The 56,517-nt window shown below is 67.1% G+C and carries 53 protein-coding genes, 1 other RNA gene and 1 pseudogene (2 of these 55 cut by a window edge); 27 read left to right on the plus strand and 28 right to left on the minus strand.

Features of this window, described 5'->3' with window-relative positions:
- Both GVY41_RS15295 and GVY41_RS15300 read right to left on the minus strand, forming a co-directional pair.
- Window positions 1-15 carry the 5' end (the start) of a YceI family protein gene (locus GVY41_RS15295; RefSeq protein ID WP_202456112.1) on the minus strand. It extends 663 nt beyond the left edge of the window, so 15 of the gene's 678 nt are visible here — the first part of the coding sequence; it begins with the start codon at window positions 13-15; its stop codon lies beyond the left edge, outside the window.
- A gap of 72 nt (window positions 16-87) precedes the next feature.
- Window positions 88-2,124 (minus strand): NADH:flavin oxidoreductase, encoded by a 2,037-nt coding sequence (locus GVY41_RS15300; protein ID WP_161347894.1) that lies wholly within the window; start codon window positions 2,122-2,124, stop codon window positions 88-90.
- 98 nt (window positions 2,125-2,222) lie between these two features.
- Between GVY41_RS15300 and GVY41_RS15305 the strand changes: the two genes are divergently transcribed.
- A complete protein-coding gene (locus tag GVY41_RS15305) occupies window positions 2,223-3,623 on the plus strand; it encodes an FAD-binding oxidoreductase (protein WP_161347893.1) in 1,401 nt (466 codons plus the stop codon).
- A 3-nt stretch (window positions 3,624-3,626) separates the two neighbouring features.
- On the opposite strand, the gene hemC is transcribed toward GVY41_RS15305, so the two are convergent.
- The gene (gene hemC / locus GVY41_RS15310) at window positions 3,627-4,559 is read right to left on the minus strand and encodes a hydroxymethylbilane synthase (protein WP_188816055.1); all 933 of its coding nucleotides are present in this window, start codon (window positions 4,557-4,559) and stop codon (window positions 3,627-3,629) included.
- Window positions 4,560-4,664: 105 nt separating this feature from the next.
- On the opposite strand from hemC, the gene hemE reads away from it, so the two are divergent.
- Complete coding sequence (hemE, locus tag GVY41_RS15315) at window positions 4,665-5,708, plus strand: uroporphyrinogen decarboxylase (protein WP_161347891.1); 1,044 nt, start codon at window positions 4,665-4,667, stop codon at window positions 5,706-5,708.
- Window positions 5,709-5,711: 3 nt separating this feature from the next.
- On the opposite strand, the gene GVY41_RS15320 is transcribed toward hemE, so the two are convergent.
- Together GVY41_RS15320 and hemF are read right to left on the minus strand one after the other, a co-directional pair.
- Window positions 5,712-6,059 (minus strand): hypothetical protein, encoded by a 348-nt coding sequence (locus GVY41_RS15320; RefSeq protein WP_161347890.1) that lies wholly within the window; start codon window positions 6,057-6,059, stop codon window positions 5,712-5,714.
- Complete coding sequence (hemF, locus tag GVY41_RS15325; RefSeq protein ID WP_161347889.1) at window positions 6,056-6,955, minus strand: oxygen-dependent coproporphyrinogen oxidase; 900 nt, start codon at window positions 6,953-6,955, stop codon at window positions 6,056-6,058. The genes GVY41_RS15320 and hemF overlap by 4 nt, the downstream gene beginning before the upstream one ends.
- 158 nt (window positions 6,956-7,113) lie before the next feature.
- On the opposite strand from hemF, the gene GVY41_RS15330 reads away from it, so the two are divergent.
- Entirely contained in the window at window positions 7,114-7,539 is a 426-nt protein-coding gene (locus tag GVY41_RS15330; protein WP_161347888.1) for a hypothetical protein, read from the plus strand.
- A 23-nt stretch (window positions 7,540-7,562) separates the two neighbouring features.
- Entirely contained in the window at window positions 7,563-7,976 is a 414-nt protein-coding gene (locus GVY41_RS15335; protein ID WP_161347887.1) for a hypothetical protein, read from the plus strand.
- Here the strand turns inward: GVY41_RS15335 and GVY41_RS15340 are convergent, their stop codons facing one another.
- From GVY41_RS15340 to clpS, 3 genes are all read right to left on the minus strand, one after another.
- Window positions 7,977-8,798, minus strand: a complete 822-nt coding sequence (locus tag GVY41_RS15340; protein ID WP_161347886.1) for an SDR family NAD(P)-dependent oxidoreductase — start codon at window positions 8,796-8,798, stop codon at window positions 7,977-7,979. It abuts the gene before it with no gap.
- A 52-nt stretch (window positions 8,799-8,850) separates the two neighbouring features.
- Entirely contained in the window at window positions 8,851-9,900 is a 1,050-nt protein-coding gene (locus tag GVY41_RS15345; RefSeq protein WP_161347885.1) for a class I SAM-dependent methyltransferase, read from the minus strand.
- Window positions 9,901-9,982: 82 nt separating this feature from the next.
- Window positions 9,983-10,303: an ATP-dependent Clp protease adapter ClpS gene (gene clpS, locus GVY41_RS15350; protein WP_161347884.1), complete on the minus strand. Its 321-nt coding sequence runs from the start codon at window positions 10,301-10,303 to the stop codon at window positions 9,983-9,985.
- A 169-nt stretch (window positions 10,304-10,472) separates the two neighbouring features.
- On the opposite strand from clpS, the gene GVY41_RS15355 reads away from it, so the two are divergent.
- Both GVY41_RS15355 and GVY41_RS15360 read left to right on the plus strand, forming a co-directional pair.
- Window positions 10,473-11,186: an HAD family hydrolase gene (locus GVY41_RS15355; protein WP_161347883.1), complete on the plus strand. Its 714-nt coding sequence runs from the start codon at window positions 10,473-10,475 to the stop codon at window positions 11,184-11,186.
- 241 nt (window positions 11,187-11,427) lie between these two features.
- The gene (locus tag GVY41_RS15360) at window positions 11,428-13,098 is read left to right on the plus strand and encodes a D-alanyl-D-alanine carboxypeptidase family protein (protein WP_161347882.1); all 1,671 of its coding nucleotides are present in this window, start codon (window positions 11,428-11,430) and stop codon (window positions 13,096-13,098) included.
- Window positions 13,099-13,167: 69 nt separating this feature from the next.
- Here GVY41_RS15360 and ccoS read toward each other — a convergent pair whose 3' ends face one another.
- From ccoS to ccoN, 8 genes are all read right to left on the minus strand, one after another.
- Window positions 13,168-13,326, minus strand: a complete 159-nt coding sequence (ccoS, locus tag GVY41_RS15365) for a cbb3-type cytochrome oxidase assembly protein CcoS (protein ID WP_161347881.1) — start codon at window positions 13,324-13,326, stop codon at window positions 13,168-13,170.
- Window positions 13,327-13,337: 11 nt separating this feature from the next.
- Entirely contained in the window at window positions 13,338-15,518 is a 2,181-nt protein-coding gene (locus GVY41_RS15370; RefSeq protein WP_161347880.1) for a heavy metal translocating P-type ATPase, read from the minus strand.
- A gap of 6 nt (window positions 15,519-15,524) precedes the next feature.
- On the minus strand, window positions 15,525-16,013 hold the full coding sequence (locus GVY41_RS15375) for a FixH family protein (protein ID WP_161347879.1): 489 nt from the start codon (window positions 16,011-16,013) through the stop codon (window positions 15,525-15,527).
- A gap of 1 nt (window position 16,014) precedes the next feature.
- Complete coding sequence (gene ccoG / locus GVY41_RS15380) at window positions 16,015-17,445, minus strand: cytochrome c oxidase accessory protein CcoG (RefSeq protein WP_161347878.1); 1,431 nt, start codon at window positions 17,443-17,445, stop codon at window positions 16,015-16,017.
- A gap of 398 nt (window positions 17,446-17,843) precedes the next feature.
- A complete protein-coding gene (gene ccoP, locus GVY41_RS15385) occupies window positions 17,844-18,713 on the minus strand; it encodes a cytochrome-c oxidase, cbb3-type subunit III (protein WP_161347877.1) in 870 nt (289 codons plus the stop codon).
- Complete coding sequence (locus tag GVY41_RS15390) at window positions 18,710-18,949, minus strand: cbb3-type cytochrome oxidase subunit 3 (protein WP_161347876.1); 240 nt, start codon at window positions 18,947-18,949, stop codon at window positions 18,710-18,712. The genes ccoP and GVY41_RS15390 overlap by 4 nt, the downstream gene beginning before the upstream one ends.
- Window positions 18,950-18,958: 9 nt before the next feature.
- Window positions 18,959-19,684, minus strand: a complete 726-nt coding sequence (gene ccoO, locus GVY41_RS15395; protein WP_161347875.1) for a cytochrome-c oxidase, cbb3-type subunit II — start codon at window positions 19,682-19,684, stop codon at window positions 18,959-18,961.
- Between the two features lie 15 nt (window positions 19,685-19,699).
- On the minus strand, window positions 19,700-21,301 hold the full coding sequence (gene ccoN / locus GVY41_RS15400; RefSeq protein WP_161347874.1) for a cytochrome-c oxidase, cbb3-type subunit I: 1,602 nt from the start codon (window positions 21,299-21,301) through the stop codon (window positions 19,700-19,702).
- 208 nt (window positions 21,302-21,509) lie between these two features.
- Between ccoN and GVY41_RS15405 the strand changes: the two genes are divergently transcribed.
- Window positions 21,510-22,349 (plus strand): universal stress protein, encoded by an 840-nt coding sequence (locus GVY41_RS15405; RefSeq protein ID WP_161347873.1) that lies wholly within the window; start codon window positions 21,510-21,512, stop codon window positions 22,347-22,349.
- Window positions 22,350-22,407: 58 nt separating this feature from the next.
- Here the strand turns inward: GVY41_RS15405 and fnrL are convergent, their stop codons facing one another.
- Complete coding sequence (gene fnrL, locus GVY41_RS15410) at window positions 22,408-23,154, minus strand: transcriptional regulator FnrL (protein ID WP_161347872.1); 747 nt, start codon at window positions 23,152-23,154, stop codon at window positions 22,408-22,410.
- 59 nt (window positions 23,155-23,213) lie between these two features.
- Between fnrL and hemN the strand changes: the two genes are divergently transcribed.
- Complete coding sequence (hemN, locus tag GVY41_RS15415) at window positions 23,214-24,569, plus strand: oxygen-independent coproporphyrinogen III oxidase (RefSeq protein ID WP_161347871.1); 1,356 nt, start codon at window positions 23,214-23,216, stop codon at window positions 24,567-24,569.
- Window positions 24,570-24,593: 24 nt separating this feature from the next.
- On the opposite strand, the gene GVY41_RS15420 is transcribed toward hemN, so the two are convergent.
- The 5 genes from GVY41_RS15420 to GVY41_RS15440 all read right to left on the minus strand — a co-directional run bounded on the left by GVY41_RS15420 (window position 24,594) and on the right by GVY41_RS15440 (window position 31,020).
- Window positions 24,594-26,198: an ABC transporter ATP-binding protein gene (locus GVY41_RS15420; protein WP_161347870.1), complete on the minus strand. Its 1,605-nt coding sequence runs from the start codon at window positions 26,196-26,198 to the stop codon at window positions 24,594-24,596.
- A complete protein-coding gene (locus GVY41_RS15425) occupies window positions 26,195-27,298 on the minus strand; it encodes an ABC transporter permease (protein WP_161347869.1) in 1,104 nt (367 codons plus the stop codon). The genes GVY41_RS15420 and GVY41_RS15425 overlap by 4 nt, the downstream gene beginning before the upstream one ends.
- Entirely contained in the window at window positions 27,298-28,380 is a 1,083-nt protein-coding gene (locus GVY41_RS15430) for a microcin C ABC transporter permease YejB (protein WP_161347868.1), read from the minus strand. Before GVY41_RS15430 ends, GVY41_RS15425 begins: the two co-directional genes overlap by 1 nt.
- 27 nt (window positions 28,381-28,407) lie before the next feature.
- Complete coding sequence (locus GVY41_RS15435) at window positions 28,408-30,273, minus strand: extracellular solute-binding protein (protein WP_373283312.1); 1,866 nt, start codon at window positions 30,271-30,273, stop codon at window positions 28,408-28,410.
- 216 nt (window positions 30,274-30,489) lie between these two features.
- Window positions 30,490-31,020: a c-type cytochrome gene (locus GVY41_RS15440; protein ID WP_161347866.1), complete on the minus strand. Its 531-nt coding sequence runs from the start codon at window positions 31,018-31,020 to the stop codon at window positions 30,490-30,492.
- Between the two features lie 159 nt (window positions 31,021-31,179).
- Between GVY41_RS15440 and GVY41_RS15445 the strand changes: the two genes are divergently transcribed.
- Window positions 31,180-32,013, plus strand: coding sequence for a prephenate dehydratase (locus GVY41_RS15445; protein ID WP_161347947.1), 834 nt, complete (start codon window positions 31,180-31,182; stop codon window positions 32,011-32,013).
- 77 nt (window positions 32,014-32,090) lie between these two features.
- Here GVY41_RS15445 and GVY41_RS15450 read toward each other — a convergent pair.
- The 3 genes from GVY41_RS15450 to nudC form a co-directional block, all read right to left on the minus strand.
- Window positions 32,091-32,860 (minus strand): IS5 family transposase gene (locus tag GVY41_RS15450; protein WP_161347865.1). Its coding sequence is split into 2 segments (ribosomal slippage): window positions 32,091-32,545 and window positions 32,545-32,860, totalling 771 coding nucleotides; the frame shifts between segments, so codons are not numbered across the junction.
- A 91-nt stretch (window positions 32,861-32,951) separates the two neighbouring features.
- Complete coding sequence (locus GVY41_RS15455) at window positions 32,952-33,422, minus strand: SRPBCC family protein (protein ID WP_161347864.1); 471 nt, start codon at window positions 33,420-33,422, stop codon at window positions 32,952-32,954.
- A 22-nt stretch (window positions 33,423-33,444) separates the two neighbouring features.
- Window positions 33,445-34,419, minus strand: a complete 975-nt coding sequence (nudC, locus tag GVY41_RS15460; protein WP_161347863.1) for an NAD(+) diphosphatase — start codon at window positions 34,417-34,419, stop codon at window positions 33,445-33,447.
- A 328-nt stretch (window positions 34,420-34,747) separates the two neighbouring features.
- Here nudC and GVY41_RS15465 point away from each other — a divergent pair, with 328 nt between their 5' ends.
- The 10 genes from GVY41_RS15465 (at window position 34,748) to GVY41_RS15510 (ending at window position 44,477) form a co-directional block, all read left to right on the plus strand.
- Window positions 34,748-36,592, plus strand: a complete 1,845-nt coding sequence (locus GVY41_RS15465; RefSeq protein ID WP_161347862.1) for a bifunctional 2',3'-cyclic-nucleotide 2'-phosphodiesterase/3'-nucleotidase — start codon at window positions 34,748-34,750, stop codon at window positions 36,590-36,592.
- 18 nt (window positions 36,593-36,610) lie between these two features.
- Entirely contained in the window at window positions 36,611-37,249 is a 639-nt protein-coding gene (locus GVY41_RS15470; protein ID WP_161347861.1) for an HAD family hydrolase, read from the plus strand.
- Window positions 37,250-37,431: 182 nt separating this feature from the next.
- Entirely contained in the window at window positions 37,432-38,427 is a 996-nt protein-coding gene (locus tag GVY41_RS15475) for an ABC transporter substrate-binding protein (RefSeq protein WP_373283313.1), read from the plus strand.
- A gap of 83 nt (window positions 38,428-38,510) precedes the next feature.
- Complete coding sequence (locus GVY41_RS15480; protein ID WP_161347859.1) at window positions 38,511-39,299, plus strand: ABC transporter ATP-binding protein; 789 nt, start codon at window positions 38,511-38,513, stop codon at window positions 39,297-39,299.
- Window positions 39,299-40,063: an ABC transporter permease gene (locus GVY41_RS15485; RefSeq protein WP_161347858.1), complete on the plus strand. Its 765-nt coding sequence runs from the start codon at window positions 39,299-39,301 to the stop codon at window positions 40,061-40,063. Before GVY41_RS15480 ends, GVY41_RS15485 begins: the two co-directional genes overlap by 1 nt.
- 149 nt (window positions 40,064-40,212) lie before the next feature.
- On the plus strand, window positions 40,213-40,560 hold the full coding sequence (locus GVY41_RS15490; RefSeq protein ID WP_161347857.1) for a hypothetical protein: 348 nt from the start codon (window positions 40,213-40,215) through the stop codon (window positions 40,558-40,560).
- A 74-nt stretch (window positions 40,561-40,634) separates the two neighbouring features.
- Window positions 40,635-40,731, plus strand: an RNA gene (gene ffs / locus GVY41_RS15495) — signal recognition particle sRNA small type.
- 141 nt (window positions 40,732-40,872) lie between these two features.
- Window positions 40,873-41,574: a tyrosine-type recombinase/integrase gene (locus tag GVY41_RS15500; protein WP_161347856.1), complete on the plus strand. Its 702-nt coding sequence runs from the start codon at window positions 40,873-40,875 to the stop codon at window positions 41,572-41,574.
- Window positions 41,575-42,063: 489 nt separating this feature from the next.
- On the plus strand, window positions 42,064-43,440 hold the full coding sequence (locus tag GVY41_RS15505) for a hemolysin family protein (RefSeq protein ID WP_161347855.1): 1,377 nt from the start codon (window positions 42,064-42,066) through the stop codon (window positions 43,438-43,440).
- Window positions 43,437-44,477 (plus strand): CNNM domain-containing protein, encoded by a 1,041-nt coding sequence (locus GVY41_RS15510; RefSeq protein ID WP_161347854.1) that lies wholly within the window; start codon window positions 43,437-43,439, stop codon window positions 44,475-44,477. The genes GVY41_RS15505 and GVY41_RS15510 overlap by 4 nt, the downstream gene beginning before the upstream one ends.
- 63 nt (window positions 44,478-44,540) lie before the next feature.
- Here the strand turns inward: GVY41_RS15510 and secD are convergent, their stop codons facing one another.
- The 3 genes and pseudogenes from secD to GVY41_RS15530 form a co-directional block, all read right to left on the minus strand.
- On the minus strand, window positions 44,541-47,168 hold the full coding sequence (secD, locus tag GVY41_RS15515; RefSeq protein ID WP_161347853.1) for a protein translocase subunit SecD: 2,628 nt from the start codon (window positions 47,166-47,168) through the stop codon (window positions 44,541-44,543).
- A 167-nt stretch (window positions 47,169-47,335) separates the two neighbouring features.
- Window positions 47,336-47,704 carry a hypothetical protein gene (locus GVY41_RS15520; RefSeq protein ID WP_161347852.1) on the minus strand — a complete coding sequence of 123 codons (369 nt, stop codon included), beginning with the start codon at window positions 47,702-47,704 and terminating at the stop codon, window positions 47,336-47,338.
- 190 nt (window positions 47,705-47,894) lie between these two features.
- A pseudogene (locus tag GVY41_RS15530) lies at window positions 47,895-47,993 on the minus strand (IS5/IS1182 family transposase); the annotation flags it as partial.
- An 18-nt stretch (window positions 47,994-48,011) separates the two neighbouring features.
- Between GVY41_RS15530 and GVY41_RS15535 the strand changes: the two are divergent.
- The 8 genes from GVY41_RS15535 to recR form a co-directional block, all read left to right on the plus strand.
- Window positions 48,012-48,668 (plus strand): type II toxin-antitoxin system HipA family toxin, encoded by a 657-nt coding sequence (locus tag GVY41_RS15535; RefSeq protein ID WP_161347851.1) that lies wholly within the window; start codon window positions 48,012-48,014, stop codon window positions 48,666-48,668.
- Between the two features lie 109 nt (window positions 48,669-48,777).
- Window positions 48,778-48,948 carry a hypothetical protein gene (locus tag GVY41_RS15540; RefSeq protein ID WP_161347850.1) on the plus strand — a complete coding sequence of 57 codons (171 nt, stop codon included), beginning with the start codon at window positions 48,778-48,780 and terminating at the stop codon, window positions 48,946-48,948.
- A gap of 390 nt (window positions 48,949-49,338) precedes the next feature.
- On the plus strand, window positions 49,339-50,628 hold the full coding sequence (locus GVY41_RS15545; RefSeq protein WP_161347849.1) for a PQQ-dependent sugar dehydrogenase: 1,290 nt from the start codon (window positions 49,339-49,341) through the stop codon (window positions 50,626-50,628).
- 115 nt (window positions 50,629-50,743) lie between these two features.
- Window positions 50,744-51,919, plus strand: a complete 1,176-nt coding sequence (locus tag GVY41_RS15550; protein ID WP_161347848.1) for an efflux RND transporter periplasmic adaptor subunit — start codon at window positions 50,744-50,746, stop codon at window positions 51,917-51,919.
- A 1-nt stretch (window position 51,920) separates the two neighbouring features.
- On the plus strand, window positions 51,921-53,888 hold the full coding sequence (locus GVY41_RS15555; RefSeq protein ID WP_229726082.1) for a MacB family efflux pump subunit: 1,968 nt from the start codon (window positions 51,921-51,923) through the stop codon (window positions 53,886-53,888).
- Window positions 53,889-54,014: 126 nt separating this feature from the next.
- On the plus strand, window positions 54,015-55,769 hold the full coding sequence (locus GVY41_RS15560) for a DNA polymerase III subunit gamma/tau (protein WP_161347847.1): 1,755 nt from the start codon (window positions 54,015-54,017) through the stop codon (window positions 55,767-55,769).
- Window positions 55,770-55,782: 13 nt separating this feature from the next.
- Window positions 55,783-56,127, plus strand: a complete 345-nt coding sequence (locus GVY41_RS15565) for a YbaB/EbfC family nucleoid-associated protein (RefSeq protein WP_161347846.1) — start codon at window positions 55,783-55,785, stop codon at window positions 56,125-56,127.
- Window positions 56,128-56,134: 7 nt separating this feature from the next.
- A protein-coding gene (gene recR / locus GVY41_RS15570; RefSeq protein ID WP_161347845.1) for a recombination mediator RecR crosses the window boundary here: on the plus strand, window positions 56,135-56,517 show its 5' portion. The gene runs 217 nt beyond the window's last position; the window shows 383 of its 600 coding nt (coding positions 1-383); its start codon is at window positions 56,135-56,137; its stop codon lies off the right edge, out of view.

Genomic DNA, 56,517 nt, shown 5'->3' on the forward strand with positions numbered 1-56,517 from the left:
CGGTGCCATCCGCATCGCAACCCTCCTTGCCAGCCTGCCCCGATGCTCGGCCGCCTGCCGCCGCGGGTCAAGCCACGAGAGCGCGATCTACCACCTGATCCCGAACCGCAGCGCCTCATAGATCCCGGCATGGATATTCCGCGCCTGCACCGCATCCCCGATCCGGTAAAGCCCGTAGCTCCCCGCCACATTCGTCACCGGCAGCACCTCCCCCTCGCCGATCAGCGCGGCGTAATCCACCGCGCCCAGATTGCGGCTGCCGGGCTTCAGCGTGAAATACAGCTCGTCCAGCGGTGCGGTGCCATGCTCCACCACCACATGATCCACCCGCCGCTCCTGCACGGCGCCCGGCGCGTAGTCGGACCCCAGCACCGCCAGCAGCCCGTTGCCCTCGCGCCGCACCGCTGCCAGCCGCAGCGCGGGGGTAATGCGGCTGCCCGCCTCATGCAGCGACTTGAGGTAGGGCACCACGTTCATGCCGCCGATGTCCGGCGAGAGCATCCGCTCGGGCGTGACCAGCTCCACCTCGGCGCCGGCACGGGCCAGCATCTCGGCGGCAGAGATCCCGGCATGGGCGCCGCCATCGTCATAGACCAGCACCCGGCCCTGCGGCTTCGCGGCGCCCGAGATCACGTCCCAGCTGCTGATCCCCAGCTCCACCCCCTCCGCCTCGGGCGGTTGCGGCAAGCCGCCGGTGGCGATCACCACCATATCGGCTGCCAGCGCCAGCACATCCTGCGCCTCGGCATAGCTGTTGAAGCGCAGCTCCACCCCCAGCCGGTCCAGTTCCGCCAGCCGCCAGTCGATGATCCCGATCATCTCGCGCCGCCGCGGGTTCTGGACCAGCAGCCCCACCTGCCCGCCCGCCTGCGCCGCGGCCTCCAGCACCGTCACGCTGTGCCCCCGCTCGCCCGCCACCCGCGCCGCCTCCAGCCCCGCGGGGCCGGCGCCGACCACCACCACCCGGCGCGGCACCGGCGCGCGCGCAATCACATGCGGCATCTTCGCCTCGCGCCCCGTCGCGGCATTGTGGATGCACAGTGCGCCGCCGCCCTCATAGATCCGGTCGAGGCAATAGGTCGCCCCCACGCAAGGCCGGATCCGGTCCTCCAGCCCCGCCGCCACCTTTGCCGCGATATGCGGATCGGCGATATGGGCGCGGGTCATGCCGACCATGTCCAGCTTGCCGCTGGCGATGGCATGGCGGGCGGTCGCCACATCGGGGATGCGCGCGGCGTGGAACATCGGCACGCCCGTCAACGCCCGCACCTCGCCCGCGAAATCCAGATGTGGGGCGCTGGCCATGCCCTGGATCGGGATCACCCCGGTCAGCGCGGCGTCGCTGTCGATATGGCCGCGGATCAGGTTGATGAAGTCGAACTTGCCGCTGGCGGCAATGCGCTGCGCGATCTCCACCCCCTCGGCGCGGCTCAGGCCCTTGTCCCAATCCTCATCCGCCACCATGCGGATGCCGACGATGAAGTCAGGCCCCGTTGCCGCGCGCACCGCGTCGATCACCGCCCAGGTGAACCGCAGGCGGTTGTCCAGACTGCCGCCCCAGTCATCCTCGCGCCGGTTGGTGGCGGGGGACCAGAAGCTGTCCATGAAATGCCCGTAGGCCTCGAACTCGATCCCGTCGAGGCCCGCCGCCTGCATCCGCTGCGCCGCCGCGGCATAGTCGGCGACGATGCGGGCAATGTCCCAATCCTCGGCCTGCTTGGGGAAGGTGCGATGCGCCGCCTCGCGCACCGGGCTGGCCGACAGCACCGGCAGCCAGTCGGCCTTGTTCCAGCCGGTGCGACGGCCCAGATGGGTGATCTGGATCATCACCGCGCAGCCCTCGTCATGGCAGTCATCCGCCAGCCGCCGCAGCCAGGGCACGATCTCATCCTTGTAGGCATGCAGGTTGCCAAACGCCTCCGGGCTGTCGGGGGAGACCACGGCCGACCCCGCCGTCATGGTCAGCGCGATCCCGCCCTTCGCCTTTTCGCGGTGATAGAGCCGGTAGCGATCCGTCGGCATCCCGTCCTCGGAATAGGCCGGTTCATGCGCGGTCGACATCAGGCGGTTCTTCAGCACCAGATGCTTCAGGCGGTAGGGTTGCAGCAGCGGATCATTGCGCATGTCGGGGGCTCCTTCCGGGCAATGCTGCACCGCGGAGCATTTCACCTCTGGTCAATCCGCGTCAGGAAACCGACAAGTTACGCCAAATGGAGGGTTCGATGCTTGACCGCCTGCGCAGCCTGATCGGCGCCGAGAATGTGCTGACCGGGGCCGACATGGCCCCCTGGTGCCGCGAATGGACCGGGCATTACCGCTGGACGCCGCTGGCCGTGGCCCGGCCCGCGAACACCGCCGAGGTGGCAGCGATCCTGCGGCTGGCGGGCGAGAGCGGCACGAAGGTGGTGCCGGTCGGCGGCAACACCGGCCTCAACGGCGGCACCTATGCCGAAGGCGCGCTGATGCTGTCGCTGGCCCGCATGAACCGCATCCGCGAGATCCGCCCCGCCGCGCGGGTGGCGGTGGTGGAGGCGGGGGTTGTGCTTGAGGCGATGCACGCCGCCGCTGCCGAACACGGGCTGGCCTTCCCGCTGACCTTCGGCGCCAAGGGCTCGGCGACCATCGGCGGCGTCATCTCCACCAATGCCGGCGGGTCGAACGTGCTGCGCTATGGCACCACCCGCGCGCTGGTGCTGGGGGTGGAGGTGGTGCTGGCGGACGGCCGGGTGATGGACCTGATGGGCGCGCTGCACAAGGACAACACCGGCTATTCGCTGCGCGATCTGGTGATCGGTGCGGAAGGCACGCTTGGCATCGTCACTGCCGCGGTGCTGAAGTTGGTCCCGGCGCCGCGCGCCTACGCTACCGCTACGCTGGCCCTGTCCTCGCTCGACGGCGCGCTGACGCTGCTGAACCGGCTGCAGGCCGAGACGGGGGGCGCGGTCGAGGCCTATGAGTTCATGCCTGCCACCTATATGGCCAAGCTGGCACAGCACCGCCCCGACCTGCGCCAACCCTTCGCCGAGGTTCACCCGGTGACGGTGCTGGTCGAGGTCGGCGCCACCGCCCCCCGCGACGCCACCCCCGGCCCCGATGGCGCCCTGCCCGTTGTCACGCATCTGGAGGCCGTGCTGGCCGAAGCGCTGGAAGACGGCGCGCTGCTGGATGCGGTCATCGCCCAGACCGAGGCACAGCGGCGCGAGATGTGGGCGCGGCGCGAGGCGGCGGCCGAGATCACCTTCACCGCGCCGGTGCTGGTCGATACCGATGTGGCGCTGCCGCTGGACCGGCTGCAGGCGTTTCTGGATGCGATGACGGCCCGGCTGGCGGCGCTGGACCCGGGCGCGACCGAACTGGTGGTGGCGCATCTGGGCGACGGCAATATCCACTACACGGCCTACCCCTCCCGCGACGACCTCGCCTTGCAGGTGGAAATTCGCGCCGCGGTGGCCGAGGAAGCGGTGGGGCTTGGCGGATCCTTCTCGGCCGAGCATGGCATCGGCCGGTCAAAACTGGCGACGCTGCAGGCCCACAAGAATCCGGTCGCGCTCGACGCAATGCGCGCCATCCGCGCCGCGCTGGACCCCACGGGGGTTCTCAACCCGGGAAAGACGGTGGTCTGACGCTCAGCGCCAGTCGAAGAAGCCGGCCGGCGCCTGCGCCAACAGCCGACGCGCCAGATCGGTGCCCAGATCGGCGGCGTCGGCGATGCTGCCCCGCGCCTCGCCGGTGATCGCTTCCGACCCGTCAGGCCGCAGGATCTCACCGCGCAGCCAGACATCGCCCGCCTCCAGCACCGCCAGCCCGGCAATCGGCGTTTCGCAAGACCCGTCCAGCGCCGCCAGATAGGCCCGCTCCGCCGCCAGCCGGTGCCCGGTGGGCGTGTCATGGATCGCCGCCAGCAGGAACGCGGCCCGTTCGTCCACCGCCCGCCGCTCGATCCCGATGGCGCCCTGTGCCACCGCCGGCAGCATCTCGTCCACCTCGATCGGTCCCTGCGCAACCTGCGCCATGCCGAGCCGGTTCAGCCCCGCCATCGCCAGAAACGTCGCCATTGCAACGCCTTCGCCGAGTTTCTTGAGCCGCGTCTGCACATTCCCGCGGAATTCCACCAGCTGCAGATCCGGCCGCCGATGCGCCAGCTGCGCGCGGCGCCGCAGGCTCGACGATCCGACAACAGCGCCCTGCGGCAGGTCCATCAGCTTGGGCACCTGCGGAGACACAAACGCATCCCGCACATCCTCGCGCGGCAGGTAGCAGTCGATCAGCAGCCCTTCGGGCTGATCCACCGGCATGTCCTTCATCGAATGCACGGCGATGTCGATGCCGCCCGCCGTCAGCGCTTCCTCGATCTCCTTGGTGAACAGGCCCTTGCCGCCGATCTCTTTCAGCGGGCGGTCCAGCACCTTGTCGCCGGTCGTCTTGATGATGACGATTTCGAACGCATCCTCGGGCAGGCCGTGGGCATCCATCAGGCGGCGGCGGGTCTCGAACGCCTGCGCCAGCGCCAGCGGCGAGCCACGGGTGCCGATCTTCAGCGGGGATTTTGCGTCGGGCATCTGCATGACCCCGGCATATCCGCGGCAAATGGCCCGCGCAATGGCCGTGCTGCTTGACATCGCGCCGCACCCGGCGATGAAGGGCGACAAAAGGGAGCCCGACCGATGACCGTTGCCAGATCCGACAAGACCATCCTGCGTGCCCTTGCCGGCGAGGCGCTGCCGACGCCGCCGATCTGGATGATGCGGCAGGCCGGGCGCTACCTGCCCGAATACCGCGCCACCCGCGCGCAGGCGGGGGATTTCCTGTCGCTGTGCTACAACCCGGACCTGGCGGCAGAGGTCACGCTGCAACCGATCCGCCGCTTTGGCTTCGATGCCGCGATCCTGTTTGCCGACATCCTGCTGATCCCGCAGGCGCTTGGCGCCGATCTGTGGTTCGAAACCGGCGAGGGGCCGCGGCTGTCCACCATCACCGGGGCCGAGGGGCTGCGCGCGCTGAAGGGCAAGGACGATATCCACGACCATCTGGCGCCGATCTATGAAACGGTGCGGATCCTGTCGGGCGAATTGCCGGCCGAAACCACGCTGATCGGCTTTGCCGGCGCGCCCTGGACGGTGGCGACCTACATGATCGCCGGGCGCGGGACCAAGGATCAGGGGCCCGCCCACGCGCTGAAGGCCGCGGACCGCGAGACCTTTGCCGCGCTGATCGACCTGATCACCGACGCGACGGTGGAATACCTGTCGATGCAGGTGCAGGCAGGGGCCGAGGTGGTGAAGCTGTTCGACAGCTGGGCCGGGTCGCTGAAAGGGCAGGACTTCACCGATTTCTCGCTGGAGCCCGCCCGCAAGATCATCGCCGCGCTGAAGGCCCGCCACCCCGGCCTGCCGATCATCGCCTTCCCGCGCGAGGCGGGGGATGGCTATATCGGCTTCGCCAAGGCGACCGGCGCGGACTGCGTGGCGCTGGACAATTCCGTTTCGGCGGATTGGGCGGCGGCGAATGTGCAGGTCGATGGCTGCGTGCAGGGCAACCTTGCGCCGCAGCACATGGTCACCGGTGGGCAGGCGCTGGTGGATGAGGCGCAGCGGATCGTGCGCGCCTTCCGCGGCGGGCCGCATATCTTCAACCTCGGCCACGGCATCACGCCCGATGCCAACCCCGACAACGTGGCGGCAATGATCGCGGCGGTGCGCAGCGCGTAAGGCTCAGGCTGCAGGCAGCATCCTGCGCAGCAGCGCGACCGCCTCGGCCCAGCCTTCGACTTCAGCGGCGGGGGTAATCTCGACGCTGCGGATCATGCCAAGCCGCGCCACCTGCGCCGGGCGGATCACGAAGGCGATGCGGGCGTCGTCCACGGTGATCGTCTCGATCGCGTCATGGGCGCCGAAGATGTCGTCGCTGACCTCCAGCCACAGTTTCGCTCCGTCCTGCCGGAACAGGGCATAGCCCTCATCGGGATCGTCGCTGGTGGCGAAGGCGGCCAGCACTTCGCCGTCTTCGTCCAGCGCCTCGCAATAGGCGGCCCTTATCTCGATATCTGCGGTCACAGTCATACCCATTTCGCCATCGGGGGCAGGCTCATCAGCACGGCATTGGCGTCGTGCCCGGTTTCCAGCCCGAACTTGGTCCCGCGGTCATAGACGAGGTTGTACTCGGCATAAAGCCCGCGGTGGATCAGCTGCGCGTCCTTGTCGGCCTCGGTCCAGGGCGTATCGCGCCGCCGTTCGGTGATCGGTACGAAGGACGGCAGGAACGCCTCGCCCACTGCACGGGTGAAGGCGAAATCCGCCTCCCAGTCGCCGGTGTTCAGATCGTCGAAGAAGATGCCGCCCACGCCCCGCGCCCGGCCCCGGTGCGGCACGAAGAAATACTCGTCGGCCCAGGCCTTGTAGTGATCGTAGTAGCCCGGGTCATGCGCGTCGCAGGCCGCGGCCAGCACGGCATGGAAATCCGAGGTGTCCTCGGGGTATTCGATGCAGGGGTTCAGGTCGGCGCCGCCCCCGAACCACGAGGCATGGGGTGTCCAGAACATGCGGGTGTTCATGTGAACGGCGGGCGTGTGCGGGTTTTGCATATGCGCCACAAGGCTGATGCCACTGGCCCAGAAGCGCGGATCCTCGGCCATGCCGGGCACACCGCGCGCCGCCATCGCCTTTTGCGCCCGTTCCCCCAACTCGCCATGCACGGTCGAGATATTGACGCCGACCTTCTCGAACACCCGCCCGCCGCGCATCACGCTCATCAGCCCGCCGCCGGCATCCGCGCCCTCGATCTGCGAGCGGCGGGTGGAGGTGACCTCGAACCGCCCCGCGGGCAGGCTGGCGAAGGGGCCGCCGGTCTGCGCATCCTCCAGCGCCTCGAACGCCGCGACGATGCGGTCGCGCAGCGTGCGGAACCAGGCCGCCGCCCGCTGCTTGCGCGCGCCGAAATCGTCTTGGATGCCGTCCATGTCGAAGTTCCTCCCCCGTCTTTGATCTTTCCTAGCATTTTCAGGCCCCGGGCGCCAAGGCCGCCTCACTTCAATGGCATTTGAGTTCCGGGGCCCGGGTTCTATAATCGCCGCAGCGTCGGCCCGGCCCCCTGCCGACGGCGCCCGGAGCCAAGGCCATGATGCAGCGCAGCCCAGTCGTTTCCACCCCTACCTTCGCCGCAGGCCGCATCGGCGCGCTGCTGGCTCTGCTGGCACTGGCGGGTTGCGCGGCCCAGCCGGCCCCCTGCAGCAGCACCGCCGCCCGCGATCTGCGCACGCTTGACACGCTGATCGCCGAAAGCCAGCAGAACCTCGCCCGCGGCTACGCCATCGGCAGCAGCACCGGGCGCGGCAATACCAGCGTCAATTTCTGCATGGGCAATTCCACCGGCAATGTCGGGCTCAGCCTCTGCTCGGGCGGCAATGGCGCCCGCCGCTCTGGCCCCGTCGCCATAGACCTTGACGCCGAACGCGCAAAGCTGGAGTCCATGCTGCAGCAACGCCCGGTGCTGGCCAGCCGCGCCGCCGCCGATGCCGCTGCCTGCACATCCGCCCGGGGCTGACCCGGCGCGAGAGGAACCCCGCCATGACCCACCCGCTGTCCCGCCTTGTCCTGACCCTGCCGCTGCTGCTGATCGCCTGCGGCACCCCGCAGGAACGCTGCATCGGCACCGCAACGCGCGATCTGCGCACGCTCAACGGGTTGATCGAGGAGTCGCAGGCCAACCTCGCGCGCGGCTTCGCCTATGAGGAATACACCGTCACCCGCAGCCGCTGGGTGCGCTGCCAGTCAGCGCCGGTGCGGGATTCCAAGGGCAATCTGAAGTCGGGGGGCAGCTACATGTGCCTTGACGACTACACCGATACCGTACGCCGCCCAGTGTCCATCGACCTTGCCGCGGAACGCCGCAAGCTGGACGGGATGCTGGAGAAGAAGCGCGAGCTGAACCGGGTTGCCGCCGCGCAGATCGAAGGCTGCAAGGCGCAGTTTCCCGAGTAGTCAGTGACCCGGCACCTGCACCGCATCCAGCAGGCTGCGCCCGCCATCCACCGTCAGGATCTGCCCGGTCACGAAGCCCGCTGCATCCGAGGCAAGGAACTGCACCGCCTCTGCCAGCTCGCTGGCCGGGGCGATCCGGCCCATCGGCGTGCCGGCGATGATCTGTGCGCGCCAGTCCGCGTGTTCGCGGCAGCCGTTCTGCAGGCTCATGCTCATCACCGACCCGAAGGCCACGGCATTCACCCGGATCTTGTGCGGCGCGTAGGCCACGGCGAGCGAGCGCGTGGTCTGGTCCAGCGCCGCCATTGCCACCGAATAGGCCAGAAGTTCAGGCTGCACCCGCTGCCCGGCGATGTTCGACAGGTTGACGATGGAGCCGATGCTGCCGGCGGTGCCGCTGCCTTCCGCCGTCTCGCGCGCGGCCTGGGCCACCATGCGGCGGGCGACGGTCTGGCTCAGCTTCAGCCCGGCCATCACGTTCTGGCGCAGCATGTCCTCCATCGGGGTGTCGTCGGCACACAGCGGGTCCGACAGCGCGATCTGGCGGCTGGCATTGACCAGGATGTCGATGCGGTCGAACGCGTCGACTGTGGCCGAGACAAGGTTGGCGATGGTCAGCTTCTGGCAGAGATCGCCGGCGAAATAGCGCGCCGGGCCTTCCTCGCGGGTCAGGTCCCCCAGCTCGGATTCCAGCTTGCCCTCGTCGATATCGGCGAACATCACATTCGCCCCGCGCTCGATGAAATGCCGCGCGATGGCAAGCCCGATGCCATTGGCGGCGCCGGTGACAATCGCGGTCTTGCCGCTGATGGAGTAGGTCATGTAGCCCCGTTCTATAGCGCCCACTGGACGTTTGGCGCGATCTTAACCGATTTCAGCGGCGACGGCGAGCCGTGCCGCGATGCGGCGAAGCGACCGAGCCCGGCGCCGGTGCCCGGTGCGGATGGCTGGCGCGGAACAGCTTGAAGGCGCCATCGCCGGGCAATTCCTGAACCTCGCGGAACGCCGCCGTCAGCGCCGCCTCATAGGGCAGGTGCCGGTTCGCCACCATCCACAGCACGCCCGCGGGCGACAGCACCCGTGCGGCAGCCGCGATGAACGAGGCCCCGAGCGAGGGATCGGCGGCGCGGCCCTGATGGAAGGGCGGGTTCATCACCACCACGTCGCAGACCCGTTCGGGCTTGAACTGCGTTGCATCAAGCCAATGGAACGCCGCGCGCGGGTCGGTGACATTGGCGCGGGCACAGGCCAGCGCCAGATGGTCCGCCTCGACCAGATCGACCGACTTCACCCCCGGCCGCGCCAGGACCTGCGCGGCCAGCCAGCCCCAGCCGGCGCCCAGATCGGCGGCGCGGCCCTTCAGGTCGGCCGGCAGCGCCGCCGCCAGCAACAGTGACCCGCGGTCCACCGCCTCGGCCGAGAACACGCCGGGCCAGGTGCGGAAGCCTTCCGTGGGGGTGAGCGGCTGCGCCTGCCAGTCGGCAAACGGCGCCGCATCGCCGCCTGCAAAGCTGAAGATCCGGCCATGCGCCTTGACCAAGGATCCCGGCACCTCGACCCGGCCGCGCAGATCGCGCAGCATGGTGTCGATCCCGTCGGTCTTTTGCCCGTCGATCCAGACCGGCGCGCCGGGGCGCACCCGCGCCGCCGCCTCGGCCACCATTGCCCGCCCCTCAGCGCGCGAGCGGGGCAGGAACACCAGCGCCGCGGCATGGTCATTACCCACCGGCTCGGCCGTCACCTTGTAGCCCTGCGCGGCCAGCGCGTCATGGTCTGGGCGGAAGCCCTGCACGGCGCGCACCCGGTCCACCGGCAGCGCCGACAGGTCGCTGCCCGCGCGCGGCCCCAGCACCAGAACCGTGCCCTCGGCCGGCAGCAGGTCGGGCGCGTCGTCCAGCAGCGTGCTCAGGCGAGAAGTTTTCATGGGGCCTCCGGGGCAATGCAATCCAGCCCGATACACCGCGCCGCAGGGCGGGGTCCAGAGCGAGGAGCAGATCCGCCGCGGATCAGTCCTTTTCCATCGTGCATTGCAGGGGATGCTGATGGCGGCGGGCGAAATCCATCACCTGCGCCACCTTGGTTTCCGCCACCTCGAAGCTGAACACGCCGACGACCGCCAGACCCTTCTTGTGGACGGTCAGCATGATCTCGAACGCCTGCGCATGGGTCAGGCCAAAGAACCGTTCGAGGATATGCACCACGAATTCCATCGGGGTGTAATCGTCGTTCAGCAGCAGCACCTTGTACATCGGCGGCCGCTGGGTCTTGGGGCGCGTCTTGGTGATGACCGTCTCGTCATTGCCGGGATTGCCGGTCCTGTCAGTCATGGTCCACGGCAGGTGATGCACCGCATGCTCCAGCAGATTCGAGGGTTGTGGGTTCAAGGTTCCAATATAGGGCAGATGCCGCCACGGGGAAGACCCGCGTTGCATCTGTTGCCCGCGCAGCGCACAACAATCGCGTCCAAATGCCCTGAAAATCCTCGGTCCGCAGATCATGTCCCCCGCGCCTCTCACCACCATCGGCTTCGATGCCGACGACACGCTCTGGCATAACGAGCGATTCTTCCGGCTGACGCAGGACCGCTTCGCCGAGTTGCTGGCCGGTCACGCGCCCCGCGGCGATCTGGACGCGGCATTGCTGGCGGCCGAGCGGCGCAACCTTGGGCAGTACGGGTTCGGCATCAAGGGCTTCGTGCTGTCGATGATCGAGACCGCGATCGAGGTGACGGATGACCGGGTTCCCGCCACCGTGATCCGCGAGCTTCTGGACGCAGGGCGCGAAATGCTGGCGCATCCGATCGAACTGCTGCCCCATGCGCGCGAGGCGGTAGAGGCGGCGGCGGGCCGGTTCCGGGTGGTGCTGATCACCAAGGGCGACCTGCTGGATCAGGAGCGCAAGCTGGCTCAGTCGGGCCTTGGCGATCTGTTCCACGCAGTCGAGATCGTGTCGGACAAGACGCCCGAGGTCTATACCCGGATCTTCGCCCGTCACGGCAGCGGGGCAGACCGGGCGGCGATGATCGGCAATTCCCTGAAGTCCGACGTGATCCCGGTGCTGCAGGCTGGCGGCTGGGGGGTCCATGTCCCGCATGGGCTGATCTGGGAGATCGAACGGGCCGACGCGCCAGAGGGGCACCCGCGATTCCGCGCCCTGCCGGACCTGTCGGGGCTCGCCGATTGGCTCAACCGCGCGGAAGACCACATCTAGGCGTTGCGCGCAGGGTTGCCGCAACACTTGGCATAGGCGGAATCTGGCTTAACTTCGCCCTGAAAGTTCTTGAATTTGGGGTGTTTTCTCACCTCCGAAGTCATGCTAGGCTTTCCGCAGAACGACAATTCCCGGCGATAATGATCGGGAAACTCTGAGGCAGTGAAAGGCAGGAACCGTGAACAGGTTTCCGGGACGATGGCTCTTCCATCGGCTATTCGCGTTTGCATTCGCGGTAGCCATGTCGGTGGTGCCGGCGCTTGCAGCGCCGTTTGCCGCGATGGTGATCGATGCACGCACCGGCGAGGTGCTGTATTCCGAGAATGCTGACACGCGACTGCATCCTGCATCGCTGACCAAGATGATGACGCTGTACATCGCCTTCGAGGCCATCGAGCGCGGCGAGATCAGCCTGGATACCAAGGTTACAGTTTCAAAGAACGCCGCGGCAGAGCCGCCCTCGAAGCTGGGCCTGAAGGCCGGGCAGAAGATTGCGCTGCGCTACCTGATCCGCGCCGCCGCGATCAAGTCGGCCAATGATTCCGCCACGGCCATCGGCGAAGCGATCAGCGGGTCCGAGGCCGAGTTCGCCCGCCGCATGACCCGGACCGCCGGGGCGCTCGGCATGAAGAACACCAGCTTTCGCAACGCCCATGGCCTGACGCAGGACGGCCACCTGTCCACCGCGCGCGACATGACCATTCTGGGGCGGCGGCTGTTCTACGATTTCCCGCAATATTACAACATCTTCTCGCGCCGCAGTGCCGATGCCGGGATGGCCCAGGTCGCCAGCACCAACCGCCGGTTCCTCGACGCCTATGAGGGCGCCGACGGGATCAAGACCGGCTATACCAATGCCGCCGGCTTCAACCTGACCGCCTCGGCGCAGCGCGGCAACAAGCGCATCATCGCCACGGTGATGGGGGGCAAGTCGACTGCCTGGCGCAACGAGAAGATGGCCGATCTGCTGGATGTCGGCTTTGGCCGCGCCCCGAACAAGGCGACGGTGCAAAAGCCCCCCGCGCCGGTCTATGCGCCGCTCGTGGCCGATGCGCTGCCCGAGTCGGCCGATGGCGCCGGCAAGACGATACGGGTCAGCGGCTCTGTCGCACGCAGCCTGCGGCCCAAGGGCCGGCCCGGCGCCGAGCCGGTGGCCCCGCCGGCCGAGGTGCTGGTGGCCATGCAGAGCAATATCGATGCGGTGCTCGCCGAGGTGCAGGGCGCAGCAGCAGTGCCGGAGGTTGCCGTGACCGCCGCCGCACCGGAGCTGACCCCAGCCGAGATCGCCGCCCTGCCGCCCGCGCTGCGCCCCGCCGCGCGCCCGGAAGAGCTGGCAGCACCCGCGCCGACACAATTGGCCGAAGCCGCGCCTCTGCCCGACGCCGTGCTTGCCGAGGCCGAGGCGCTGGCGATGGTCGCCGAAGCCGCCGAAACCGCGCCGCCGGCGAACCCGCAGGTTGCCAATGTCGTTCCCGCCGTCTCCACTGGCCCGGTGCTGATGCAATCGACCGAGCCGCAGCCCGAAACGCTGGAGCTTGCGGCGGTGCTGCAACCCCAGCCTGCCGTTGCCGCGCCGCCCTCGCGGCCGGGCACCATCATCCTCATGTCGGGGCAGACCGATCCGGACAGTTCCGCGCCCGCAGAGCTGGAGGTGGTCAGCCGCGTGTCCACCTCGGGCGGGCGACACTGGGCGATCAGCATCGGCAGCTTCCACACGCGCTATAATGCCGAGCGGGCGCTGCTGCAGATGGCGCTGACGGAATCCTCGACGCTGGATGGCACCTTGCGCAAGGTCGTCGGCCGCGGCGGCAAGTTCGATGCGAACTTCGTGGGCATGTCGCAAGAGATGGCCGAGGCCGCCTGCCGCAGGCTTGACGCTCGCGGGCAGGATTGCCAGGTCGTCGGGCCCTGAACTCTGATCCCCGCAAACAGCAAGGCCGCGCCCCGGGGCGCGGCCTTTTGCGTTCTCGGGGGAGGGCCTTCAGGGCTTCGGCTGATCGTCCCATTCCGTGGACAGGATGCGCTGCGCATCGCCCTTCGGGTCATCATATTGCCGGTCCTTGAGCGACCAGAAGAAGGCCGCAAGCCCCAGCCCGCCAAGACACAGCGAGATCGGGATCAGATAGGCGAGCATTTCCATGCGGGTCTTCCTTATTTCAGCCGCAGCGCGTTCACCGAGACGGTGATCGAGGACAGCGACATCGCCAGCGCGGCGGCCAGTGGGGTTGCCAGCCCGACAATCGCGATCGGCACCGCCACCACGTTATACAGCAGCGAGATGGCGAAGTTCTCCTTGATCCGCCGCCGCGCCTTCACGGCGACGCGAACCGCCTCTGCCACGGGCGACAGGTCGGTCCCCAACAGCACGATGTCGGACGCGGCACGCGCCGCATCCAGCGCCGAGGCCGGCGAGATCGAGGCATGGGCCGCGGCCAGCGCGGCGGTGTCGTTCAGCCCGTCGCCGATCATCAGCACCTTGCGGCCCTGCGCGGCGAGTTCGGCAATCAGCGCCACCTTGTCAGCCGGCAAAGCTTCCGCCTGCCAATGCTCGATGCCCAGACGGCCCGCAAGGTCGCCCACCGCGCCAGCCACGTCGCCCGAAATCAGATGCACGGCCTTGCCCTGCTTCTGGAACGCCGCCACCGCCTCTGCCGCGCCGGGGCGCAGGCGGTCGGCGAAGGCCACCGACAGCGGCGCCGCGCTGCCGATCTTCAGGTGCGTCGCGGTGATGCTGCCTGCCTCGGCGCCAACCCAGATGGCCCGGCCAAGCCGCACCACTTGCCCGCGCCACTGGCCTTCGATGCCATAGCCGGGCACCTCGCGCAGGTCGGTCACGGTGGCGGGGCGGATGCCGGCAACGCGCGCCGCATCCGCCAGCGCCCGCGCCAGTGGGTGCGAGGAGGCACCGGCCAGTGCCGCCGCAACCTCCAGCGCCGCATCGGGCAGATCGGCGAGGTTCACCGGTTCCGGCGCACCCATGGTCAGAGTGCCGGTCTTGTCGAAGACGACAGTATCAATCTCGGCCAGACGCTCCAGCGCGGTGCTGTCCTTGATCAGCAGGCCCTTGCGGAACAGCTTGCCACTGGCGGCCGTCACCACCGCGGGCACGGCAAGGCCAAGCGCGCAGGGGCAGGTGATGATCAGCACCGCCGCAGCGATGTTCAACGAGATGCGCAGATCGCCGCCGGTGATCTGCATCCAGCCGAGGAACGAGCTGAACGCGAGGATATGCACCCCCGGCGAGTAGAACCGCGCCATCCGGTCGGCCAGCGAGGTGTAACGGTTGCGGGCGCTTTCGGCCATCGCCACCAGGTCGGCCATCCGGTGCAGGCTGGTATCGCGGCCCGCGGCCGTCACCCGCACCGTCAGCGGCCCGGTCAGGTTGACCTCGCCGGCCAGAACCACGCTGCCGATCCCGGCCCAGGCGGGCAGGCTCTCGCCGGTCAGGAAGGATCGGTCGACCTCGCTGCTGCCATGGGTCACGGTGCCGTCGACCGGCATCCGCGCGCCCGGGCGCACCAGCACCAGATCGTCCACCGCAATCTCGGCCACCGGCACCGTCACCTCGGCGCCCTCGCGCAGGACCACGGCCCGCGGCACTTCCAGCGCCGCCAATTCTTCGGCGGCGGACCGGGCCACGGCACGGGTGCGGTAATCCAGATAGCGGCCGACCAGGAGGAAGAAGGACAGCATCACCGCCGCATCGAAATAGGCGTGATGGCCCGAATGCATCGTCTCATAGACCGAGATCGCCGAGGCGAGGATCAGCGCCAGGCTGATCGGCACATCCATTCCCAGCCGGCCCGCCTTGAGCGAGGTCCAGGCGCTGGAGAAGAACGGCTGGCCCGCGAACACAACGGTCGGCAGGGCGATGGCGGCGGAAATCCAGTGGAACAGGTCGCGCGTCGCATCCTCGGCTCCCGACCAGACGGCGACAGACAGCAGCATCACGTTCATCATCGCAAAGCCCGACACGCCGATCCGCATCAAGAGATCGCGGCCACGCCGGTCGGTTTCCGTCACCATCAGCGTGCCGGGGTCCAGCTCATGCGCCTCGTACCCGATGCGGTCCAGCACCGCGACAAGCCTCTCTGCCGTCACCTCGGGGTCCGCCTCCACCGCCACGCGCTTCAGCGTCAGGTTCACCCGTGCTGTTCGCACCCCCGGCTCGGCCGCCAGCGCCCGTTCCACGTCAGAGATGCAGACGGCGCAATGGGCGGTGGGCAGCGACAGGAACAGCCGCGCATCGCGCGGCGCGGCGGCGGCGGCAATGCGCTCTGCCGAGGGGGCGGCAAGGCAGGCGGGGCAGGCAGAGGCGGCAGGGACGTCCATCGGGGCTTATCCGTTCACGAACATGTCGTAGCGCTGGCGGAAGGCGACGCCATCCGCGGATTCCGCATTCAGGTGCAGCAGCCAGTTGCCAGGCTCCAGATCCAGCTTGGTGGTGTAGATCCCGCCGGTATAGGCCAGATCCAGCGGCCGGTCGTCGCGGGTATGGGTGGTGCGCCCGATCGTGACCGACAGCGCCTTGATCGGCGCCGGCATTCCCTGGGCATCGCGCATCACCAGGCTCAGCACGCCATCCGCGCCATACTCATGCGTGACCTGCCAGCCAAGAGCTTCCTGCGAGGCCCGTTCGGCATCGAAGGTCTGGCTGGCGACGTAGGAGTTCTTGACCTCCAGCCCCGGGAAGGTGCTGACCGCCTGAAACGCCATGGTCAGGTTGACACCGATGATCACCGCGAAGAAGCCGACCACGATCAGCAGCACCTTGCGCCCGGTCAGCGGGCGGCCTCCGTCCGGCGCGCGCCCTTGTACATTGCCCATGTCACTGTCCTTTTCCGTTGAAGATCGTGTCGATGCCGACACGGTTCCGGCTTTCTGTATCTTCGATCCAGATCGTCAGCGGCGTGCGCTCTGCCAGCGCCGGGGCCGATCCTGCGGGCGCCACCACATAGAGCCGTGTTCCGCCCAGTTCGTCTGCAGCGACCGACACCACCGTGCCCGCATTGCCCTCGACCGTGGTGATCAGCGCCGGATCGCCCTCGACCGTGATCAGGAAGTCCCGCACGCCATGCTGCTTGTTGCGCAGGCGCACCTCGTAGGTATTGCGGATCGAACCGTCGGACAGCGTCACGTAGACCGGGTTCCGCTCTGGCGTCACGTTCACGTCGAAGGGGGATCGCATGAACAGTGCCACCACCAGCCCGATGCCGATGCCTGCCCAGAGCACGGTATAGACAAGGGTGCGCACACGGAAGATATGTTTCCAGATATGCTTGGGATGGGCGCCGGCCCGTTCGGCCGCCTCGTCCTTCAGCGCCAGATAGTCGATCAGCCCGCGCGGCTTGCCGATCTTGTCCATCACCTCGTCGCAGGCGTCGATGCACAGCGCGCAGGTGATGCATTCCAGCTGCTGGCCGTTGCGGATGTCGATGCCCATCGGGCAGACGTTGACGCAGGCCATGCAATCGATGCAATCGCCCACCGGCTCATCGGTGCCCACCGCCTTCTTCAGCTTGCCGCGCGGCTCTCCGCGCCATTCGCGGTAGGCGACGGTGATGGTGTCTTCGTCCATCATCGCGGCCTGGATCCGCGGCCAGGGGCAGGCATAGATGCAGATCTGTTCCCGTGCAAAGCCGCCGAAGGCAAAGGTGGTCAGCGTCAGCACGAGGATGGTGATATAGGCCGCCGGATGCGCCTGCCCGATCAGCAGGTTGCCCAGAAGCGTCGGCGCGTCGGTGAAGTAGAACACCCAGGCGCCGCCGGTAGCGAGGCCGATCAGCAGCCACAGCGTCCATTTGGTCAGCCGGAGCCGGGCCTTGTGGGCGCTCCATTTCTGGTTGAACAGGCGGACCCGGGCGTTGCGGTCGCCTTCGATCCATCGCTCCACCAGGATGTAAAGGTCGGTCCAGACCGTCTGCGGGCAGGCATAGCCGCACCACACCCGGCCAAGCGCCGAGGTGAACAGGAACAGGCCAAGCCCCGCCATGATCAGAAGGCCGGCGACGAAATAGAATTCGTGCGGCCAGATCTCGATCATGAAGAAGAAGAACCGCCGGTTCGCCATGTCGATCAGCACCGCCTGGTCGGGCATCCCTGGCCCGCGATCCCAGCGGATCCACGGGGTCACGTAGTAAATACCCAGCATCACCGCGAGCAGCACCCATTTCAGGTTACGGAATCGGCCCTTCACGCGGCGCGGAAAGATCGGTTCGCGCGCGGCATAAAGGCTGGCGGGTTGGTCGGAAGAGCTCACGGCAGGTCTCCGTTGGCGGACTGGTTGGTGTTGCTTGTAGGATAGCTGTTCGCGCCGGGCATTGACCTGCGTCAAAAAAGGCAGACGGGTGATACATGAAAGCCGGTCGATCCCGCCGGGAAAGGAATGGCACCGGCACCCCCAGGAAACGCGCGAACAGGACGGGGAGCCGGTGCCATGACACGGACGTTTCCGCCACGGTCATGAGTTGCGTAATCCTCGCCGGACACCTCCGCCTTGACGTGGATCAACCTTTGCCGCCCGGCGAGTTGGCCAGGGGGCTTCGGGGTGCGGCACGATGCAGCAGGCACGGCAGAGTGCCCGGGCCGACAGCCTGCCCCAAAATGCGAACGGGGGGCCGAGGCCCCCCGCTGCGTCGTTTCTTCTGGTCGGCGGGGTTATTCGCCGCCACCCAGCCCGTGGACATAAGAGGCCACGGCCCGGATCTCGGCTTCCGAAAGCCGGGTGCTCCAGTTCGGCATCACGCCGAAGCGGGAGTTGTTCACCGTCTCGGTCAGGCTGGCGACATCGCCGCCATAGAGCCAGATCGCGTCGGTCAGGTTCGGTGCGCCCTGGGCACGGTCGCCGGTGCCGTCTTCCATGTGGCAGGACGCGCAGTTGTCGATGAACACCGTCTCACCCTCGGCCGACAGCGCCGCATCATGCTCTTGCCCCGAGATGGCCATCACATACTGCACCACCGCGTCGATCTGCGCCGGTTCCAGCAACTCGTCGGCGCCGAACCGCGGCATCTCGGAGTAGCGGGCATCGTCATCCTCGATGTTGCGGATGCCGTGGGTGATGGTCAGGTGGATGTCTTCCACCGACCCGCCCCAGAGCCAGTCGTTGTCCAGCAGGTTCGGATACCCCTCCGCCCCCGCCGCGCCCGAGCCGTGGCACTGCGCACACCAGGTGCGGAAGATCGCGCCCCCGGCGTTCTGGGTGAAGTTCGCCAGTTCGGGATCGGCACTGATCGCGTTCAGGTCGGCCGCGACCAGCTTGGCCTCGATCGGCGCATTGGCATCCTCGAAGCGCTGGATCTCGGCCGCGACATCGGCGCGGGTCGAGTGGCCCAGCAGGCCCGGCGTCGCCTTGGTCAGCCCCGGCCAGGCCGGATAGGCGATGGTGTAGAGGATCGCCCAGACGATGCAGGCATAGAAGGTCCAGAGCCACCAGCGCGGAAGCGGGTTGTTCAGTTCTTCGATGCCATCCCAGCTATGGCCGGTGGTGCCGACCTCTTCCTTGGCTTTCACAGGTCTCTTGGTCATTTCCACGCCTCCTTGAACGTGGCACCGCTGGCCTTGTCGGTGCCGTCGCCACCGCAGTCGGCGCAGGTGCCGGCACAGGCGGGTCGGTCTTCATTGCGGAACGGGATGTTGGCGGTGTCCTTGTAGACTTTCGAGCTGCCGGGCCGGAAGGCCCAGAACACGACACCCACGAAGAACAGCGTCAGCGCGAGAAGCGCCCAGCTGTCGGCGAACTCCCGAAGGATATGATAGTTCATGACGCCCCCCTACCGGCTTGCGTCAGGCGTGAAGGTCGAGAAATCGACCATCGTGCCCAACACCTGAAGATAGGCCACCAGCGCATCCATCTCGGTCACGCCGGGCTGCCCGTCATAGTTGGACACCTTGGCGCCGGGATAGCGTTCCTGCAGCCCGTCATAGTCGCTGTTCGGGTCGGCCTGGGCCACGAAGTCGGCCTTCGCCGCCTCGATCATCTCGGAACTGTAGGGGACACCCACCATGCGGTGCGTGCTCAGCAGGTCTTCGATATAGGTCGGCTCGATCAGACGGTTCGACAGGAAGCCGTATTTCGGCATCACCGATTCCGGCACCACCGATTGCGGGTCCGTCAGGTGATCGACATGCCATTCGTCGGAATAGCGGCCACCGACACGGGCGAGGTCGGGCCCCGTCCGCTTCGATCCCCACTGGAACGGATGGTCGTACATCGATTCCGCCGCAAGGCTGTAATGGCCATAGCGTTCGACCTCGTCGCGCATCGGACGGATCATCTGGCTGTGGCACACGTAGCAGCCTTCGCGGATGTAGATGTCGCGCCCGGTCAGCTCCAGCGGGGTGTAGGGGCGAACCCCTTCCACCTTCTCGATGGTGTTCTCGAGGTAGAACAGCGGTGCGATCTCGACGATGCCGCCGATAGACACCACCAGAAGCGAGCCAACCATGAGCAGGGAGGCGTTCTTCTCGAGGATGGCGTGTTTGTCTAGAAAAGCCATGGTTCTGTGCCTCCCTTATTCAGCGGGAACCGCGGCCGAGACATTGGCCGAGCGGGCCGGCTGTCTGGCAACGGTGGCCCAGAGGTTGTAGACCATGATGACACCGCCCGCGAGGTAGAGGACCCCGCCCAGACCGCGCACCACATACATCGGGAACTTGGCGGAAACCGTGTCGGCAAAGGCGTTCACGAGGAAGCCCTGGCTGTCCACTTCGCGCCACATCAGGCCTTCCATGATCCCGGTGACCCACATCGACGAGGCGTAGAGAACGATGCCGATGGTCGCCAGCCAGAAGTGCCAGGACACCAGCGACAGGCTATACAGCCGTTCGCGGTTCCACAGGCGCGGCACCAGGAAGTAGAGCGTGCCGAAGGTGATCATGCCGTTCCAGCCAAGCGCGCCGGAGTGGACGTGGCCGATGGTCCAGTCGGTGTAGTGGGACAGGCTGTTGACTGCCTTGATCGACATCATCGGGCCTTCGAAGGTCGACATGCCGTAGAAGCCGATGGAGACGACCATCATCCGGATGATCGGGTCGGTGCGCAGCTTGTCCCAGGCACCCGACAGCGTCATCAGGCCGTTGATCATGCCGCCCCAGGAGGGCATCCACAGCATGATCGAGAACACCATCCCCAGCGTCGCCGCCCAGTCGGGCAGGGCGGTATAGTGCAGGTGGTGCGGGCCGGCCCAGATATACATGAAGATCAGGGCCCAGAAGTGGATGATCGACAGCTTGTAGCTGAACACCGGGCGCTCGGCCTGCTTGGGCACGAAGTAGTACATCATGCCAAGGAAGCCGGCAGTCAGGAAGAAGCCCACCGCGTTATGGCCATACCACCACTGCGTCATCGCATCTTGCACGCCGGCGAACAACTGCACCGATTTCGACCCGAAGATCGAGACCGGGATGGCGAGGTTGTTCACGATATGCAGCATCGCGATGGTCACGATGAAAGACAGGTAGAACCAGTTGGCGACGTAAATGTGCTTTTCCTTGCGCTTGAGCAACGTGCCCATGAACACGGCAAGGTAGGCCACCCAGACGATGGTCAGCCAGATATCCACATACCATTCAGGCTCGGCGTATTCCTTGGACTGCGTGGCGCCAAGGATGTAGCCGGTCGCGGCCAGCACGATGAAGAGGTTGTAGCCCCAGAACACGAACCATGCGAGGTTGCCGCCCCACAGCCGCGCCGCCGAGGTGCGCTGCACCACGTAGAATGAGGACATCAGCAGCGCGTTGCCGCCGAAGGCGAAGATCACCGCCGAGGTGTGCAGTGGCCGCAGCTTGCCGAAGTTCGCGTAGCCTTCGGCGAAGCTGAGGTTGAGGCTGGGGAAGGCAAGCTGGAAGGCGATATACGTCCCCGCCAGAAACCCGACGACGCCCCAGAGCGATGTCGCGATCACGCCGGCGCGAATCACGCCATCGTTATATTCGTTGGCCGGCACCGGCCGTGCGTCGCCCATGCTCCGCAGCACCCACAGAAACGTCACCGAAGCCGCCAGCATGACAGTCAGTGCGTTAACCATGTAGGCCAGATCACGCGCATAATTGGCGGCAATCGCGGCCAGCACCGCGACAGCACCAAGCGCGATCAGCTTGATGTAATCCCACATTCCTTGCGTCCCTTCGTCTCTTCCCGGCGGCCGACTCATGCCGACAGCTGTCTTTTAGACTGTTGTGCTTCTGGGCTGACGGCCCATAAGATGCCTTGATCTGTGTCAAATCTTCGCAGCTGCCGCCTTGATCCGCATCAATGCGCGGCGAGGAAGAGAGGCGTAAGAATGCCCCGCGACATGCACTTAGCATCACGGGAGACGCAGCATGGCCTACAAATCAGTCCTGACCATTGTTACCGACGCCAAGGCCGCAGCGGCCCAGCTGAACGCGGCAGTGGATATCGCCCGGCGCGAGGATGCCCATCTGGACATCTTCTGCCTCGGGATCGACCGCACCCAGACCGGCTATTACTATGCCGGCGCCACCGCCTTCATCCATCAGGAGACCATCGAGCGGGCGCAGCGCGACGCCGAAGCCGCCGAGCTTGCCGTGCGCGAGCGCATGGCGGCCGAAGACATCCGCTGGTCGACCGAGGCTGCCGTGGCACAGCTTGGCGGCCTTGCCGGGCTGGTCGCGCTGCGGGCGCGCTTTGCCGACCTCTGCGTGCAGAAGAAGCCCTATGGCGACGGCCAGACCCAGGATGCCGAGGCCATCGTCGAGGCGGCCCTGTTCGAGGGCGGGGTGCCAGTTCTGGTTCTGCCCGAAACCGGGCTGGGGGCCCGCGTCGGCACCCGCGTGATCCTGGCCTGGAACCAGAGCACAGAGGCGCTGAATGCCGCGCGCGCGGCGATGCCGCTGCTGAAGGCCGCCGATCTGGTGAACATCGTAGTCATAGACCCGCCGGCGCATGGCGCCGAACGGTCGGACCCCGGGGGCCCGCTGTCGCAATGGCTGGCGCGCCACGGCGTCAAGGCCGAGGTGTCGGTGCTGGCCAAGACCATGCCGCGGGTGTCGGACGTCCTGTGCCGCCATGCCCGCGATGTGGATGCCGACCTGCTGGTGATGGGCGCCTATGGCCATAGCCGCTTCCGCGAGGCCATTCTGGGCGGCGCCACCCGCAACATGCTGGAACGCACCGACGTTCCGGTGTTCATGGCCCACTGATCGAAACGCAAGGGGCGGCCCAGGGGCCGCCCTTTTGCCATGCCAAGGCAGGCGGCACCTAGATCAGGTAGCCGCCGTCATTGTCGTCGCCCGCTTCCGTCAGCAGCAGGTCGAAATCGGGGATCGTCACATGGCGCTTGCCCTGCAGCTCGATCACCCCGTCCCGCTTCAGCGCCGAGATCTGGCGGCTGACGGTTTCCAGCGTCAGGCCCAGATAGTCTGCCATCGCCTCGCGGGTCAGCGGCAGGTCGAACACCATCCGCCCCTGCGGCGAGCGGAGTTTCAGCGAGGCATCGCGCCGGGCGATGATCGCCACAAGGCTCGCGATCTTCTCGCGCGCGGTCTTGCGGCCCAGCAGCAGCATCCATTCGCGCGCCGCATCCAGCTCGTCCAGCGTCATTTCCAGCAGGCGCTGCGCGACATGCGGGGTGCGCACCATCATCTCCTCGAACGGGCGCTTGCGGAAGCAGCACATCAACAGGTCGGTGGTGGCAATCACGTTATAGGCCGCCGTCTCGCGCCCCGGGCGCCCCACGAAGTCCGACGGCAGCAGCAGCCCGACCATCTGGGTGCGCCCGTCTTCCATCGTCTGGGTCAGCGTGGCGATGCCCGACACGACCGAGGCGACGAAATCCATCTTGTCGCCGGCCCAGGTCACCGTCTGCCCGGCCTCGAAACTGCGGTAATACTTGATCTCCTCCAGCAGCGCCAATTCGTCCGTCTCGCACCGCGCACAGACGGCGCGGTGACGGATCGGACAGGCCCCGCATTGAAGGGAAATGTTGTGCGCGTCCTGTAGGGACATTTGCCTGCTTTTGATTTGGGTCAAGGTTCTGTCGCGCGTGTGTCCGTAACCCTATGCCTATGGAAACAGAATCGCAACTCATGCGGCTCGGTCTTTTTGACGCGCGCGTCCCGCGGTATACCAGCTATCCTACCGCACCGCACTTCTCGGCGTCAGTCGGACCGGACCAGTTCACCGCCTGGATCGAGGCAATCCCTGCCGGATCCTCGATCTCGCTTTACATGCATGTGCCGTTTTGTCGGCGCCTGTGCTGGTTCTGCGCCTGTCGGACCCAAGGCACCCAATCCGACGATCCGGTGCGCGCCTATGCCGATGTGCTGCTGGCCGAGCTGGCCTTGCTGAAGGCCAAGCTGGCGCCGGGCGTGACGCTGTCGCGCCTGCATTGGGGCGGTGGCACGCCGACGCTGATGCCGGCCGACATGATGACCCGCGTGGCCGGCGCGGTGTTCGACGCGGTGCCAATGGGCCCCGGCGCCGAGTTCTCGGTCGAGATCGACCCGAACGAGATCGACGAGGCCCGCCTTGATGCGCTCGCCGCCGCCGGCATGAACCGCGCCTCGATCGGGGTGCAGGATTTCGACCCCGCGATCCAGAAGGTCATTGGCCGCGAGCAGAGCTATGAGGAAACCAAGCGCGCCGTGGACATGATCCGCGACCGCGGCGTCGGCTCGCTGAACGCCGACATCCTCTATGGCCTGCCGCACCAGACCCCCGCCAAGATCGCGCAATCGGTGCAGATGCTGCTGTCGCTGGTCCCCGACCGGGTGGCGCTTTACGGCTATGCGCATGTGCCCTGGATGGCGCGGCGCCAGCAGATGATCCCGTCGGACACGCTTCCCACCCCCGAAGAACGGCTGGCGCTGTTCGAAACCGCCCGCAAGCTGTTCGTCTGGGACGGCTATGACGAGATCGGCATCGACCATTTCGCGCGGCCCACGGACGGGCTGGCGCAGGCTGCCAAGGCCGGAACCCTGCGCCGCAACTTCCAGGGCTATACCGACGATCTGGCGCCGGTGCTGGTGGGGATGGGCGCCTCGTCGATCTCGCGCTTCCCGCAGGGTTTCGCTCAGAACGCCTCCTCGACGTCGGAACATACCCGCGCGATCCGGGCGGGCAAGTTCTCGACCCATCGCGGCCATGTCTTCCAGGGCGAAGACCTGCTGCGCTCGCGCATGATCGAGGCGGTGATGTGCGACTTCCGCATCGACGCGGCCGAGATGATCCGCGACTGGAACGCGAGCCCCGCACAGCTGAAAGCGATGTTCGGTGCGGCGAAGGCGGCCTTCGGCGACATGGTGGAAATCACGCCCGCGGGCCTCTTCATCCCCGAACGGGCGCGGCCGCTGACACGCATGGTGGCGCGGGTGTTCGACGCCTACGACCTGTCGAAGTCGCAACACAGTTCGGCGATCTGACCGGCGGGGCGCCTGCGCCCCGCCTTACGCCTCCACCGGGGCCGCATGGCCGAAGGCCGCGGCGAACAGCTCGCGGGTGTAGGGATGCTGCGGCGCGCGGAACAGGTCCGCCGCCGGCCCCGCCTCGACCACATCGCCGCGCTTCATCACCATCACCTGATGGCTGACGGCGCGCACCACGCGCAGATCGTGGCTGATGAACAGATAGGCCAGCCCGTGCCGCCGTTGCAGATCCCGCAGCAGATCCACGATCTGCACCTGCACCGTCATGTCCAGCGCGCTTGTCGGCTCGTCCAGCACCACCAGTTTCGGGCGCAGGATCATGGCGCGGGCGATGGCGATGCGCTGACGCTGGCCGCCGGAAAACTCGTGCGGATAGCGGGGCATCGCCGCGGGGTCGAGGCCCACCTCGGCCATGATCTCGGCCACCATCTCGCGCCGGTTGCGGCCCGGATCGACGCCGTGGACCCCAAGCCCCTCGGCGATGATCTGCTCGGCTGTCATCCGCGGCGACAGGCTGCCGAACGGGTCCTGGAACACGATCTGCATGTCGCGGCGCAGGGCGCGCAGCTGGCGCGACTGCCAGCGCGAGATGTCCTGCCCGGCATAGACGATGGGCCCTTCCGACGCGATCAGCCGCATCACCGCCAGCGCCAGCGTGGTCTTGCCCGACCCGCTCTCCCCGACGATCCCCAGCGTCTCCCCCGCCCGCACCGACAGGCTGGCATCGTTGACCGCCTTCACATGGCCCACCACCCGGCGCATGAGGCCCCGCTGGACCGGAAACCACACCTTCAGATGCTCGGTCCGCACCATTTCCGCCGCGCCATCCGGCACCGGATCGGGGCGCCCCTGCGGCTCTGCCGCCAGCAGCTTGCGGGTATAGGGGTGCTGCGGGTTGGCAAAAATCTCCGCCACCGGCCCCTGTTCGACGATCTCGCCGCCCTGCATCACGCAGACGCGGTCGGCGATGCGGCGCACGATGCCAAGGTCGTGGCTGATGAACAGCAGGCTCATCCCCTCCGCCCGCTTCAGATCGGCCAAGAGGTCGAGGATCTGCGCCTGAATGGTCACGTCCAGCGCCGTTGTCGGCTCATCCGCGATCAGCAGTTCCGGCCCGTTCGCCAGCGCCATCGCGATCATCACCCGCTGCCGCTGCCCGCCCGACAGCTGGTGCGGATAGTCGGCCAGCCGGCTTTCCGGCGCGTCGATGCCGACCTTGGTCAGCAGCTCGATGATCCGCGCACGCGCTGGCTTGCCGTGCAACCCCTGGTGCAGCGCCAGGCTTTCCGCCAGCTGCTTTTCCAGCGTGTGCAGCGGGTTGAGGCTGGTCATCGGCTCCTGAAAGATGAAGCTGATATCGTTGCCGCGCACCTTGCGCAGCAGGGGCTCCGCCGCCCCGACCATCTGCTGGCCAAGGTAGTTGATGCTGCCCGACACCTCGGCATTGCCACCAAGCAGCGACACGGTCGACAGCGCCGTCACCGACTTCCCCGACCCGCTTTCCCCGACCAGCGCCACCGTCTCGCCCTTCGACACGGTGAAGGACACGCCCTTCACCGCCTCGATCAGCCGCCCATCCTGCCGGAAGGCCACGCGCAGATCCTGCACATCCAGAACAACGGTCATGCAAAGGTCTTTCGCGGGTCAAAGGCGTCGCGCACGCCCTCGAAGATGAACACCAGCAGCGACAGCATGATGGCGAAGGTGAAGAAGGCCGAGAATCCCAGCCAGGGCGCGTGCAGGTTCGACTTGCCCTGCAAGGACAGCTCGCCGAGCGACGGCAGCGAGGCCGGCAGCCCGTAGCCCAGGAAGTCCAGCGCCGCCAGCCCGCCGATATTCGCTGTCACGAGGAAGGGCAGCATGGTCAGCGTCGCGACCATCGCATTGGGCAGGATGTGGCGGAACATGATGGTGCGGTCGCGCACCCCAAGCGCCCGGGCGGCGCGCACATATTCGAAGTTCCGCGCCCGCAGGAATTCGGCCCGCACCACGCCGACCAGCGCCGGCCAGCCGAACAGGATCGACACGAAGACCAAGAGCCCGAAGCTGCGCCCCACAATCGCGAAGAGGATGATGATCACGTACAGCGAGGGGGTGGAGCTCCAGATCTCCAGGATCCGCTGGAAGATCAGGTCCACCCAGCCGCCGAAATACCCCTGCACCGCCCCCGCCGCGATACCGATCACCGCAGAGGCGCCGGTGACGATCAGCGTGAACAGGATCGACAGCCGGAACCCGTAGATCACCCGCGCCAGCACGTCGCGCGCGGTGTCATCCGTGCCCAGCCAGTGGTTGGCATCTGGGGCAGAGGGCGCGTTGCCGACATTGTTGATGGTGTTGTAGCTGTAGGGGACAATCGGCCACAGCATCCACCCCGCCTCCACTGCCTGCCCCGCGACATCGCCATCGGCGGCATCTTCCACCGTCGCCACCGGATCGTCCCAGCACTCCAGCAGGCCGCCAGTTTCGATCAGGCATTGCACGGCGGGGTCGGAATAGATCGCCTCGGTGCGGAAATCGCCGCCAAAGGTGGTTTCGGGGTAGAAGCGGTAGATGGGGAAGAAGGTCTCGCCCCGGTAGCGCACCACGATGGGTTTGTCGTTGGCGATGAACTCGGCCACCAGCGACAGGCCGAACAGCACCAGGAAGATCCAGAGCGACCAGAAGGACCGGCGGTTGGCCTTGAAGTTGCGCCAGCGCCGGGCATTGAGCGGCGAGAGGGCCATCAGCCAGCCCTCCGTTCAAAGTCGATCCGCGGATCGACGAAGACATACATCAGGTCCGACAGGATCCCGACCAGCAGCCCCACCAGACCGAAGACGTAGAGCGTGCCGAACACCACCGGATAATCGCGCGCAACCGCCGCCTCGTATCCCAGCCGGCCAAGCCCATCGAGCGAGAAGATGGTCTCGATCAGCAGCGAGGAGCCGAAGAACACCCCCAGGAACAGCCCCGGGAACCCGGCAATCACGATCAGCATCGCATTGCGGAACACGTGGCCATAGAGCACCCGGCCCTCGGTCAGGCCCTTGGCACGGGCGGTCATCACATACTGCTTGTTGATCTCATCCAGGAAGCTGTTCTTGGTCAGCAGCGTCAGCGTGGCAAAGCTGGCGATGGTCGTGGACAGCACCGGCAGCGCGATGTGCCACAGATAGTCCAGTGCCTTGCCGATCAGCGTCAGATCCTCGAAATTGTCCGAGGTGAGCCCCCGCAGCGGGAAGATCCGCCAATAGCTGCCGCCCGCGAACAGCACGATCAGCAGCACCGCGAACAGGAATCCCGGGATCGCATAGGCCACGATGATCGCGCCAGAGGTCCAGGTATCGAAGGCCGTGCCGTCCTTCACCGCCTTGCGGATGCCGAGCGGGATGGAAATCATGTAGGCGATCAGCGTGGACCACAGGCCCAGCGTGATCGACACCGGCATCTTCTCGATCACCAGATCCACCACCGAAATCGACCGGAAATAGCTCTCGCCGAAATCGAACCGCAGATAGCCACCCATCATCGTCAGGAACCGTTCCAGCGGCGGCTTGTCGAACCCGAACTGCTTTTCCAGCTCGGCGATGAACTCGGGCGGCAGGCCGCGGGCACCCGAATAGCGCTCGTCGCCGACCGCCTGCATCTGGCCAGCGTCCCCGCCGCCCGAGATGTTGCGGAACACATCGCCCTCGCCCTCGATCCGGGCCAGAACCTGTTCGATCGGCCCGCCGGGCACGAATTGGGTCAGCGCAAAGTTGATGATCATGATCCCGATCAGCGTCGGGATCATCAGCAGCAACCGCCGCAGGATATAGGCGCCCATGTGGTGAACCTGCCTCTCAGTAGGCCATCAGAAGGCGCCCGCCGCCCTCAGGCTTTCGCCCTTTTCGGCGTTGTACCACCAGAAGTCCATCTCGCCCAGCGCGTAGGGCGGCAACGGATCGGGATGCTCGTACATGTCGAAATAGGCGACGGTATGGGCAGCCTTGTACCATTGCGGCACCCAGAACCTCTCCGCCCGCAGCACCCGGTCCAGCGCGCGCACGGCCACGGTCATCTCCTCGCGGGTCTCCGCGCCCTCGATGGTGGCGATCAGGCTGTCTACCGCCGGCGATTGCAAGCCCATCGCGTTGAACACGTCATCGGTGGAGGCTGATCCGAAATACTGCTGCAGCCCGGCGCCGGGGATATAGTCCTGCCCCAGATGCTTGGTGATCATGTCGAAGTCGTGGCTGCGCTCTCGGTTGGTCATCTGCGCATCATCCACCCGGGTCAGCATCGCGTCGATGCCAAGCCGGCGCAGGTTCTCGACATAGGGGTTCATCACCCGGTCAAAAGTCTGGCTGTCGTTCAGCAGCTCCACCCGCAGCACCTCGCCCGCGGCGTTGCGCCGAATCCCGTCATTGCCCGCCGGCCAGCCTGCCTCGTCCAGCAGCGCCGCCGCCTTGCGCAGGTTGGCCCGGTCCAGCTGCGTCGCGCCAGAGGTCGGCGCCATCACCGCCTCGTCGGTCAGCACGCCGGGGGGCAGGTCCGCCGCCAGCGGCTCCAGCAGCGCCAGCTCCTCGGGCGAGGGCGTACCGGTCGCCTCCAGCTCGCTGTTCTCCCAGAAGCTCTCGACCCGCTCGTAAAGCCCGTAGAACAGCGACTCGTTCGACCATTCGAAGTTGAACATCAGCCCGATCGCCTCGCGCACCCGCGGATCGGCAAATTTCTCGCGCCGCAGGTTCAGCACGAAGGCCTGGCCATTGGCGATGCTGCCATCTTCCAGCTCGCGCTTGACGATCCAGCCCTTTTCCAGCGAGGGGAAATTGTAGCCCGTCGCCCAGATCAGCGATGACGCCTCGTTGCGGAAGGTATAGGCGCCGGCCTTGAACCCCTCGAACGCCGCCTGATAGTCGCCGAAATACTCGATGCGGATCCGGTCGAAATTGTGCCGGCCGATGTTGATCGGCAGATCCTTGCCCCAATAATCGGGGTTGCGCTTCCAGACCACGCGGCGCCCGACATCCATGCTGTCGAACACATAGGGCCCCGACCCCACGAACGGGTCCATGCTGCTTTCGGCCAGATTGCGGCCCTTCGCCTCGAAATCCGCCTTTGACAGCACCGGCAGCCCGCCCGCCGCCTGCAGCAGGTCGCGCTTGGGATAGTCGGGCTTGAAGGTGAAGCGGATGCGCCGGTCATCCAGCACCTCGACGCTTTCGATCATCTGGCTGATGACCGCGCGGAAACTGGTCAGCCCCTGCGTCAGCATGATGTCATGCGAGAAGCGCACATCTTCTGCCGTGACCGGCGTGCCATCCGAGAATTTCGCCTCGGGGCGCAGCGTGAAGATCACCCAGCTGCGGTCCTCGGGGTATTCCAGCGTCTCGCAGAGCAGGCAATAGGCGGCACCGATCTCATCCGAGGTGCCGGCCAGCAGGGATTCGTGCATGGCCGAGGACAGCGCCGCCGCCCGGCCCTTGATGGTATAGGGATTGAAGCTGTCAAAGCCCCCCATCGTCCATTGCGATATCTCGCCGCCCTTCGGGGCCTCGGGGTTCACATAATCCAGATGCAGAAAATCGGCCGGGTATTTCAGGTCGCCGAAGGTGGACACCCCATGCGCAACGATGGTGGCGGGTGCGGCCTCCTGCGCCCGGACCAGCGTCGCCATCCCGGCCCAGCCGACCAGCGCCCCCAGCAACAGCATCCCGCCCAGACGGGCCCCGCCCATGGCCTGCGTCACCGCCGCGCCGTTTGTGCCCGTCCAAGCTGCGATCATCCGTTTACCCCTGCTGTGCCGCCTTGGGCGGTCTGCCTTCTTCGATTGCCAAAGGTAAAGCGCGCGCCGTCCGCGCTTCAAGTTGCGATTGCGTGAGGCGGGCGCAATGGCCATGAAAAAGGCCGCCTCCGTGCCGGGGCGGCCTTCAAACGCAGTCTGCAGGGCGGATCAGCCGCCGATGGTCGCCAGATAGGCAATCACGTTGGCGCGCTCTTCGACCTTGGGCAGACCGGCAAAGCTCATCTTGGTGCCCGGCGCATAACCCTTGGGGCTGGCCAGGAAGGCTTCCATCTCCTCGGGGGTCCAGGTGCCCTCGATGCCTGCAAGCGCGTCGGAATAGGCGAAGCCCGCAACCCCGGCGATCTCACGGTCCACCGAGCCGTTCAGGTGCGGGCCAACGCCATCGGCGCCGTCCAGCTTGTGGCAGGCGCGGCATTTGCCGAACACCCGCTCGCCCGCGGCAGGATCGGCAGCGGCGTACACCTCGGCAAAAGCCGGGCCCGCGTCGGCCACTTCCTCGCCGGCTGCATCGTCGGCGCCGGTGTCGATGGCATAGGCTTGCGCCAGCTCACCTTCGCCGCCATGCCCGGAGGGGCCGGTGTGATACAGGCCTTCGGCGGCCCAGTTGCCCAGAAGCAGGATCAGCAGAGAGCCGCACAGCGCGCCGCCGGCCTTGGTCAGAGTCATCGTGTCGAACATGTCGGGCCTCGGTGCTGGCTATTCGCTCGGGGTATGTATCCGCTTCCCTTGCCGGTTTTCAAGGTTTACTTGTCGCGGCAATACGCCCCTCCCGGCCCTGTGATGCCGCGGGACGACGGAAGAAGGAGCCGCCCGATGCCCACAGCCCATCCCTCGCAGATCCAGGGCCGCATCGCCTTCCAGGGCGAACCGGGCGCCTATTCGCACCAGGCCTGCCGCGAATCCCGCCCCAATATGGAGGCGCTGCCCTGCCGCACTTTCGAGGATGCGATCGAGGCCGTCCGCAAGGGCGAGGCCGATCTGGCGATGCTGCCGGTCGAGAACTCCACCTATGGCCGGGTCGCCGACATCCACCACCTCCTGCCCGAAAGCGGCCTGCATATCATCGAGGAAGCCTTCGTCCGGGTGCACATCAACCTTCTGGCGATTCCCGGCACGCCGCTCTCGCAGATCGAACGCGCGATGAGCCATACCGTGCTGCTTGGCCAGTGCCGCGGCTTCCTGCGCGAACACAACCTGCACGCCATCGCCGGCGCCGATACTGCGGGCTCTGCCCGGCAGGTCGCCGATGCGGGGGACCCGAAGACTGCCGCCCTCGCCTCGGAGCTGGCCGGCGAGATCTACGGGCTCGACGTGCTGGCCCGCCATATCGAGGACAGGCAGAACAACACCACCCGCTTTCTGGTCATGTCGCGCGAACCCGACCTCAAGCGCCGCGGCACCGGCCAGATGATGACCACCTTCGTCTTCCGCGTCCGCAACATCCCCGCCGCGCTCTACAAGGCGATGGGCGGCTTCGCCACCAATGGCGTGAACATGACCAAGCTGGAAAGCTACATGGTCGACGGCAATTTCACCGCCACCCAGTTCTATGCCGATATCGAAGGCCACCCCGACGACCGCAACGTGCAGCTTGCGCTCGAAGAGTTGCGCTACTTCACCTCGTCCATGGCTCTGCTCGGCGTCTACCCGGCAGACCCGCGCCGCCGGTAGACAGGCGCCGCGCCCCTTTCCATTCGTTCTGGTGAAAATATCCTCGGGGGGCGCGGGGTGCAGAAGGCCGCTTCTTTCTACGCCGTGGACTCATAAGCCTTGATCCAGATGCGTGCTGCGAAGATCTTGACGCCGGCGAGGAAGTTGTCGGCGCGTTTGTCGTAGCGGGTGGCGAGGCCCCTTGCGTGCTTGAGCTTGCCAAAGAAGCGCTCGATGAGGTTGCGGGCGCGGTAGAGTTCACGGCTGAAGGCGAAGGTCTTCTTGCGGTTGCGCTTGGCGGGGATGTTGGCGGTGGCGCCTTGCGCGGTGATCTGGCTGCGGAGGATGTCGCTGTCATAGGCCTTGTCGGCGAGGAAGGTGCTGCCCGCCGGCACGGCCTGCAGCAGCGGCTCGGCCTGCCGCACGTCGCTCGCCTGGCCCTCGGAGAGGCGCAGCCCGATCGGCAGCCCCCGGCCATCGACCAGCGCGTGGATCTTGGTCGTCAGACCGCCCCTGGAACGTCCCATGCAGCGATCTGGATCCCCTTTTTTAGGGTCGCACCGTGCTGGTGGACCCGGATCGAGGAGCTGTCGATCATCACGATCTGGCTGCCCAGGGCCTGCGAGACCGCCTCCAGAAGCCGGTCCCAGACCCCCGCCTTGCGCCAGCGCACGAAGCGGTTGTAGCAGGTGGTGTGGGGCCCATAACGCTCGGGGATGTCCGCCCATGGGCTGCCGGTGCGAAAGCGCCAGAGGATCCCGTTGATCACCCGCCGGTCATCCACCCGAGGAACCCCCCGCGGCTTGTTGGGCAAGAGCGGCTGGATCACCGACCACTCGAAATCTGTCAGTTCGAAACGGCGACGCATGGCAAAGGCTCCTTTCAGGAACCTTGAATCAAGCAGAGATGCGTCGCGCAAGCCGGTTTATGAGTGCACAGCCTAGAAAATAGGCGCGGCGTCACCCCTGCTGCTTCAGATGCCGGGCCTCGATCTCTTCCGCCGCCATCTTCACCCGCGCCACGAACTTGCGCGTCAGCTTGGCTTTCCCCAGCTTCAGCGATTGCAGCATGATCCGCGAGGCCAGCGTGCGCGGCTTGACCTCCAGCTCGATCGCCAGCCGCGTGCGCTTGCGCGACATTTCCAGAAAGCTCAGCCCCAGCACCATCTCGAACCCAGCCGATTCCGCCAGAAACGCCATCGTGTGCGGCGGGTCATACGTCGTCATGTCGGTGACCATCTTGCGGTCGCGCCCGCGCCAGCGGAATTCCAGCGCCCAGGACATGCCCGTTCCGGGCTCGGTGCGGCGGTCCAGCCGCTTGACCGTGGCACCCCGGCGCATCGCGCCCCGTTCGAACCCATCAAAATCGGACAGTTCGGCAAAAACGAAAGCCACCGGCGCCTCGATGTCTTCCTTGGTCGAGAATTTCATGCCTGCCCTTTCGAATTTCGGGTCATTTCTGGCGGCAATCCAGACGGTCCGCAAGCCACATGCGCAGAAGATGCGCCGCAATCGCCCCCCGCCGCGGCGGCCGCACCACAGGATGCGCCCCGGCGAAGACATCCGCCATCTCCTCGCGCGTCAGCCAGACCGCATCCTCGATCTCGACAGGGTCCAGCACCAAGTCCTCGGTCAGCGCCGCGCCATGGCAGCCCAGCATCAGCGAGGACGGGAAGGGCCAGGGCTGGCTGGCGACAAAGCGCACCGGCCCCACCTGCACACCCGTCTCCTCGGCCACCTCACGCCGCACCGCGGCCTCCATCGTCTCGCCCGGCTCCATGAATCCGGCAAGGCATGAATACATCCCCTCGGGCCAGCCCGGGCTGCGGCCGATCAGCGTGCGGTTGCCGCGGGTGATCAGCATGATCACCACCGGGTCGGTGCGCGGGAAATGCTGCGCGCCGCAGGCAGGGCAGCTGCGCTGCCAGCCGGCCTTCGCCACCTCGGATGCGGCCCCGCAGGCGGAACAGAACCCGTGCGTGCCATGCCAGGCCAGCAAGGACCGGCCCGTCGCCGCCAGTTCCGCCTCCAGCGGGTCCAGCGCCAGCATCACCCCGCGCAGCTCGGCAAAGCGGTGATCGCCGGGCAGGTCCGGGTGGCTCTGCTCGGTCGGGTCGAAAAAGCTGCCCGGCATCGCGACTTCGCCCACCGGCTCCCAGCCCGAGATGTCCACGGCCAGCCGCGCCTTGCCCTCGGCCAGCCCCAGCAGCAGCGGCGCCCCGCCGCCCGCCAGCGCCGGATGGCCCGGCGCGAGCAACCCCAGCCGCCGGCCGCCCTCCGCAGCATCCGCCAGCAGTGGCTTGCCGCGCCAGAACGGCAGCACCCGCGCGCCCGGATCCGCCATCAGCGCCGCCAGATCGCCGCGCAGATGCGCCGCGCGGTCCAGCCCGCCGCCCGCAAAGGCCAGATCCCGCTCGTCCCGTTGCATCCTGCTCTCCGCTCTTGCCGCCGCAAGCTCTGCCACGGTGGCCCCGGCCGCGCAATCCGGGCCGCCAGCCGTGGCCGGAATACAACCACCGCGCGAAAATGTCCTGCGACATAGCGATAGGCTTTTCGTCGAATCATCCGCGGGATACGGTTCGGGCAGCTCGCGGGCCACAATGCTGGCGCGGGGGACGGGCAGAGGTTACAGACGCGACAGAATATCGACATGTGCCGCGGCCGGGATCGGCCGGGGCCGCGGCCGGGGCGCATAATTGACGAAGCTGCATCCATTCTCTGCGCGCGCAGCGCGGAACCAGGCGCATCTGCGGCTGATGGAAACGACTGACCTGCATGTCCATGTCTTCCCCTACGACTATTATGGCGACCATGCGTCCGAGGCCGTAGGCCTTGCCCGCGCCGCCGGCGTGATCGACCTGTGCCGGGCCGAGGCGGCGAATGCGCTGCTGTTCGACAATGGCGACTTCCTGCAGGGCAATCCGATGGGCGATTACATCGCCTATGAACGCGGGATGCAGCCGGGCGACGCCCATCCGATCATCTCGGCGATGAATGCCGTGGGCTATGATGCCGGAACCGTCGGCAATCATGAGTTCAACTACGGGCTCGACTTCCTGGCCAATGCGCTGGCAGGGGCGGAATTTCCCCTGGTATCGGCCAATGTGGCGACCCGGCTGGGCGACAGACCGACCGAGGACGACACCCTGCTGCCGCCCTATGTGATCCTTGACCGCACCCTGACCGACGGCACCGGTACCTCGCATCCGATCCGCATCGGGGTGATCGGTTTCGCCCCGCCGCAGATCCTGATCTGGGACCAGCATGTGCTGAACGGGCGGCTGGTGATGCGTGACATCGTCACCGCGGCAGAGGCCTGGGTGCCGCAGATGCGGGCGGATGGCTGCGATCTGGTGCTGGCGCTGAACCATTCCGGCATCGGCGCCTCGGACTGGGCGCCGGGCATGGAACATGCCTCGGTGCCGCTGGCCCGGGTGCCGGGCATCGACGCGGTGATGACCGGGCACAGCCATCTCGTCTTTCCCTCGGCGGCCTTTGCCGGGCTGCCCGATGTCGACGTGGCGCGCGGCACCCTGGCGGGCAAGCCAGCGGTGATGGCCGGGTTCTGGGGCTCGCATCTGGGGCTGATCGACCTGCTGCTGGAACGCGGCGAAGCGGGCTGGCGCGTGCTCGACTTCACCACCGAGGCGCGGCAGGTCTCCACCCCGCCGCAGGCCGCAGCCTCCCCTGCACAAGACAGCGCCCCGGTGCTGAAGGCGGCGCAGGCCGAACACACCGCGACGCTGGCCTATGTGCGGCGCCCGGTGGGGCACAGCTCGCGGCCCCTGAACAGCTACTTCGCGCTGGTGGCCGATGATCCGGCCCTGCAGCTCGTCTGCGCCGCGCAACGCTGGCATGTCGCGCAGGCGCTGCAAGATACCGAATGGCAGGACGTGCCGCTGCTCTCTGCCGCGGCCCCGTTCCGCGCCGGGGGCCGATCAGGCCCCGCGCATTTCACCGAGGTTCCGGCGGGCGGCATCGCGCTGCGCAACGTGGCGGACCTTTACGTCTTCCCCAACACCATCCGCGCCGTCCGCGTCACCGGCGCCGACCTGGCCGACTGGCTGGAACGTGCGGCAGGCCTATACCGGCAGTTGCAGCCCGGCCAGCCCGACCAGCCGCTGCTGGACCCCGAGTTCCCCAGCTACAATTTCGACGTGATCGCCGGCCTCAGCTATGAGATCGACCCGACCCAGCCCGCGCGCTTCGATGATCGCGGCCATCTCCTCGACCCCGCTGCGCGCCGCATCCGCAACCTCTGCCATATGGGCCTGCCGGTGCGCCCCGATCAGGCCTTCGTCGTTGCCACCAACAGCTATCGCGCTGGCGGCGGCGGCGGCTTTCGCGGCACCGGGCCGGACAGCATCGTCTATGAAGGCCGCAACACCAACCGAGACGTGCTGCTGCGCTACATCTCATGGCAAGGCACGATCTGCCCCTGTGCGGGGGACACCTGGCGACTGACAGCGCCCGAAGGCACCAGCGCGGTGTTCGACAGCAGCCCCCACGCCCCGGACCATCTGGCCGAGGTCAGCGACCGGCGCATCGAACTGGCGGGCCCGGGCGAGAACGGCTTTGCCCGCTTCCGCATCCGCTTCTGACCGGCCTGAGGAGCCCCCATGACCTTCGACGCCGTGATCTTCGACCTTGATGGCCTGCTGCTGGATACCGAGCGGCTGGCGCTGCTGGCCGGAACCGAGGCGCTGGCCAGCCTCGGCCACGCCGTGCCCGAAGAGGTGTTCATCTCCTTGATCGGCATAGACGCGGTGGAAGGGCACCGGATGCTCTGCGACCACCTCGGCTGCGTACTCGATGCCGCTGCGCTGGATGCCGCCTGGCTGCAGGCGATGGATGCGCGAATGCTGGAGGGCGTGCCCCTCCGCCCCGGAGTTCACGCCACGCTCGCCGCGCTTGACACCCGGGCGATGCCCCGCGCCGTGGCCACCAACAGCGGCACCGCCCGCGCCACCGAAAAACTCGCCGCCGCCGGCCTTGGCGGGCGCTTTGCCACCATCGTCGGCTTCGATGCCGTGCCCCGCGGCAAACCCGCCCCCGATGTGTATCTCGAAGCCGCGCGCCGCCTTGGCGCCGACCCTGCCCGTTGCCTCGCGCTGGAGGACAGCGACACCGGCGTGCGCGCCGCCCATGCCGCCGGAATGACCGTGGTGCAGATCCCCGACATGCATCCCAGCCGTGAGCGCCTTGCCCATCATCAGGCCGCCAGCCTGACCGAGGCGCTGGCGCTGTTCGGCCTTTAAGCTCCGCCCCTCGCGCAACGCCTGGTTATTGCGCAACGCAGGAAGATCCGCCTACAATTCAGGCGCCAAACTGCGCCGCCGATTTGCCGCAGGGCCCGCCCCCTCCCGTCGGGGCGGCGCAAGCGACAGTGTCATCCAGTCATCAATCGGGAGAGTCATCCGTGTTCCACCGCAGCTCCGCCATTCTCGCCGCCGGCGCCCTTGTCGCCACGCTGGCCGCGCCCGCCTTTGCCGAAACAGCGATGCCTTTCGCGCTCGACTGGAAGTTCGAGGGCCCCGCCGCCCCCTACTTCGCCGCCGTGGACAACGGCCATTTCGCCGCTGCCGGGCTGAGCGTGGAAATCTCCGAAGGCGCCGGCTCGCTCGACGCGATCCCGAAGGTCGCCACCGGCGCCTATCCGGTGGGCTTTGCCGATATCAACAGCCTGATGAAGTTCCTCGACCAGAACCCCGGCGCGCCCGTCATCGCGGTGATGATGATCTATGACAAGCCGCCCTTCGCCGTTGTCGGCCGCAAGTCGCTTGGCGTGACCGCCCCCGCCGACCTGCCCGGCAAGGTGCTTGGCGCGCCGCCGCCCGATGGTGCCTGGGCGCAATTCCCGATCTTCGCCGCCGAAAACGGCCTCGACATGGCCTCGATCACCGTAGAGCCGCTCGGCTTCCCGGTGCGCGAACCGATGCTGGCCGAGGGCAAGGTCGCGTCCGTCACCGGCTTCAGCTTCTCCTCGACGCTGAACCTCAAGCGGCTTGGCGTTCCGGCCGACGATATCTCGGTTATCCTGATGGCCGACCACGGCGTCGCGCTTTACGGCAACGCCGTCATCGTCAACACCGACTTTGCCGAGGCGAACCCCGAGCTTGTCACCGGCTTCCTGAAAGCCATCGCCCTTGGCTGGAAAGACGCCATCGCCGACCCCGACACCGCCATCGCCAGCCTGATCGAGCGCAACCCCGCCGCCGATCCCGCGCTGGAAACCGAGCGCCTGCAGATGTCGATCGACGACAACGTGCTGACCGACTGGGTGAAAACCAACGGCCTCGGCGGCATCGACGCGGACCGCATGGCCACGGCCATAGAGCAGACGGGGACCGTCTACAGCTTCGTGAACGCCCCCGATGCCGCAATGTATTTCGACAGCAGCTACCTGCCCACCGATGGCAGCCTGATGCTGGAATAACCGGCAGACACCATCCGCACCGGGCGCCCGTCGCCCGGTGCACGCGCGAGGCGGGGACGGACCAAGGGACTGGGGCAAATCGGGTGGTAAACCTCATCGACATCAAGGGCGTCACGCACGCCTATCGCACCAAGGCGGGCCCGCTTCCGGTGCTGCGCGACCTCAACATCGCGGTGCCCGAAGGCGAGTTCTGCGCCGTCGTCGGCCCCTCGGGCTGCGGCAAGTCCACCCTCACCCGCCTCGTCGCCGGGCTGATGAAACCCGATACCGGCGAGGTCTGGCTGCATGGCGAGCTGGTGAGGTCCCCGCGCAAGACCGTCGGCATGGCCTTCCAGAACCCGGTGCTGCTGGAATGGCGCACGATCCTGCAGAACGTCATCCTGCCGCTGGAAATCGTCGCCCCCGGGATGCCCAAGGCCAAGAAGGAAGCCCGCGCGATGGAGCTGCTGGAGATGGTCGGCCTCGCGGGGTTCGAGAACAAGACCCCCAGCCAGCTCTCGGGCGGGATGCGCCAGCGCGCCAGCCTCTGCCGCGCCATCGTCCACAAGCCCGATGTGCTGATCATGGACGAACCCTTCGGCGCGCTCGACAATTTCACGCGCGAGGATCTGTGGCAGACCATGCGCGACCTGCGCGCGAAAGAGCCCTTCACCTGCGTGCTGATCACCCATGACCTGCGCGAAAGCGTCTTCCTCGGCGATCAGGTCATCGTGCTCTCGGGCCGCCCCGCCACCACGCAATACGTGATGGACGTGGCCCTGCCCGCGGACCGCACCCTCGACATCCTCTACACGCCCGAGGTGGCCGACATGCTGCATATCCTGCGCGACCAGATCCGCATCGCGCAAGGGCGCGACGGGGCGGTGCATTGATGGACAACCTGCAGAAATTCGCCGTCCCCCTCGGCGCCATCCTCGGCTTCCTGCTGCTGTGGGAGGGGATCGTCTGGGCCAACAACTGGCCCAATTACGTCATGGCCTCACCGTCGGACCTGCCCGCCGCCTATATCCGCTTCTGGCCGCTGTTCCTGGAGATGGGATGGCAGACGCTGTGGCGCACCATCGCCGGCCTTGCCCTCGCCGTGGTCTTCGGCACCTTCCTTGGCATGATGATGGGCTTTTCCCGCATCGCCCGCGACGCGCTCTACCCGCTGCTGGTCGGCTTCAACGCCATCCCCAAGGCGACGCTGGTGCCGGTGCTGGCGCTGCTGTTCATCGGCCAGCATGATTTCAACACCGTGCTGATGGCCTTCCTGATCAGCTTCTTCCCCATCGCCGTCTCCGTCGGCATCGGCCTCTCGACGCTGGAGCCCGAATACCGCGACATCCTGCGCTCGCTCGGCGCCTCCAAGATCACCATCTTCCGCAAGATCGCGCTACCCAAGACCCTGCCCGAGTTCTTCGGCGCCCTGAAGGTCTCGGTCACGCTGGCCTTCATCGGCACCAACCTGGTGGAGATCGTCTCCCCCCACGGCCGCGGCCTCGGTGCCCTGTTCAAATCGGGCGAGACCAATGGCGACTACCCGCTGATGTTCGCCGTCCTCATCGCCCTCGCCTTCCTCGGCATCGTTCTCTACTACGGGGTGGTCGCGCTGGAAAAAACCTTCGCAGGCTGGGCCGAACGCCCCGCACACTGACGCGCTCTTCCCGCTTCTTGCTGGCCCAAATATCCCGGGGGTCCGGGGGCAGCGCCCCCGGCCTCGGGCTAGTCCAGGCGCAGCGCTCGACAATCCGCCCGGCCCCGGGCATACCGCAGGCCAGATCCCGCGCCCCCCGGAGGTTCCCCATGCGCCTGCTCACCCTGCTTGCCCTGCTTCTCGCCGTGATCGCCGCCGCCGCCTTCGCCACCCGCCCCGGCCCCGCCGAGTTCGACGCGACGCTCGAAGCCGCGATTCGCGACCGCGTCGCCAATACCGATGTCGGAGAGGGCAGCGGCGATCCCTTCGCGCAGATCGCCCTGGTCGGCTGCAAGCTCCGCCCCTCCGACTGCATCCACCTCGTCCGCGACAGCCTCGACGTCACCTTCGAGGACCGCCCCTTCACCACCCGCGTCACCGTCGAGGGCCTGAACCGCACCGCCACCTGCACCGGCGCCTTCGGCCGGTTCTTCTGCAAGGAATTGCTGGAGGGCTGAGCCCTCCCTCCTGCATCTCGGGCTGGCCCTCGCCCCACTTGCATCGCACCTTGCCCCGGCCTATATCCCTCCCCGAGAGGTTGGCGCGGGCGAGCGCCTCGCCAACCCGGTCAGGTCCGGAAGGAAGCAGCCGTAACGAGCCCCGCTTGGGTCGTTGTCCAGCCTCTCACCCCTCCCCTTTCTAGACTTACCAAGAAAGACATCCTGCTTTGGCAGGAGGACCTGCTGACCAAGATATCGCCGCGAACCATCGCCAAGGTCTATCTGCCGACGATCCGGTCGCTATTCATCTGGGCGGTCAAGCGCGACAGGATGGCGGTCAACCCGGCTGAGGACGCGAGCCAGGCAGCTCCGAAGGCAATCAGGAACCGGGAATCTGGCTACACGGATCCTGAGGCGCTTCATCAGCTGAGCGCGGCGGTGAACTACCGGCCGAAGCTGAACAACAAGCGCAAGGCGCTTGAGAACAGCAAGGTGACTGCCGCGAAGCGGTGGGTTCCTCTCCTGTGCGCCTTTACCGGTGCAAGGATCGGCGAAATGACGCAGCTGCGTCGAGAGGATCTTCGACTGGAAGATGGCTACTGGATCGCGCGGATCACACCGGAGGCGGGGACGGTGAAGACGAAGCAATACCGCGACGTGCCGCTGCACCCACAGCTGATCGCGCTCGGCTTTCCCAACCATTTCGAGAACCTGGCAAACGGCCCGCTGTTCCACATGTCGCCCGAGCCGCCGCTCAACAGGATCCATGCGCAGAAGATGGCGAACAGGCTTCGAGACTGGCTGCATGAGGAAAAGTTGGTCCCGAAGGACGTTCAGCCATGTCACGGCTGGCGCCACCGGCTCAAGACCATCGGAATCGAGTTGGGCCTGTCTGAACGCGTTGTCGACGCGATCCAGGGACATGCCGGTCGCCGGTCTGCTGACAACTACGGCGATGTGACGATCAAGGCCAGCAGCGAAGCCATCGGCCGTTTCCCGTCCTTCAAGCTTTCGCAAACGATATCCGGGTGAAATTTACGTCGTGGGAGTTGGTTCGTCCCCTGCCAGACCGGTTGGTCGCATCGGGGCTGGCACTGGGCGGCGTTATGGGCTGTGTATCCGCAGGTACCAACCCCATGAATGGGCGTGCGGCAAAGGAAACACGCGTCGCAGCTGCGCCGCAGTTGAAGTCGACAGCCGCTTTGATCCACTCCGGCAACACGCGCAGAGCGTCGGCACGCGGACGGTCGCACCTTTCACGTCTTCAACCAGTGCCTAAACTGTCTTGCGCGTCCAGGCGGGGGCGCGAGGCCTCGGGTGCCGCCACACTCCATCGTCCCGCGATCATGCGCCGCGCTTCGCCTGCACGATAAAGCCGGTCAGAGAGGCCCGCAGGGGATTGACAGGGCTGCTGTCGCACCACACTTGAGAGGCATTCGCAACAAAAGAGGCGCCCTCCCCTGTGGACCACATGCCAAGCTCGGTTAGCCAAGAATTGCCTTCTTTGCCGTCTGTGCCCCGATGATTGAAGCAACCCTGTTCCTGCTCATCGGAATCCTCGTCATCCTCGCCATCATCGCGGCGAACGGATATTTCGTTGCACAAGAATTCGCCTACATGTCGGTCGACCGCACCCGGCTTGCCGCACGGGCTGCCGAAGGCGATGTTTCGGCCAAGCGGGCCCTGCAGGTAACGCGGCGCACCAGCTTCATGCTGTCGGGCGCGCAGCTTGGCATCACGGTCACCGGCCTTCTGGTGGGCTTCGTGGCCCAACCGATGGTCGGCAACTCCCTGGGCACGCTGCTTGGCGTTGCGGGGATTCCGACCGAGGTGGGGATCGCCGTCGGCACGATTGGTGCGCTGGTGGCAGCCACGATCATCCAGATGATCTTTGGCGAGCTCTATCCCAAGAACCTTGCCATCGCGAACCCCGAGCCGCTGTCGCGCGGGCTGGCCCGTTCGACGCTGATCTACCTCACGGTGTTCGGCTGGCTGATCGGCTTCTTCGACAAGTCGGCGAACCTGCTGCTGCGGGCGCTGCGGATCGAGCCTGTGCATGACCTCGACATCAGCGCCTCGGCCGCCGACCTGCCGCGCATCATCGCGGATTCGCGCGACAGTGGCGATCTGCCGCTGGAGCTGTCGCTGATGATGGACCGCATCCTCGACTTCCCCAAACAGGATGTCGAGCATGCCATGGTCCCCCGCTCGCAGGTCGATTGGGTCAGCCCCGACACCACGCTGGACGAGCTGCGCGGGCTGATGGCGCGCGCCCATACCCGCTATCCGGTGATCGACGATGATGACACCCCCGTGGGGGTCGTGCATCTGACCGACGTGCTGGAACGGCTTGTCTCGGGCCGCGCGGATGAGCCCGTCGCCTCGGTGATGCGCCCCGCGACGGTGATCCCGACGCTGATGCTGCTGACCGATGCCCTCGCCCAGCTGACCAAATCCGACAATCAGCTGGCCTGCGTGATCGACGAGTATGGCGGGTTTGCCGGGGTGCTGACGATCGAGGATCTGGCGATGGAAATCGTCGGCGAGATCACCGACGAGCATGACGCGGACACCGGCTTCTCCCTTACGCCCGATGGCGACGGCATCTGGCTGATGGACGGCGATGTCCACCTGGACGAGGTGCAGCGGGCCATCGGCTATGACCTGCCCCGCGGCGATGTCGAAACGATTGCCGGCCTGCTGATCGCCGAGCTTGGCGCCTTGCCGGTGGAGGGTGATACCGTGACGGTGGACCTGCCCATCGACCCGGCAGAGCTGGTCTCGGACCTCCCCATGCGCCGCCGGCTTGAGGTGGATGTCCTGCGCGTCGAGCGCCATGTTCCGACCGAGCTGCGCGTGCGGCTGGTCGAAGTTGCCATGACCGAGGATGAGCTATGAGCGACGCGTTGAGTGTAACCCTGATCACCACCGCGCTGATCGCCCTGAGCGCCCTGTTCGTCATCATCGAATTCGCGCTTCTTGGCGCCCGCCGCCACCGGCTTGAGGAACTCGCCCCAACCAGCGGTTCGGCCCGCGCGGCCCTGCGCGGCATGAACGACCTGACCCTGATGCTTGCGGGGGCTCAACTGGGCATCACCGTCTGCACCTTCGCGCTTGGCGCGGTGACCAAGCCTGCGGTGGATGCCTGGCTTGGCCCGGTGTTCATCACCTGGGGCCTGCCGATCTGGGCGGCCGGCGGCACGGCGTTTGCCCTGTCGCTGTTCGTGGTGACCTTCCTGCATCTGGTTGTCGGCGAAATGGCCCCCAAGTCCTGGGCTATCGCGCATCCCGAAAAGTCTGCCCTCGCCATCGGCGTGATCGCGCGCGCCTATATCTGGCCGCTGAAGCCGCTGCTGCGGTGGGTGAACAGCCTTGCAAACCGTCTGGTGCGAGCCTCGGGCGTCGAGCCTGTCGAGAGCGCCGCCGTCGGCGGCCAGGACATCGCCACCATCCGCCAGCTGGTGGAGCATTCGGCCAAGGTCGGCACGCTGGAGCCGGAGATGCACGCGCAGCTCTCGGGCTTCATCGACCTGGGAACCATGCCCGTACTCGCGCTGGTGGCGACGGAGGTGGCGCCGACGCAGGTTCCGGCGCAGGCAACGGCCGCCGATGTGCGCGCTGCGGGGCTCGGGTCGGGGCACATGCGCATCCTGATGTCGGCCGTCGATGGCGGTCCGCCCTCCGTGGTGCATGTGCGCGATACCCTGCTTCTGCCGGATGCGCAGCCCGCGGCCGATATCGCGCGGCCGGCCTTCATCCTGGATGCACAGACGCCCGTTTACGAGGCGCTTGCCCGGATGCGCGAGTCGAGCGTGCAGATCGCCATCGTGATGCACGAGGACGCGCTGTGCGGGATCATCACCCTCGCCGACATCCTCAAGCGCGTGCTTCCTGCGGGGATCGCGGTGCAGAGGGTGGCGGCGCAGGCCGCCTGACGCTACGGGGAACAGGTGCTCCCGAACGATGGCCCCGGCGGATCGCCGGGGCCATTTTGTTGATCATGCGTCGATATGCGCGAAGGCGTGGTCCGGCCCCGCCTTCGGCTTGTCGGTCCTGTCGATCCCGAGGAACAGCACGATGTTCTTGGCCACATAGAGCGTCGACCAGGTGCCGATGATCACCCCGAACAGCATGGCGAAGACGAAGCCGCGGATCACGTCGCCGCCGAAGACCAGCAGCACCAGCAGGGCGATCAGCGTTGTCATCGCCGTCATCAGGGTTCGGCTCAGCGTCTCATTGGCCGACAGGTTCATCAGCTCGCGCAGCGGGGTCGTCTTGAACTTCTCCAGGTTCTCGCGCAGCCGGTCGAAGATCACCACCGTGTCGTTGACCGAATAGCCAAGGATGGTCAGCAGCGCCGCCACGATGGTCAGGTCGAACTTCAGCCCGAACAGCGCGAACACCCCGACCGTGACGATGACATCATGGATCAGCGCCGCGACGGTGCCGACCGCGAACTGCCACTCAAAGCGCATCCACACATAGACGAGGATGCCCGCCGCCGCCGCCCCGACCGAGGCAAGCGCCAGCCAGATCAGCTCGGCCGATACCTTCGGCCCGACCGATTCCACCGCCGTGAAGCTGACCGCCGGATCGACGGCCTTCAGCGCCGCCTCCACGTTCGCCACCACCTCGGGCGCCAGCGCCTCGGTGCCCTGCTGCGCCTCGATGCGGATGGTGGCCACATGCTGATCGGCGCGGAAGGACGGGTCGAAAACCTCGGTGATCGAGACATCGCCAAGCTCCATGTCCGACAGCGCCGCACGATAGCCGCCGATATCGAGGGCTTGCGTCGTCTCGGCCCGGATCGTGGTGCCGCCCTTGAAGTCGATGCCGAAGTTCAGCCCCAGCGTCGCCACCAGCAGCAGCGAGGCAACCACGGCCACCACGGAGGCCCCGAAGGTCAGCCACTGGGCACGGAAGAAGTCGATGGTCGTCTTCTCAGGCGCCAGCCGGATCCAGCCCTTGAGCGCCAGCGACTTCGGGCGTTTCCAGCGCAACCAGGTCTCGATGATCAGGCGCGTCACATAGACGGCGGTGAACATCGAGGTCAGGATGCCAAGCCCCAGCGTCACCGCAAAGCCGCGCACCGCGCCCGAGCCGATGGCGAACATGATCAGCGCGGTCAGCAGGCCGGTGATGTTGCTGTCCATGATCGCCGACAGCGCCTTGTCGAACCCGATCTGGACGGCGCGGCCGGGGGTGCGGCCGCCCCGCAGCTCCTCGCGGATCCGCTCGAAGATCAGCACGTTGGCATCGACCGCCATGCCCATCGTCAGCACGATCCCGGCGATGCCCGGCAGGGTCAGCGTCGCCCCCAGCACCGACAGGAAGGCCAGCAGCAGCCCCATGTTCAAGGCGAGCGCCAGGTTCGCCATCAGGCCGAAGCCGCCATAGCAGGCCACCATGAAGCCGACGACGGCGACCATGCCGATCACCGCGGCGCGCTGCCCCGCCTCGATGCTGTCCTGCCCCAGTTCGGGGCCGATGGTGCGCTCTTCGAGGAAGGTCATCTTGGCCGGCAGGGCGCCGGCGCGCAGCAGCACGGCCAGTTCGGTGCTTTCCTCGACCGTGAAGCTGCCGGTGATGATGCCCGACCCGCCCGGAATATGGCTCTGGATCACCGGGGCCGAGAGCACCTCGCCGTCGAGAACGATGGCGAAGGGGCTGCCGATATTTTCGCCGGTGAAGTTGCCAAAGACCCGCGCCCCGGCGGCATCGAAGCGGAAGCTGACCGCGGGGCGGCCATTCTGGTCGAAGGCGGGCTGCGCATCATCAAGGCTCTCGCCCCGCACCACCGGGATGCGGTCCAGCTCGTAGAACAGCCCCGGCTGATGCGCGGCCGGCAGGATCATCTCGCCCGGACCCGCCGCCTGACCTTCGGCCGCCTGCCCCAGCACCGCGTTGAAGGTCAATTCCGCCGTGGTGCCGATCAGCGATTTCAGTTCCGCCGCCGAGCCGATGCCCGGCACCTGAATGAGGATGCGGTCCGTGCCTTGCCGCATGATAGTCGGCTCGCGCGTGCCGACTTCATCCACCCGCCGCCGGACGATCTCCAGCGATTGCTGGATGGTGCGCTGGTCCATCGCCTGCCGCTCTGCCTCGGACAGGGTCACCACCAGCGTGGCGCCGTCGCCCCGGACCTCGATGTCCGTTTGGCCAGCCCCCGTCAGCGACACCACCGGCGTCGCCATTGCGCGGGCCGCAGCCAGCGCGGCCGGCATCCCGTCCGGATTGCCGATCCGCACCCGCAGCTCGCCGGGCACCCCCTCTTGCCGTTGCACGGTGCCGACCTGGCTCCGCAGCCCGCGCAGCGCATCGCGAAGCTCGGGCCACAGGCTCTCCATCCGCGCCGCGTGGACGTCTTCGACATGGACCTCGGCCAGCAGATGCGCGCCGCCGCGCAGATCGAGGCCAAGGTTGACCAGGCTCGAGGGCATCCACGAGGGCCAGCCGCCCAGATCCGCCTCGACGCCCGGCGGCAGTGTGCCGGTGTCGGCGATGATTCCCGCGGCGTCGTTATGGCGTTCCACCTGCGGGTAGAAGGCGTTGGGAAGGGCAAAGAGGATGCCCCAGAGACAGACGCCCCAGATGAGGAGGCGCTTCCACAGAACTGTATTTGTCATGACCTGTCCTAAACCCGGCGGCTCGCCACACGGGGCGCAGCACAGACCGGGGAGGTTGAGACCGAGAGACCCTTCACAGCGTGCAGGCCCGCCGCAAAGGGCGGTCGGCTTGGCTGGGGCGGGAATGGGATCGCGGCGCAGGGCTGCGCACGCGGTTCGGGCATCGATCAGGTCAACGGGGGCGCCCGGGGCTCGTGGCGGTGCCGGGGCTGCAGGCAGCGCAAGGCCGCCTGCGGGCAGGACGGCTCATCTGCCTTGGGGCCGTTCGCCAGAACCGGCGCCTCGGCGAGCAGGGCAAGAAGGTCGGGCTCCGGCCCGCTTCGGACATCCGCAGGGCGATGCGCCTTCCCGATGGCGACGGGCGTCGCGACGTGGTCCTGGCCCCGGGCTTCGGCCAGGCTGGCCACCGCCGACCGCACCGGAATGTCGGCCGCACGCTGCCCCGACGCCGCCCAGACGAGCAGCAGCGACACCATCACTGTCCAGGCGAGTGCCGCCTGACGTAGCTTTCCGGGGGGCGTGGCGCGCGTGGTCATGGCTCCCTTCTCTCATTTATCATCGGGCGAAACAATATGGGCCGACGTCAGGGTTCGGGGCACACGGCCGATCCCGGGTTCATCGCATTCCTCGCGTCGGACTTGGTCGCGAGCATTCCCGGCACGGAGTATTTGATCGACGGCGAGACGGTGCCGACGGCGGGAAACGGGGCGCCGGGCGGCAGGGTTCTGCGGTCATGAAGAACCGGATCGGTCGACCATCGGCATCGGTGACGGCGTGCAGTCTGGTGTTCATGCCCCCTTTCGTTCGCCCGATCAGACGGCCCCGTTGTCGGGAGCTTGAATCATGCAGCCGCAGCGACCTCAAGCAGGTCAATGGGTCCTGATCCTCGACTGGTTCGACCGGCTCGTGCCGGAAGTCGGAAATGGCGCCGCCGCCGAAGATCTGGAGCGGCTGCGCATGATGGCAGGGGGATCGCAAGGCGCCCGGCCCAAGTTCGTTGCGCAGCTCTCGGAGGACGGTGCGCTCCTGCGTGGGGACCGCCTGCCCTGGCAACTCGGATGGCGGCATGTGCTGGTGAAGCGACGGGCTCTGTCGGACCCGGCCGGTGCGGTCGAGGCCGAAGCTGCCTACTCCTCCATGTCGCGCGCTGCCGGCATCACGATGGCACCGGTCCAGGTGATGCGCGCGAATTCCGAAGAGCCCTTCTTCGTCGCCGACCGCTTTGATCGCGCCGGTGCGGCCCGCCTGCACATGCAGACGGTGGCCGCGCTCCTGGACGTAGATTTCCGAACCGCGACCCTCGACTACATCGAACTTCTGAAGGTGGTGCGCCTGATGACCCGCGACTACCGCGCGGTCGAGGAGATGTTCCGGCGGATGATCTTCAATGCCCGCTCCCTGAACCGCGACGACCACCTGAAGAACCACGCCTTCCTGATGGACCGCACCGGTCGATGGCCGAGATCCGAGATGCGTCGGACAGCAGTGATCCACGACTGACGGCGCGGTCGCGCACGGCGCTTTGGGGGATCTTCGGCAAATGATTGCACCCGATAATCTCGACAGGGACCACGGGACCAACGGGACCGGCCCAAGTTTGGAGCATGAAATGGACGACTCGGTCTTCACCCTCCCCACGGCCCCAGAGGGACCGTGGGGCCAGCTGACGATGAACGAGCAGGCTTGGATCGAGTTTGTCAGGGCGATTTCGTGCGGCAGCGACCCCAGGATCACCCCGACGCGCGTGCGTGCATTGAGTCCGCTGCTCGACGCGGGATGAGGCATCGGGCAAGACAAGCTCAGCCGGTTCCCATGTTTGGACGCGGGGATCTGACGTAGAACTCGATCTTGATGTCGCGGTAGCGGTCGATACTGTCGTCCTGCACAGAATTCTTTCGTGCCAGAAATCCTGCGCTCTTGGGTGCCAGAGCGTCAGCTGACCCATTGAATATTTATGTTTGCATGAGTTATTGAGCCTCTCACCCCTCCGCCAACGGTCATGCAGATATCCCGGCCCAGAGCATGGGGGCTGCGTCGTGATGACGGCTTGAAGGCTCACTGAGCCAACGGCGCCCAGAAAGCCCCGGGCGGCCAGTGTCGCAAGGAGAACCTGCTGTCGCCGCTTCCTCACTCCCGCTACGATGGCCCGCGAACAGGCTGGAGGACGGACATGGATCTTATCGCAAAGGCGGCCGCGGCGGTGGGCGGCACAGTGGCGCTTCTGCGCCGCATGGGCTCGCCCACAACTCAGGCCATGGGGCCGGCCCCGCAGATCCCGGAGGCCCGCAAGCAGGGCATCATGACCCTGAAGATGCCGGTCGCCCAAGGCTGGAGCGATAGCCACGTCCCTACCTGCGCGCCGGGCCTCAAGGTCAACGCCTTTGCGACCGGGCTCGAGCATCCGCGCTGGATCGAGGTTCTGCCCAACGGCGACGTGCTGGTGGCGGAATCCAAGGAGCAGGCCGGGCCACCCAGGAAGCTGATGGACCATGCGGCCCAGGCGGTGATGCGGCGGGCCAAGGCCATCGGCGACAGCGCCAACCGTGTGACGCTGTTTCGCGATACCAATGGCGACGGCGTGGCAGAAATCCGCGAGGTCTTCGTCCAGAACCAGAACCAGCCCTTCGGCATGGCGCTGATCGGCGAGAGGTTCTACCTCGGCAATACCGACGGGATCGTGGTCTTCGACTATACCCCGGGGGCCACGGCCCTGACGGGCAGCGGGGAAAAGCTGGTCAGCTTCAAGCCCCACGGACACTGGACGCGCAGCCTGATCGTCTCGCCGGACGGGACCAAGGTCTATGCCGGCGTCGGCTCGCTGTCGAACATCGCCGATCAGGGGATGGAGGTCGAAGAGGGCCGCGCCGCGATCTGGGAGCTGGATGTGGCAACCGGCACCGCCCGCATCTTCGCCTCGGGCCTGCGCAATGCCGTGGGCATGGCGTGGGAGCCGGTGACGGGCGCGCTGTGGACGGTGGTGAACGAACGCGACGGGCTGGGGGATGAAACGCCGCCCGACTACCTGACCTCGGTGCGGGACGGGGGCTTCTATGGCTGGCCCTATTGCTATTGGGGCCGCACGGTGGATGACCGGGTGCCGCAGGACGCGGCCCTCGTCGCCCGCGCGATCACGCCCGACTATGCGCTTGGCGGGCACACCGCCTCGCTCGGGCTGTGCTGGATGCCGGCCGGAACCCTGCCGGGCTTCGGGGATGGCATGGTGATCGGGCAGCACGGCTCGTGGAACCGCTCCAAGCTCAGCGGCTACAAGCTGATCTTCGTGCCCTTCGCGGACGGCAAGCCCAGTGGCCCGCCCCGTGACATCCTCAGCGGGTTCCTGTCGGAAGACGAGAAGATAGCCTATGGCCGCCCGGTCGGCGTGACCATCGGGCCCGACAAGGCATCGCTGCTGATGGCCGATGACGTGGGCGACGTCATCTGGCGCGTCACCGGCGCCTGACCCTGCGACAGAGCCCGGAGCGGCCCTTGCCCGCTCCGGCACAGCCCCTGCGCCCGCCGACGGAACCGCTGCGCTGCCGCGTATCACCCCCGGCCTTATCCGCAGGAGCCCCGCAATGAAGAAACCCCTCGTGATCGCACTGATCGCCGTGCTTGCCCTGGGCGGCTGGTGGGGGTGGCAGGCCTATTCCGGCGACACCGTCGCGCCTCCGGTCACGGCCACCGTCACCCGCGGCACGGTGGAGCGCAGCGTGCTGGCCACCGGCGCCATCGAGGCCTCGCAGCTGGTCTCGGTCGGCGCCCGCGTCTCGGGGCAGGTGGAAACGCTGGCGGTGGAACTTGGGCAGCTGGTGCAGAAGGGCGACCTGATCGCCCAGATCGATTCCGACGACCAGAAGAACGCCGTCCTGCAGGCCGAGGCCACGCTCAAGCAGATCGAGGCGCAGATCGCCGCCAAGCGCGCCTCGATCCTGCAGGCCGACCTGCTGCTCGACCGTCGCCGCACCCTCAACGAGCGCAACCTCACCTCCAGCGAAGACCTGCAGGCCGCCGAGGCCGGTCTGACCGTCGCCGAGGCCGAGCTTGACCAGATCGAGGCGCAGAAGGCGCAGGCCGAGGTGTCGCTGTCCTCGGCGCGGACCGAGCTGGACCGCACCCAGATCACCGCACCCATCACCGGCACCGTCGTCGCAATCGTCACCGACGCGGGCGTGACGGTGAATGCCAACACCTCGTCCCCGACCCTGGTCAAGCTCGCCGCGCTCGACAAGATGGTGATCAAGGCCGAGATTTCCGAGGCGGACGTGGTGCAGGTCGCCCCCGGCCAGCCGGTCAGCTTTACCCTGTCAGGTGCGCCCGACCTGCAATTCGATGCGGTGCTCCGCGCCATCGAACCCGCCCCCGCCACCATCGAGGAAAGCGACACCGTCGCCACCGACAGCGCGGTCTATTACAACGCGCTGCTGGATGTGGACAATCCGGACGGCATCCTGCGCATCGGCATGACCGCCGAGGTCCGCATCCTGCTGGCCGAGGCCAGGGACGTGCTGACCATCCCCGCCACCGCCCTGGGCCCCCGCGCCGAGGATGGCACCCGATCGGTCAGCGTCTATGACCCCGCCACCGGCGCGGTCGCGGTGCGGGCGGTGAAGGTCGGGCTCAACACCAATGTCACCGCCGAAATCCTCTCGGGGCTGGAAGAGGGCGAGCGTGTCGTCGCCTCCGCCGGCACCGCAGCCGCGACCACCGGCAGCTCCTCTGGGGGAATGCGCCGCCCGATGATGGGCTTCTGACATGGCCAACCCCGATCCAACTGCCCCGCTGATCTCGCTGCGCGACATCCGCCGCGAGTTTGCCGCCGGCGACCAGCGCATCACCGTGCTGGCCGATATCGACCTCGATATCTGGCCTGGCGAGATGGTGGCGATCATGGGCGCCTCCGGGTCCGGCAAATCCACGCTGATGAACCTCATCGGCTGCCTCGACCGCCCCACTGCCGGCCAGTATCGCTATGCCGGGCAGGACGTGGCGCAGATGCCCGAGGAAGACCGCGCCCGCCTCCGCCGCGCGCATTTCGGCTTCATCTTCCAGCGCTACCAGCTGCTGCCCGATCTCGATGCCGTCTCGAATGTCGAGGTGCCGGCGATCTATGCCGGCGCCGCGCGTGCCGAACGCCGCCTCCGTGCCACGGCGCTTCTGGACCGGCTGGGCCTCGGCGACCGCAAGGGCCACCGCCCCGGCGCGCTGTCGGGCGGCCAGCAGCAGCGGGTTTCGGTCGCGCGGGCGCTGATGAATGGCGGCGAGGTGATCCTGGCCGATGAACCCACCGGCGCCCTCGATTCGAAATCGGGCGCCGAACTCCTCGCCCTGCTCGACGATCTGCACGCCCGTGGCCATACCATCGTCATCATCACCCATGACGCCGCCGTCGCCGCCCGCGCGCAGCGCGTGGTGGAACTGCGCGACGGCCGCATCACCTCCGACAGCCGCAGCGGCCCGCCGGAGGCCCCCTCGACCACGACGCCAGACCCGGCGCCGCCCGAAAAATCCGGCCTCGCCGCGCTTGCCGGCCGCATGTCCGAAGCGTTCATCATGGCGGTGCGCGCCCTCAATGCCCACCGGATGCGCAGTTTCCTGACCATGCTCGGCATCATCATCGGCATCGCCTCGGTAGTGTCGGTCGTGGCGCTTGGCACCGGCAGCCAGGAAAAGGTGCTGGAAAACATCGCCTCGCTTGGCACCAGCACCATCACCGTCCGCCCCGGCACCGGCTTTGGCGACCGCAGGTCCGGCGCCATCGACACGCTGATCGCCGCCGATGCCGAGGCGCTGGCCAGCCAGCCCTATGCCGCCTCTGTCTCGCCCGAGGTGACCAGCACCGCCAGTGTCACCCGCGGCTCTGTGTCCGCCTCGGTCTCGGTCAACGGCGTCGGCACCGCCTATTTCGACGTCGGCGCCTACTCTGTCACCCAGGGCCAGCTTTTCACGGACGCCTCCTTGCAGACCCGCGACCAGGTGGCGGTGCTGGATACAGATTCCGCCAGCACCTTCTTTCCGAATGGCGAAAATCCCCTCGGCAAGACCGTGCAGGTCGGCCGGGTGCCGCTGACGGTCATCGGCGTTGTCGAGGCCTCGGGCGCCAGCTTCGGGCGGCAATCCATCCGCATCTTCCTGCCCTATACCACCGCCATGCTGCGCATCACCGGCGGCACCACCGTCGATGCCATCACCGTCCGCGTCGGCGACAACTATGACATCGACGCCGCCGAGACGCAGATCGACGCGCTGCTGCTCTCACGCCATGGCGGCACCAAGGACTTCTTCCTGACGAACTCCGACACCATCCGCGACAGCATCACCTCCACCGCCGAAACCCTCACCCTGCTGGTTTCGGCCATCGCCGTGATCTCGTTGCTGGTCGGCGGCATCGGGGTGATGAACATCATGCTGGTGTCCGTCACCGAGCGCACCAAGGAGATCGGCGTGCGCATCGCCGTCGGCGCCCGCCGGTCAGACATCATCGCGCAATTCCTGACCGAGGCGATTCTGGTCTGCCTTCTGGGCGGCATCATCGGCGTCTTGCTCGCCCTCGGTTCCGGCTGGCTGATCGGCAGCCTGCAAGACACCATGCGCCTGACCTATTCGGCCTCGACCGTGGTGCTGGCCTTCGCCTCTTCCACAGCGATCGGCATCACCTTCGGCTATCTTCCCGCAAGGTCCGCCGCCCGGCTGGACCCGGTGGTGGCGCTGACGCGGGAGTGAGGGGCCCGGAAAATCGTATGGCTGAAAACCATACGGTTTCCACATGGGTTCCATATTCGGAGGGGGCTGGTTTACGCCGCCCCCGCGAGCGCCTAGATTGGGGCGGTGAATGACCCCGAGGCGCCCATGTCCGAAACCCAAGCCACCGGCTATCAGGTTCTTGCGCGCAAGTATCGGCCGGCCACCTTTGCCGACCTGATCGGGCAAGAGGCGATGGTGCGCACCCTGCGCAATGCCTTCGCAGCCGACCGCATCGCCCATGCCTTCGTGATGACCGGCGTGCGCGGGGTCGGCAAGACCACGACGGCACGGATCATCGCCAAGGGCTTGAATTGCATCGGAAAAGACGGCGCCGGCGGGCCGACGACAGAGCCGTGCGGCGTGTGCGAGAACTGCCGCGCCATTGCCGACAGCCGCCATGTCGACGTGATGGAGATGGATGCCGCCAGCCGCACCGGCGTCGGCGACATCCGCGAGATCATCGAAAGCGTCCACTACCGGGCCGCCTCGGCGCGCTACAAGGTCTACATCATCGACGAAGTCCACATGCTGTCGACCAACGCCTTCAACGCGCTGCTGAAAACGCTTGAGGAACCCCCCGCCCACGTCAAGTTCATCTTCGCCACAACCGAGATCCGCAAGGTGCCCGTCACCGTGCTGTCCCGCTGCCAACGCTTTGATCTTAAACGGATTGAACCAGAGGTGATGATCGCCCACCTCTCGCGCATCGCCGGTCTGGAAGGCGCCAGCCTCGCCCCCGATGCCCTCGCCCTGATCACCCGCGCCGCCGAAGGATCGGCCCGCGATGCCATGTCGCTGATGGACCAGGCCATCGCCCACGGCGCAGGTGAGACCACCGCCGAACAGGTCCGCGCCATGCTCGGGTTGGCCGACCGGGGCCGGGTGCTGGACCTGTTCGATCTGATCATGCGCGGCGACGCCGCCGCCGCCCTGTCGGAACTCTCCAGCCAATATGCCGACGGTGCCGATCCGATGGCGGTGCTGCGCGATCTGGCCGAGGTGACGCACTGGATTTCCGTGGTCAAGATCACCCCCGACGCCGCCGAAGACCCGACCGTGAGCCCGGATGAACGCAGCCGCGGCCAGCAGATGGCCGCCGCCCTGCCGATGCGCGCGCTGACACGGATGTGGCAGATGCTGCTGAAATCGCTGGAAGAGGTGGCGCAGGCCCCCAATGCGATGATGGCCGCGGAAATGGCGATCATCCGCCTGACCCATGTCGCCGAACTCCCCGATCCCGAAACCCTGCTGCGCCGCCTGCAGGACGCGCCGCCCGCGCCCGCGCTGCCGCAGGGCCGCGGCCCTGCCCCCGGCGGCGGCCCCGTCCACGCCGCGCCGCGCGCCCTGTCGGCCCCGATCAACACCGTCGCCATCTCCGGCTCTGGCGCGGCCACCGCCCTCGCCACCGCGCCCGATATCGGCCTCGCCCGCTATGCCAGCTTCGACGATGTGGTCGACCTGATCCGCGAGCGCCGCGACGTCAAGCTGCTGGTCGAGGTGGAAACCAACCTGCGCCTCGCCCGCTACAGCCCCGGCCGCGTCGAGTTCGAACCCGGCCCCGCCGCCCCGCGCGACCTCGCCTCGATGCTGGCGCAACGCCTGCAACTGTGGACCGGCGCCAGATGGGCCGTGTCGGTCGTCGGCCAGGGCGGCGCGGCCACCATCGCCGAGCGCCGCGACGAAGGCCGCCTGGCCGCCGAGGCCGAGGCGCAGAAGAACCCGCTGGTGCAGGCGGTCTTCGCCGCCTTCCCGGGGGCCAGGATCACCGACATCAGAACGCCCGATGCAAAATCGGCCGAGGCTGCCGTGGAAGCGCTGCCCGAGGTCGAGGATGAATGGGATCCGTTCGAGGATAACTGAGGAGAAAAGACGCATGTTCAAAGGTTTGGGCGGAATGGGCGACATGGCCAAGATGGTCAAGGCCGCGCAGCAGATGCATACCCGCATGGGCGAGATGCAAGAGCAGCTCGCCAGCACCATCGTCACCGGTGAGGCCGGCGGCGGCCTCGTGAAGGTCGAGGCGACGGCCAAGGGCGATCTCACCGCGCTCAGCATCGATGCGTCGATCTTCCGGCCCGAAGACAAGGAAGTGGTCGAGGATCTGATCCTGGCGGCCGTGAAGGATGCGCAAAAACGCGCCACCGACCGCGCGCAGGAAGAGATGCAGAAGCTGTCTTCCGAGCTTGGCCTGCCCGCCGACATCAAGCTGCCGTTCTGATGCAGGCATGAGCCAGGGCACCCGCGACATCGAGGCATTGATCGAAACGATGGCGCGGCTGCCCGGCCTCGGCCCGCGCTCCGCCCGGCGCGCGGTGCTGCACCTGATCAAGAAGCGCACCGCCCTGATGGCACCGCTGGCCACGATCATGGCCCACGTCGCCGCCAGCGCCCGCGAATGCAGCCGCTGCGGCAATATCGGCACTGAAGAGATCTGCGCCATCTGCGCCAACCCCGCCCGCCAGACCGGCGAGATTTGCGTGGTCGAGGATGTCGCCGACCTCTGGGCGATGGAGCGCGGGCAGGCCTTCCGCGGCCGCTATCACGTTCTGGGTGGCACCCTCTCGGCGCTGGATGCCGTGGGGCCAGAGGAACTGCACATCCCCCGCCT

Origin of the sequence: Frigidibacter albus (assembly GCF_009908165.1) — a bacterium.
Lineage (GTDB): Bacteria > Pseudomonadota > Alphaproteobacteria > Rhodobacterales > Rhodobacteraceae > Frigidibacter > Frigidibacter albus.

Bases quoted from the DNA above. Each gene is read 5' to 3' on its own strand.
- GVY41_RS15370 (WP_161347880.1), bottom strand. From the start codon at position 15,518: ATGGACGTCCCTGCCGCCTCTGCCTGCCCCGCCTGCCTTGCCGCCCCC.
- GVY41_RS15390 (WP_161347876.1), bottom strand. From the start codon at position 18,949: ATGAACTATCATATCCTTCGGGAGTTCGCCGACAGCTGGGCGCTTCTC.
- GVY41_RS15455 (WP_161347864.1), bottom strand. From the start codon at position 33,422: ATGAAATTCTCGACCAAGGAAGACATCGAGGCGCCGGTGGCTTTCGTT.
- GVY41_RS15540 (WP_161347850.1), top strand. From the start codon at position 48,778: ATGGACGACTCGGTCTTCACCCTCCCCACGGCCCCAGAGGGACCGTGG.
- GVY41_RS15405 (WP_161347873.1), top strand. From the start codon at position 21,510: ATGGCCTACAAATCAGTCCTGACCATTGTTACCGACGCCAAGGCCGCA.
- GVY41_RS15430 (WP_161347868.1), bottom strand. From the start codon at position 28,380: ATGGGCGCCTATATCCTGCGGCGGTTGCTGCTGATGATCCCGACGCTG.
- GVY41_RS15565 (WP_161347846.1), top strand. From the start codon at position 55,783: ATGTTCAAAGGTTTGGGCGGAATGGGCGACATGGCCAAGATGGTCAAG.
- GVY41_RS15555 (WP_229726082.1), top strand. From the start codon at position 51,921: ATGGCCAACCCCGATCCAACTGCCCCGCTGATCTCGCTGCGCGACATC.
- GVY41_RS15465 (WP_161347862.1), top strand. From the start codon at position 34,748: ATGGAAACGACTGACCTGCATGTCCATGTCTTCCCCTACGACTATTAT.
- secD (WP_161347853.1), bottom strand. From the start codon at position 47,168: ATGACAAATACAGTTCTGTGGAAGCGCCTCCTCATCTGGGGCGTCTGT.
- fnrL (WP_161347872.1), bottom strand. From the start codon at position 23,154: ATGTCCCTACAGGACGCGCACAACATTTCCCTTCAATGCGGGGCCTGT.
- nudC (WP_161347863.1), bottom strand. From the start codon at position 34,419: ATGCAACGGGACGAGCGGGATCTGGCCTTTGCGGGCGGCGGGCTGGAC.
- GVY41_RS15360 (WP_161347882.1), top strand. From the start codon at position 11,428: ATGTCGGTGGTGCCGGCGCTTGCAGCGCCGTTTGCCGCGATGGTGATC.
- GVY41_RS15490 (WP_161347857.1), top strand. From the start codon at position 40,213: ATGCGCCTGCTCACCCTGCTTGCCCTGCTTCTCGCCGTGATCGCCGCC.
- clpS (WP_161347884.1), bottom strand. From the start codon at position 10,303: ATGACTGACAGGACCGGCAATCCCGGCAATGACGAGACGGTCATCACC.
- hemN (WP_161347871.1), top strand. From the start codon at position 23,214: ATGGAAACAGAATCGCAACTCATGCGGCTCGGTCTTTTTGACGCGCGC.
- GVY41_RS15335 (WP_161347887.1), top strand. From the start codon at position 7,563: ATGACCCACCCGCTGTCCCGCCTTGTCCTGACCCTGCCGCTGCTGCTG.
- GVY41_RS15535 (WP_161347851.1), top strand. From the start codon at position 48,012: ATGCAGCCGCAGCGACCTCAAGCAGGTCAATGGGTCCTGATCCTCGAC.
- GVY41_RS15300 (WP_161347894.1), bottom strand. From the start codon at position 2,124: ATGCGCAATGATCCGCTGCTGCAACCCTACCGCCTGAAGCATCTGGTG.
- GVY41_RS15470 (WP_161347861.1), top strand. From the start codon at position 36,611: ATGACCTTCGACGCCGTGATCTTCGACCTTGATGGCCTGCTGCTGGAT.
- hemE (WP_161347891.1), top strand. From the start codon at position 4,665: ATGACCGTTGCCAGATCCGACAAGACCATCCTGCGTGCCCTTGCCGGC.
- GVY41_RS15320 (WP_161347890.1), bottom strand. From the start codon at position 6,059: ATGACTGTGACCGCAGATATCGAGATAAGGGCCGCCTATTGCGAGGCG.
- GVY41_RS15510 (WP_161347854.1), top strand. From the start codon at position 43,437: ATGAGCGACGCGTTGAGTGTAACCCTGATCACCACCGCGCTGATCGCC.
- GVY41_RS15345 (WP_161347885.1), bottom strand. From the start codon at position 9,900: ATGAAAACTTCTCGCCTGAGCACGCTGCTGGACGACGCGCCCGACCTG.
- GVY41_RS15375 (WP_161347879.1), bottom strand. From the start codon at position 16,013: ATGGGCAATGTACAAGGGCGCGCGCCGGACGGAGGCCGCCCGCTGACC.
- GVY41_RS15550 (WP_161347848.1), top strand. From the start codon at position 50,744: ATGAAGAAACCCCTCGTGATCGCACTGATCGCCGTGCTTGCCCTGGGC.
- GVY41_RS15440 (WP_161347866.1), bottom strand. From the start codon at position 31,020: ATGTTCGACACGATGACTCTGACCAAGGCCGGCGGCGCGCTGTGCGGC.
- GVY41_RS15520 (WP_161347852.1), bottom strand. From the start codon at position 47,704: ATGACCACGCGCGCCACGCCCCCCGGAAAGCTACGTCAGGCGGCACTC.
- ccoP (WP_161347877.1), bottom strand. From the start codon at position 18,713: ATGACCAAGAGACCTGTGAAAGCCAAGGAAGAGGTCGGCACCACCGGC.
- ccoN (WP_161347874.1), bottom strand. From the start codon at position 21,301: ATGTGGGATTACATCAAGCTGATCGCGCTTGGTGCTGTCGCGGTGCTG.
- ccoO (WP_161347875.1), bottom strand. From the start codon at position 19,684: ATGGCTTTTCTAGACAAACACGCCATCCTCGAGAAGAACGCCTCCCTG.
- GVY41_RS15545 (WP_161347849.1), top strand. From the start codon at position 49,339: ATGGATCTTATCGCAAAGGCGGCCGCGGCGGTGGGCGGCACAGTGGCG.
- hemF (WP_161347889.1), bottom strand. From the start codon at position 6,955: ATGGACGGCATCCAAGACGATTTCGGCGCGCGCAAGCAGCGGGCGGCG.
- GVY41_RS15505 (WP_161347855.1), top strand. From the start codon at position 42,064: ATGATTGAAGCAACCCTGTTCCTGCTCATCGGAATCCTCGTCATCCTC.
- GVY41_RS15420 (WP_161347870.1), bottom strand. From the start codon at position 26,198: ATGACCGTTGTTCTGGATGTGCAGGATCTGCGCGTGGCCTTCCGGCAG.
- GVY41_RS15340 (WP_161347886.1), bottom strand. From the start codon at position 8,798: ATGACCTACTCCATCAGCGGCAAGACCGCGATTGTCACCGGCGCCGCC.
- GVY41_RS15560 (WP_161347847.1), top strand. From the start codon at position 54,015: ATGTCCGAAACCCAAGCCACCGGCTATCAGGTTCTTGCGCGCAAGTAT.
- GVY41_RS15485 (WP_161347858.1), top strand. From the start codon at position 39,299: ATGGACAACCTGCAGAAATTCGCCGTCCCCCTCGGCGCCATCCTCGGC.
- ccoS (WP_161347881.1), bottom strand. From the start codon at position 13,326: ATGGAAATGCTCGCCTATCTGATCCCGATCTCGCTGTGTCTTGGCGGG.
- GVY41_RS15330 (WP_161347888.1), top strand. From the start codon at position 7,114: ATGATGCAGCGCAGCCCAGTCGTTTCCACCCCTACCTTCGCCGCAGGC.
- GVY41_RS15355 (WP_161347883.1), top strand. From the start codon at position 10,473: ATGTCCCCCGCGCCTCTCACCACCATCGGCTTCGATGCCGACGACACG.
- hemC (WP_188816055.1), bottom strand. From the start codon at position 4,559: ATGCCCGACGCAAAATCCCCGCTGAAGATCGGCACCCGTGGCTCGCCG.
- GVY41_RS15500 (WP_161347856.1), top strand. From the start codon at position 40,873: ATGGCGGTCAACCCGGCTGAGGACGCGAGCCAGGCAGCTCCGAAGGCA.
- GVY41_RS15305 (WP_161347893.1), top strand. From the start codon at position 2,223: ATGCTTGACCGCCTGCGCAGCCTGATCGGCGCCGAGAATGTGCTGACC.
- GVY41_RS15435 (WP_373283312.1), bottom strand. From the start codon at position 30,273: ATGGGCGGGGCCCGTCTGGGCGGGATGCTGTTGCTGGGGGCGCTGGTC.
- GVY41_RS15425 (WP_161347869.1), bottom strand. From the start codon at position 27,298: ATGGCCCTCTCGCCGCTCAATGCCCGGCGCTGGCGCAACTTCAAGGCC.